This window comes from Streptomyces sp. NPDC048590 (assembly GCF_043199535.1).
Taxonomy (GTDB): domain Bacteria; phylum Actinomycetota; class Actinomycetes; order Streptomycetales; family Streptomycetaceae; genus Streptomyces.
This window is the reverse complement of record NZ_JBICWC010000003.1, coordinates 115,343-172,267: the sequence shown is the minus strand read 5'-3', so window position 1 is coordinate 172,267 and position 56,925 is coordinate 115,343. Positions and strand designations below refer to the sequence as shown.

General features: G+C 70.8%; 56 protein-coding genes and 1 pseudogene (2 of these 57 only partly in view). 45 read left to right on the top strand and 12 right to left on the bottom strand.

All coding sequences use genetic code 11. The features are described 5' to 3' along the window. Positions 1-76, top strand: partial view of a hypothetical protein gene (locus ACGFNN_RS09060; protein ID WP_362554698.1) — the end only. 152 nt of this gene lie to the left of the window's left edge; only the last 76 of its 228 coding nucleotides appear in the window; its start codon lies off the left edge, out of view; its stop codon occupies positions 74-76. 142 nt (positions 77-218) lie between these two features. Beyond that, entirely contained in the window at positions 219-872 is a 654-nt protein-coding gene (locus ACGFNN_RS09055; protein ID WP_362666132.1) for an HU family DNA-binding protein, read from the top strand. Positions 873-971: 99 nt separating this feature from the next. Here ACGFNN_RS09055 and ACGFNN_RS09050 read toward each other — a convergent pair whose 3' ends face one another. Both ACGFNN_RS09050 and cofC read right to left on the bottom strand, forming a co-directional pair. Then, on the bottom strand, positions 972-1,175 hold the full coding sequence (locus ACGFNN_RS09050; protein ID WP_362554702.1) for a hypothetical protein: 204 nt from the start codon (positions 1,173-1,175) through the stop codon (positions 972-974). Between the two features lie 10 nt (positions 1,176-1,185). Next, positions 1,186-1,869, bottom strand: coding sequence for a 2-phospho-L-lactate guanylyltransferase (cofC, locus tag ACGFNN_RS09045; protein WP_393554226.1), 684 nt, complete (start codon positions 1,867-1,869; stop codon positions 1,186-1,188). Between the two features lie 152 nt (positions 1,870-2,021). Between cofC and ACGFNN_RS09040 the strand changes: the two genes are divergently transcribed. The 3 genes from ACGFNN_RS09040 to ACGFNN_RS09030 are packed head-to-tail and all read left to right on the top strand — an operon-like array spanning position 2,022 to position 5,000. Continuing rightward, complete coding sequence (locus tag ACGFNN_RS09040; RefSeq protein WP_362554707.1) at positions 2,022-2,774, top strand: lysophospholipid acyltransferase family protein; 753 nt, start codon at positions 2,022-2,024, stop codon at positions 2,772-2,774. After that, positions 2,771-3,781 carry an NAD(P)H-dependent glycerol-3-phosphate dehydrogenase gene (locus ACGFNN_RS09035; RefSeq protein ID WP_393554224.1) on the top strand — a complete coding sequence of 337 codons (1,011 nt, stop codon included), beginning with the start codon at positions 2,771-2,773 and terminating at the stop codon, positions 3,779-3,781. Before ACGFNN_RS09040 ends, ACGFNN_RS09035 begins: the two co-directional genes overlap by 4 nt. Before the next feature lie 34 nt (positions 3,782-3,815). Beyond that, positions 3,816-5,000: a D-alanine--D-alanine ligase family protein gene (locus tag ACGFNN_RS09030; protein ID WP_393554222.1), complete on the top strand. Its 1,185-nt coding sequence runs from the start codon at positions 3,816-3,818 to the stop codon at positions 4,998-5,000. Positions 5,001-5,076: 76 nt separating this feature from the next. Here ACGFNN_RS09030 and ACGFNN_RS09025 read toward each other — a convergent pair whose 3' ends face one another. Continuing rightward, positions 5,077-5,565, bottom strand: a complete 489-nt coding sequence (locus ACGFNN_RS09025) for a DUF3515 domain-containing protein (protein WP_362554712.1) — start codon at positions 5,563-5,565, stop codon at positions 5,077-5,079. A gap of 20 nt (positions 5,566-5,585) precedes the next feature. After that, positions 5,586-5,819: an Lrp/AsnC family transcriptional regulator gene (locus ACGFNN_RS09020; RefSeq protein WP_056791028.1), complete on the bottom strand. Its 234-nt coding sequence runs from the start codon at positions 5,817-5,819 to the stop codon at positions 5,586-5,588. A 319-nt stretch (positions 5,820-6,138) separates the two neighbouring features. Between ACGFNN_RS09020 and ACGFNN_RS09015 the strand changes: the two genes are divergently transcribed. Continuing rightward, positions 6,139-7,110, top strand: a complete 972-nt coding sequence (locus ACGFNN_RS09015; protein ID WP_393554220.1) for a thiamine-phosphate kinase — start codon at positions 6,139-6,141, stop codon at positions 7,108-7,110. A gap of 10 nt (positions 7,111-7,120) precedes the next feature. Next, positions 7,121-7,924, top strand: coding sequence for a bifunctional hydroxymethylpyrimidine kinase/phosphomethylpyrimidine kinase (gene thiD / locus ACGFNN_RS09010; protein ID WP_393554218.1), 804 nt, complete (start codon positions 7,121-7,123; stop codon positions 7,922-7,924). A gap of 85 nt (positions 7,925-8,009) precedes the next feature. On the opposite strand, the gene rpmB is transcribed toward thiD, so the two are convergent. After that, positions 8,010-8,195, bottom strand: coding sequence for a 50S ribosomal protein L28 (gene rpmB / locus ACGFNN_RS09005; RefSeq protein WP_026171429.1), 186 nt, complete (start codon positions 8,193-8,195; stop codon positions 8,010-8,012). A 256-nt stretch (positions 8,196-8,451) separates the two neighbouring features. Here rpmB and ACGFNN_RS09000 point away from each other — a divergent pair, with 256 nt between their 5' ends. From ACGFNN_RS09000 to mutM, 9 genes are all read left to right on the top strand, one after another. After that, positions 8,452-10,074 carry a DAK2 domain-containing protein gene (locus tag ACGFNN_RS09000; RefSeq protein ID WP_393554216.1) on the top strand — a complete coding sequence of 541 codons (1,623 nt, stop codon included), beginning with the start codon at positions 8,452-8,454 and terminating at the stop codon, positions 10,072-10,074. Positions 10,075-10,135: 61 nt separating this feature from the next. Further along, the gene (gene recG, locus ACGFNN_RS08995; protein ID WP_393554214.1) at positions 10,136-12,364 is read left to right on the top strand and encodes an ATP-dependent DNA helicase RecG; all 2,229 of its coding nucleotides are present in this window, start codon (positions 10,136-10,138) and stop codon (positions 12,362-12,364) included. 89 nt (positions 12,365-12,453) lie between these two features. Next, positions 12,454-13,038, top strand: a complete 585-nt coding sequence (gene rsmD, locus ACGFNN_RS08990; RefSeq protein WP_393554212.1) for a 16S rRNA (guanine(966)-N(2))-methyltransferase RsmD — start codon at positions 12,454-12,456, stop codon at positions 13,036-13,038. Positions 13,039-13,064: 26 nt separating this feature from the next. Next, the gene (gene coaD / locus ACGFNN_RS08985; RefSeq protein WP_362554750.1) at positions 13,065-13,544 is read left to right on the top strand and encodes a pantetheine-phosphate adenylyltransferase; all 480 of its coding nucleotides are present in this window, start codon (positions 13,065-13,067) and stop codon (positions 13,542-13,544) included. 98 nt (positions 13,545-13,642) lie between these two features. Next, positions 13,643-14,740: a cell division initiation protein gene (locus ACGFNN_RS08980; RefSeq protein ID WP_393554210.1), complete on the top strand. Its 1,098-nt coding sequence runs from the start codon at positions 13,643-13,645 to the stop codon at positions 14,738-14,740. Positions 14,741-14,948: 208 nt separating this feature from the next. Beyond that, on the top strand, positions 14,949-15,557 hold the full coding sequence (locus tag ACGFNN_RS08975; RefSeq protein WP_362554727.1) for a DUF177 domain-containing protein: 609 nt from the start codon (positions 14,949-14,951) through the stop codon (positions 15,555-15,557). A gap of 2 nt (positions 15,558-15,559) precedes the next feature. Next, the gene (gene rpmF, locus ACGFNN_RS08970) at positions 15,560-15,733 is read left to right on the top strand and encodes a 50S ribosomal protein L32 (RefSeq protein WP_003965982.1); all 174 of its coding nucleotides are present in this window, start codon (positions 15,560-15,562) and stop codon (positions 15,731-15,733) included. Between the two features lie 19 nt (positions 15,734-15,752). Continuing rightward, positions 15,753-16,577 (top strand): ribonuclease III, encoded by an 825-nt coding sequence (rnc, locus tag ACGFNN_RS08965; RefSeq protein WP_362554729.1) that lies wholly within the window; start codon positions 15,753-15,755, stop codon positions 16,575-16,577. A 94-nt stretch (positions 16,578-16,671) separates the two neighbouring features. Continuing rightward, the gene (mutM, locus tag ACGFNN_RS08960; protein ID WP_393554207.1) at positions 16,672-17,529 is read left to right on the top strand and encodes a bifunctional DNA-formamidopyrimidine glycosylase/DNA-(apurinic or apyrimidinic site) lyase; all 858 of its coding nucleotides are present in this window, start codon (positions 16,672-16,674) and stop codon (positions 17,527-17,529) included. Between the two features lie 58 nt (positions 17,530-17,587). On the opposite strand, the gene ACGFNN_RS08955 is transcribed toward mutM, so the two are convergent. The 3 genes from ACGFNN_RS08955 to ACGFNN_RS08945 all read right to left on the bottom strand — a co-directional run bounded on the left by ACGFNN_RS08955 (position 17,588) and on the right by ACGFNN_RS08945 (position 21,774). Then, positions 17,588-19,627, bottom strand: coding sequence for a fibronectin type III domain-containing protein (locus ACGFNN_RS08955; RefSeq protein WP_393554205.1), 2,040 nt, complete (start codon positions 19,625-19,627; stop codon positions 17,588-17,590). A 506-nt stretch (positions 19,628-20,133) separates the two neighbouring features. Then, positions 20,134-20,454 carry a DUF4333 domain-containing protein gene (locus ACGFNN_RS08950; RefSeq protein WP_393554203.1) on the bottom strand — a complete coding sequence of 107 codons (321 nt, stop codon included), beginning with the start codon at positions 20,452-20,454 and terminating at the stop codon, positions 20,134-20,136. 330 nt (positions 20,455-20,784) lie between these two features. After that, entirely contained in the window at positions 20,785-21,774 is a 990-nt protein-coding gene (locus ACGFNN_RS08945) for a CAP domain-containing protein (RefSeq protein WP_393554201.1), read from the bottom strand. Between the two features lie 157 nt (positions 21,775-21,931). Between ACGFNN_RS08945 and ACGFNN_RS08940 the strand changes: the two genes are divergently transcribed. From ACGFNN_RS08940 to ACGFNN_RS08925, 4 genes are all read left to right on the top strand, one after another. Further along, positions 21,932-22,213, top strand: coding sequence for an acylphosphatase (locus ACGFNN_RS08940; RefSeq protein WP_362554738.1), 282 nt, complete (start codon positions 21,932-21,934; stop codon positions 22,211-22,213). A gap of 443 nt (positions 22,214-22,656) precedes the next feature. Beyond that, positions 22,657-22,869, top strand: a complete 213-nt coding sequence (locus ACGFNN_RS08935) for a hypothetical protein (protein ID WP_362554740.1) — start codon at positions 22,657-22,659, stop codon at positions 22,867-22,869. A gap of 315 nt (positions 22,870-23,184) precedes the next feature. Beyond that, entirely contained in the window at positions 23,185-26,928 is a 3,744-nt protein-coding gene (locus tag ACGFNN_RS08930; RefSeq protein WP_393554199.1) for an AAA family ATPase, read from the top strand. 253 nt (positions 26,929-27,181) lie between these two features. Beyond that, on the top strand, positions 27,182-28,600 hold the full coding sequence (locus ACGFNN_RS08925) for a sugar porter family MFS transporter (protein WP_393554197.1): 1,419 nt from the start codon (positions 27,182-27,184) through the stop codon (positions 28,598-28,600). A gap of 99 nt (positions 28,601-28,699) precedes the next feature. On the opposite strand, the gene ACGFNN_RS08920 is transcribed toward ACGFNN_RS08925, so the two are convergent. Beyond that, positions 28,700-30,091, bottom strand: a complete 1,392-nt coding sequence (locus ACGFNN_RS08920) for a purine-cytosine permease family protein (protein WP_393554195.1) — start codon at positions 30,089-30,091, stop codon at positions 28,700-28,702. 111 nt (positions 30,092-30,202) lie between these two features. Here ACGFNN_RS08920 and ftsY point away from each other — a divergent pair, with 111 nt between their 5' ends. Then, positions 30,203-31,408 carry a signal recognition particle-docking protein FtsY gene (gene ftsY, locus ACGFNN_RS08915; RefSeq protein ID WP_393554193.1) on the top strand — a complete coding sequence of 402 codons (1,206 nt, stop codon included), beginning with the start codon at positions 30,203-30,205 and terminating at the stop codon, positions 31,406-31,408. 87 nt (positions 31,409-31,495) lie between these two features. Here the strand turns inward: ftsY and ACGFNN_RS08910 are convergent, their stop codons facing one another. Then, positions 31,496-32,143 (bottom strand): bifunctional DNA primase/polymerase, encoded by a 648-nt coding sequence (locus ACGFNN_RS08910; RefSeq protein ID WP_393554192.1) that lies wholly within the window; start codon positions 32,141-32,143, stop codon positions 31,496-31,498. Positions 32,144-32,566: 423 nt separating this feature from the next. Between ACGFNN_RS08910 and ACGFNN_RS08905 the strand changes: the two genes are divergently transcribed. The 5 genes from ACGFNN_RS08905 (at position 32,567) to ffh (ending at position 40,223) form a co-directional block, all read left to right on the top strand. Beyond that, positions 32,567-34,042, top strand: a complete 1,476-nt coding sequence (locus tag ACGFNN_RS08905) for a hypothetical protein (RefSeq protein WP_393554190.1) — start codon at positions 32,567-32,569, stop codon at positions 34,040-34,042. Positions 34,043-34,379: 337 nt separating this feature from the next. Beyond that, on the top strand, positions 34,380-35,732 hold the full coding sequence (locus ACGFNN_RS08900) for an ammonium transporter (RefSeq protein WP_393554188.1): 1,353 nt from the start codon (positions 34,380-34,382) through the stop codon (positions 35,730-35,732). Then, entirely contained in the window at positions 35,729-36,067 is a 339-nt protein-coding gene (locus ACGFNN_RS08895; RefSeq protein ID WP_033304048.1) for a P-II family nitrogen regulator, read from the top strand. Before ACGFNN_RS08900 ends, ACGFNN_RS08895 begins: the two co-directional genes overlap by 4 nt. A gap of 32 nt (positions 36,068-36,099) precedes the next feature. Beyond that, the gene (locus tag ACGFNN_RS08890) at positions 36,100-38,553 is read left to right on the top strand and encodes a [protein-PII] uridylyltransferase (RefSeq protein ID WP_393554186.1); all 2,454 of its coding nucleotides are present in this window, start codon (positions 36,100-36,102) and stop codon (positions 38,551-38,553) included. 122 nt (positions 38,554-38,675) lie between these two features. Continuing rightward, a complete protein-coding gene (gene ffh, locus ACGFNN_RS08885; protein ID WP_393554184.1) occupies positions 38,676-40,223 on the top strand; it encodes a signal recognition particle protein in 1,548 nt (515 codons plus the stop codon). A 63-nt stretch (positions 40,224-40,286) separates the two neighbouring features. On the opposite strand, the gene ACGFNN_RS08880 is transcribed toward ffh, so the two are convergent. Further along, positions 40,287-41,153 (bottom strand): class I SAM-dependent methyltransferase, encoded by an 867-nt coding sequence (locus tag ACGFNN_RS08880; RefSeq protein WP_393554182.1) that lies wholly within the window; start codon positions 41,151-41,153, stop codon positions 40,287-40,289. A 521-nt stretch (positions 41,154-41,674) separates the two neighbouring features. On the opposite strand from ACGFNN_RS08880, the gene ACGFNN_RS08875 reads away from it, so the two are divergent. The 17 genes from ACGFNN_RS08875 (at position 41,675) to ACGFNN_RS08795 (ending at position 54,493) form a co-directional block, all read left to right on the top strand. Continuing rightward, on the top strand, positions 41,675-42,268 hold the full coding sequence (locus ACGFNN_RS08875) for a hypothetical protein (RefSeq protein ID WP_362555114.1): 594 nt from the start codon (positions 41,675-41,677) through the stop codon (positions 42,266-42,268). Between the two features lie 155 nt (positions 42,269-42,423). Next, complete coding sequence (gene rpsP, locus ACGFNN_RS08870; RefSeq protein ID WP_362555112.1) at positions 42,424-42,864, top strand: 30S ribosomal protein S16; 441 nt, start codon at positions 42,424-42,426, stop codon at positions 42,862-42,864. A gap of 2 nt (positions 42,865-42,866) precedes the next feature. After that, positions 42,867-43,106 carry an RNA-binding protein gene (locus ACGFNN_RS08865; protein ID WP_014048589.1) on the top strand — a complete coding sequence of 80 codons (240 nt, stop codon included), beginning with the start codon at positions 42,867-42,869 and terminating at the stop codon, positions 43,104-43,106. A gap of 105 nt (positions 43,107-43,211) precedes the next feature. After that, positions 43,212-43,793, top strand: coding sequence for a ribosome maturation factor RimM (rimM, locus tag ACGFNN_RS08860; RefSeq protein ID WP_393554179.1), 582 nt, complete (start codon positions 43,212-43,214; stop codon positions 43,791-43,793). Continuing rightward, complete coding sequence (gene trmD / locus ACGFNN_RS08855) at positions 43,793-44,614, top strand: tRNA (guanosine(37)-N1)-methyltransferase TrmD (protein ID WP_393554177.1); 822 nt, start codon at positions 43,793-43,795, stop codon at positions 44,612-44,614. Before rimM ends, trmD begins: the two co-directional genes overlap by 1 nt. 124 nt (positions 44,615-44,738) lie before the next feature. Beyond that, complete coding sequence (gene rplS / locus ACGFNN_RS08850; RefSeq protein ID WP_069170461.1) at positions 44,739-45,089, top strand: 50S ribosomal protein L19; 351 nt, start codon at positions 44,739-44,741, stop codon at positions 45,087-45,089. Positions 45,090-45,135: 46 nt separating this feature from the next. Next, positions 45,136-45,909: a signal peptidase I gene (lepB, locus tag ACGFNN_RS08845; RefSeq protein ID WP_393554174.1), complete on the top strand. Its 774-nt coding sequence runs from the start codon at positions 45,136-45,138 to the stop codon at positions 45,907-45,909. Further along, the gene (lepB, locus tag ACGFNN_RS08840) at positions 45,902-46,960 is read left to right on the top strand and encodes a signal peptidase I (protein ID WP_362666194.1); all 1,059 of its coding nucleotides are present in this window, start codon (positions 45,902-45,904) and stop codon (positions 46,958-46,960) included. Before lepB (ACGFNN_RS08845) ends, lepB (ACGFNN_RS08840) begins: the two co-directional genes overlap by 8 nt. Further along, positions 46,878-47,759: a signal peptidase I gene (lepB, locus tag ACGFNN_RS08835; RefSeq protein WP_393555087.1), complete on the top strand. Its 882-nt coding sequence runs from the start codon at positions 46,878-46,880 to the stop codon at positions 47,757-47,759. The genes lepB (ACGFNN_RS08840) and lepB (ACGFNN_RS08835) overlap by 83 nt, the downstream gene beginning before the upstream one ends. Positions 47,760-47,809: 50 nt before the next feature. Further along, positions 47,810-48,574, top strand: coding sequence for a signal peptidase I (gene lepB / locus ACGFNN_RS08830; protein ID WP_393554173.1), 765 nt, complete (start codon positions 47,810-47,812; stop codon positions 48,572-48,574). Next, complete coding sequence (locus ACGFNN_RS08825) at positions 48,564-49,052, top strand: NUDIX hydrolase (RefSeq protein WP_393554171.1); 489 nt, start codon at positions 48,564-48,566, stop codon at positions 49,050-49,052. Before lepB (ACGFNN_RS08830) ends, ACGFNN_RS08825 begins: the two co-directional genes overlap by 11 nt. A 62-nt stretch (positions 49,053-49,114) precedes the next feature. Beyond that, on the top strand, positions 49,115-49,423 hold the full coding sequence (locus ACGFNN_RS08820; RefSeq protein WP_003965949.1) for a DUF2469 domain-containing protein: 309 nt from the start codon (positions 49,115-49,117) through the stop codon (positions 49,421-49,423). Between the two features lie 155 nt (positions 49,424-49,578). After that, a complete protein-coding gene (locus ACGFNN_RS08815; protein WP_393554169.1) occupies positions 49,579-49,938 on the top strand; it encodes a YraN family protein in 360 nt (119 codons plus the stop codon). Then, entirely contained in the window at positions 49,938-51,563 is a 1,626-nt protein-coding gene (locus ACGFNN_RS08810; protein ID WP_393554168.1) for a YifB family Mg chelatase-like AAA ATPase, read from the top strand. Before ACGFNN_RS08815 ends, ACGFNN_RS08810 begins: the two co-directional genes overlap by 1 nt. Further along, on the top strand, positions 51,560-52,729 hold the full coding sequence (gene dprA / locus ACGFNN_RS08805) for a DNA-processing protein DprA (RefSeq protein WP_393554166.1): 1,170 nt from the start codon (positions 51,560-51,562) through the stop codon (positions 52,727-52,729). Before ACGFNN_RS08810 ends, dprA begins: the two co-directional genes overlap by 4 nt. A gap of 263 nt (positions 52,730-52,992) precedes the next feature. Then, positions 52,993-53,829, top strand: a complete 837-nt coding sequence (whiG, locus tag ACGFNN_RS08800; RefSeq protein WP_393554164.1) for an RNA polymerase sigma factor WhiG — start codon at positions 52,993-52,995, stop codon at positions 53,827-53,829. Positions 53,830-53,926: 97 nt separating this feature from the next. Continuing rightward, complete coding sequence (locus ACGFNN_RS08795; protein WP_393555085.1) at positions 53,927-54,493, top strand: TetR/AcrR family transcriptional regulator; 567 nt, start codon at positions 53,927-53,929, stop codon at positions 54,491-54,493. 155 nt (positions 54,494-54,648) lie between these two features. Here the strand turns inward: ACGFNN_RS08795 and ACGFNN_RS08790 are convergent. Next, positions 54,649-54,987: pseudogene (locus ACGFNN_RS08790) on the bottom strand (peptidoglycan DD-metalloendopeptidase family protein); the annotation flags it as partial. Positions 54,988-55,705: 718 nt separating this feature from the next. Between ACGFNN_RS08790 and rpsB the strand changes: the two are divergent. Both rpsB and tsf read left to right on the top strand, forming a co-directional pair. Further along, complete coding sequence (rpsB, locus tag ACGFNN_RS08785) at positions 55,706-56,611, top strand: 30S ribosomal protein S2 (protein WP_362555089.1); 906 nt, start codon at positions 55,706-55,708, stop codon at positions 56,609-56,611. Positions 56,612-56,710: 99 nt separating this feature from the next. Continuing rightward, positions 56,711-56,925, top strand: partial view of a translation elongation factor Ts gene (gene tsf, locus ACGFNN_RS08780; RefSeq protein WP_393554162.1) — the beginning only. Its footprint extends 622 nt past the window's final position; the window shows 215 of its 837 coding nt (coding positions 1-215); the start codon lies at positions 56,711-56,713; the stop codon falls past the right edge of the window.

Below are 56,925 nucleotides of genomic sequence, written 5' to 3'. Positions count from 1 at the left end.
TCTCCCAGGCGCGGCAAGGCGTCTGGACCGGTTGATGAAGGACCTCGACGAGGGCCGATTCCCCGAAGGTGACTGACTCTGCGGACAGCGCAGCGGTCGACTTCGTTGCGGCACTAGGGTGATTCGCCCGTTTCGTGTTTGATTTGCGGTATATATCTACCTAACGTGCGAAAAGGCCAGAACAGTTTCGTTCCGGCAATGTCTCCGAAGGGGAAGACGTGAACAAGGCGCAGCTCGTAGAAGCGATTGCCGACAAGGTCGGCGGCCGTCAGCAGGCCGCGGACGCTGTCGACGTGGTGCTCGACGCGATCGTCCGCGCGGTCGTCGCGGGGGACCGTGTCTCGGTCACCGGCTTCGGTTCGTTCGAGAAGGTCGACCGCCCCGCCCGGTACGCCCGTAACCCGCAGACGGGCGAGCGCGTACGGGTCAAGAAGACCTCCGTGCCCCGTTTCCGCGCGGGACAGGGCTTCAAGGACCTGGTGAGCGGCTCCAAGAAGCTCCCCAAGAACGACGTGGCCGTCAAGAAGGCCCCCAAGGGCAGCCTCTCGGGCGGTTCTTCCACCCGCACGACGGCGAAGGCTGCCGCCAAGAAGGCCACCGCCAAGAAGGCCACGGCGAAGAAGACCACCGCCGCCGCCAAGAAGACCACGGCCGCCGCGAAGAAGGCCACGGCGAAGAAGACCACCGCCGCCGCCAAGAAGACCACGGCCGCCGCGAAGAAGGCGACGCCGGCGAAGAAGGCCACCGCCACGAAGAAGACGGCCGCCGCCAAGACGGCGCCCGCGAAGAAGGCCACGGCCAAGAAGGCGCCCGCCAAGAAGACCACCGCGCGCAAGACCACTGCCAAGAAGGCCACCGCACGCAAGAAGTGAGACCGGGCACCGCTCGTTCCTCAGACGCGCCGGGCCGGGCTCCCCTAGGGGAGCCCGGCCCGCGGGCTGTTCGGGGCCCTCACCTGGCCGGGAGGGCGCTCAGAGGGTCTGGAGCGTCACCAGGGTGATCCGCAGTGAGGCACCCGACCCCTCGGTCTCGATCCGCACCCGCTGGCCCGGACGCAGCAGCCTGAGCCCTCCCGCATCGAACGCGGCGGCGTCGAAGTCCACCGGAGTGCCGTCGTCGAGCAGCACGCTGCCGGTGCGGGTCTCGGAGTCGTACGTGAACGAGGTCGCCTGCATGGGCCGCAGCCTATCGCTCCGCCGCGGGCACGGCCGGGGCCACCAGGCCCGCGGTGAACGGTCCGACCCCCAGCGCCAGCGCCGCCCGAAGGTCCTCGCCCGTGTCCACGTCCCGGCGGACCGAGTCCAGGCCCGGCAGCCGGATCTCCACCGCACCCGAGGCCAGATGTCCCGTCCGTGACGGCCCTCCGAACACCGGGCGCAATTCCGTACCGGAAGTCGCGGAAAGAAAAGTGGTGCCGATTCCCTGGGCGTCCGATACAAATGTGCGCGGAAATTCCGACGAGAATTCGAGCGCCCGCGCCAATTCCTCGGGGCGCAGTGCCGGGAGATCCGCGTTCAGTGCGGCCACCGCCGCGCGGCCGCGCCGGGCGGCCACCGCCCGCGCACCGTGCTCCAGGGCGGCGTTGAGGCCGGCCGCCGGGGCGTCGGGCACCGTGCGGGCGCCGAGCGCCGCCAAGGCCGGCCCGGCCACCGGATCGTCCGTGACGACCACCACATCCCGCACCCCGGGACAGGACAGCGCGGCGGCCACGGTGTCCTGCGCGAACGCCAGGGCAAGGCGCGGCCGCAGATCCCCGCCGACCGCCCGGCCCAGCCTGCTCTTGGCCTGTGCCAGGGGTTTCAGCGGGACGACCAGGGACCAGGGCCCGGTCGGGTCGGTGTTCGTGGCGATCTCCCCCTCGGTACGCATCAGCCCTTATTCTCGCCTGCCGGTGGCACGACCCGGAGGTCCGCCCCCACAGGTGAGGCGTACGGTGTTCTCCACAACAGCAGGGCCCCGGGGCGAAGGCAGCACGGGCCGCAGGCCCCGCAGCAGCACAGGTCCTAGAGGAAGGCGTCCGAGTGTCCCGCCGCAGAATCGGCTTCTGGTACCGCCTGGCCGCGGTCATCGCGAAACCGCCCCTGGTGGTTCTGTTCAAGCGGGACTGGCGGGGAATGGAGCACATCCCGGACGACGGTGGATTCATCACCGCGGTCAACCACAACTCGTACCTGGATCCGCTGTCCTACGCCCACTGGCAGTACAACACCGGCCGTGTTCCGCGCCTGCTGGCGAAAGCGGCGCTCTTCAGGGCGCCTTTCGTCGGAATGATGCTGCGCGGCACCGGGCAGATCCCCGTCTACCGCGAGTCGACCAACGCCCTGGACGCCTTCCGGGCCGCCGTCGACGCCATCGAGCGCGGGGAGTGCGTCGCCTTCTACCCGGAGGGCACGCTCACCCGCGACCCCGACATGTGGCCGATGGCCGGCAAGACGGGCGCCGCCCGGGTCGCGCTGATGACCAAGGCCCCGGTGATCCCCGTCGCGCAGTGGGGCGCCAACCTCGCGATGCCGCCCTACGCCAAGGAGAACAAGCTCCGGCTGTTCCCCCGCAAGACCCTGCGGGTCCAGGCCGGGCCGCCGGTCGACCTCTCCCGGTTCTACGGACTCGAACCCACCCCCGACGTCCTGCGCCAGGCCACCGAGACCATCATGGCCGCGATCACCGCCCAGCTCGAGGAGGTACGCGGGGAGAAGGCCCCCGCGGAGCTCTACGATCACCGCAGGGCACGTGCCGAACAGCGGCGCAAGGCAGAGGGAAAGGGAACGACGTGACACACCCCGCAAAGGCGGCCGTCTTCGGAACCGGCTCATGGGGCACGGCGTTCGCCGTGGTCCTCGCCGACGCGGGATGCGAGGTCACCCTCTGGGGCCGCCGGGCGGAGGTCGCCGAGGCGATCAACACCACCCGGACCAACCCCCAGTACCTCCCCGGGGTCGAACTGCCCCCGTCGGTGCGGGCCACGACCGACCCCGCCGAAGCGCTTCGCGGCGCCGATTTCGCCGTTCTGGTCGTGCCCTCGCAGACGCTGCGGGCCAACCTCGCCGACTGGGCGCCCCACATCGAGTCCGGCACCGTGCTCGTCTCCCTGATGAAGGGCGTCGAACTCGGCACGGCCAAGCGGATGAGCGAGGTCATCGCGGACGTCACCGACGTCGCCGCGGACCGCATCGCCGTCGTGACGGGACCCAACCTCGCCAAGGAGATCGCCGAACGGCGCCCCGCCGCCGCCGTCGTCGCCTGCGCGGACGAGGACGTCGCCCGGCGCCTCCAGGCCGCCTGCCACACCCCGTACTTCCGTCCCTACACCAACACCGATGTGGTCGGCTGCGAGCTGGGCGGAGCCGTGAAGAACGTCATCGGTCTCGCGGTGGGCATCGCCGACGGCATGGGCCTCGGCGACAACGCCAAGGGCTCCCTCATCACCCGCGGCCTCGCCGAGACCACGCGTCTCGGGCTCGCCATGGGCGCCGACCCCCTCACCTTCTCCGGACTCGCCGGGCTCGGCGACCTGGTGGCGACCTGCTCCTCACCCCTCTCGCGCAACCACACCTTCGGCACCAACCTCGGGCGCGGGATGACGCTCCAGGAGACCGTCGCCGCCACGAGCCAGACCGCCGAGGGCGTCAAGTCCTGCGAATCCGTGCTCGATCTGGCGCGCAGGCACGGCGTCGACATGCCGATCACCGAGACCGTCGTGGGCATCGTGCACGAGGGCAAGCCCCCGGTCGTCGCTCTGAAGGAGCTGATGGCGCGCAGCGCGAAGCCCGAGCGACGCTGACTCAGGCCCTACCAGCAGGTACGCTCAACGCGATATGAGCAGCCAGAACCTCTCCCAGAGCCCTGAGAGCCCCCTGAGCTCCGAGCGGAGCTCCGCGCAGGGCCGCAAGCCGCGCGTGGCCGTCGTGTTCGGTGGCCGCAGCTCCGAACACGGCATCTCCGTCGTCACGGCCGGCGCCATCATGAGCGCCATCGACCGGTCGAAGTACGACGTCCTGCCGATCGGTATCACCAGGGACGGACGTTGGGCGCTCACGTCCGACGACCCGGCCCGGATGGCCATCACGGACCGGCAGGTGCCGGACGTGGACCAGCTGGCCGAGTCCGGGCGGGGCGCCGTCACGCTCTCCGTCGACCCCGGCAACCGCGACGTCGTCGTCGGCGAACCCGGAGCGGTCCCCACGGTCCTGGGCGAGGTCGACGTCGTCTTCCCCATGCTCCACGGCCCCTACGGCGAGGACGGCACGCTCCAGGGGCTCCTGGAGCTCTCCGGGGTGCCCTACGTCGGCGCCGGGGTGCTCTCCTCGGCCGTCGGCCAGGACAAGGAGTACATGAAGCGGGTGTTCACCTCCTTCGGGCTGCCGGTCGGCCCCTACGAGGTCGTCCGCCCCCGCGAGTGGGAGTCCGACCGGCCCGCCGCCCGCAAGCGCATCATGGAGTTCGCCGCCGAACACGGCTGGCCGCTCTTCGTGAAGCCCGCCCGAGGCGGCTCCTCCATGGGCATCACCAAGGTCGACGACGCGGCCGGGCTCGACGAGGCGATCGAGGAAGCCCGCCGGCACGACCCCAAGTTCCTCGTGGAGTCGCTGTTGCGCGGCCGGGAGATCGAGTGCGGAGTGCTGGAGTTCGAGGACGGACCCCGCGCCAGCGTGCCCGCCGAGATCCCGCCCGTCACGGCGCACGAGTTCTACGACTTCGAGGCCAAGTACATCGACTCCGCCGCGGGCCTGGTCCCCGCACCGCTCACCGACGAGCAGACGGCGGAGGTCCAGCGGCTCGCGGTCGACGCCTTCGAGGCGGCCGCGTGCGAGGGGCTGGTCCGCGCCGACTTCTTCCTCACCGAGGACGGCACCTTCGTCATCAACGAGATCAACACCATGCCGGGCTTCACCCCGATCTCCATGTACCCGCGCATGTGGCAGGCGAGCGGCGTGGAGTACCCGGAGCTCGTCGACCGGCTGATCCAGGCAGCTCTCGACCGGCCCACCGGCCTGCGCTGAGGTCCGCACGGGGCCGCCCCGCCGAGGGGCGGCCCGCACCACAGGCCCTCACGCCCCCGCAGGCCCCCTCACGCCCTCAGAGGCTGTCGGGGACCGTCCTGCGCACGGGTACGGCGAACGCGGACAGCGGGGTGATGTCGTGCGCGTACTCCGTCCCGAGCGTCACCTCGACATACGCCTTGCGGTACGTGGTGGTGAACCGCGGTCCGGCGTCCTCACGCTGCTCCAGCAGCCAGTTGACGCCGTCCGCGTCGACGGCCTTCGCCTGGGAATCGTCCATCCTCGCGGGCCGCGGCACCCCGCAGCGCAGTACGATCGCCCCGTCCCCCCAGCCGGCGGTCAGTTCCGAATCCGGCGAGGGATCACTCCGCTCCAGACCGGCGACGGTCTCCGGCAGGGCCTCGTCCAGCTTCCCGCAGTACCCGGCCGCCTCCGGCGACGGCGTGGGAACCGGTACCGAGGGCTGTCCACCGCCGACGGAACAGCCCGCCACGGCCAGCACGAAGGCGGCGGTGGACGGGGCGAGAACACGGAATCGGGGGGACCGGCGGCGGGTGTGAGTCACCGGACCAGCGTAGACAGGGGTCAGAGGTGGACGACCGGGCAGGTCAGAGTGCGGGTGATGCCGTCCACCTGCTGGACCTTGGCGACCACCATCCGGCCGAGGGCGTCGACCGTGTCGGCCTGCGCGCGCACGATCACGTCGTAGGGGCCTGTGACGTCCTCTGCCTGGATCACTCCCGGGAGCTTGGCGATGGTCTCGGCGACGATCGACGCCTTGCCCACCTCGGTCTGGATGAGGATGTACGCCTGTACCACGGAACCTCCAGGGCGGCCACGAGGATCATGTGGGGGAAAGGGACGCCACGTTATCGCGTCGCCCCGCGCCGAGGGGAGACCTGTGGGCCGGATGACGCCCACAGCGTGGCGTACGCACCACAGAAGTTGACGTATGTCTTGACGGTACCGACAGCAGACGGGGCTCGCGACCGCAAGCCCACCGGAGCGGAAGGGGGACGGGATGCCTGAACGTCCCGGGGCCGGGGAGCCCCCGAGGCCGTCCGGCCGCGGACCGGACCTCCGGCCGCTGAAGCAGCCCGGACAGGTGTCCGGTGCGATAGATGAGAGGTGACACTCGGTGAAGGGAACCGTGGGCGAGTTGGGGGAGTTCGGGCTCATCAGAGAGCTCACGTCCCGGCTCACCACCACTCCGGCGGTACGACTGGGGCCCGGCGACGACGCCGCGGTCGTGGCCGCTCCCGACCGCAGGGTCGTGGCCAGTACGGACATCCTGCTCGAAGGACGGCACTTCCGGCGCGACTGGTCCACCGCGTACGACGTCGGCCGCAAGGCCGCCGCCCAGAACCTCGCCGACATCGCGGCCATGGGCGCCGTGCCCACCGCGCTGCTGCTGGGCCTGGTCGTACCGGCCGATCTGCCGGTCACCTGGGCCGCCGAGCTGATGGACGGGCTTCGCGACGAATGCCAGGTCGCGGGGGCGGCCGTGGTCGGCGGGGACGTGGTCGGCGGCGACACCATCACCGTCTCCATCACCGCCCTCGGGGACCTTCGCAACCACGAACCCGTCACCCGGTCCGGTGCCCGGCCCGGGGACGTCGTGGCCGTCACCGGCTGGCTCGGCTGGTCCGCCGCCGGGTTCGCCGTCCTCTCCCGCGGGTTCCGCTCGCCCCGGGCCTTCGTCGAGGCCCACCGGCGCCCCGAACCGCCTTACCACGCGGGTCCCGCGGCGGCCGGCCTGGGCGCCACGGCCATGACGGACGTCAGCGACGGACTCGTCGCCGACCTCGGGCACATCGCCGAGGCCAGCAAGGTCCGCATCGACCTGCGCTCCGGACTCATCGACATCCCCTCGCAGATGTCCGACATCGGGCAGGCCGTCGGGATCGACCCGCTGCAGTGGGTGCTCACCGGGGGAGAGGACCACGCGATCGTGGCCACCTTCCCGGCCGACGTGAAGCTCCCCGCCCGCTGGAAGGTCATCGGAGAGGTGGTCAACCCCTCGGCCCTGCCCCAGGTCACCGTCGACGGCGCGCCCTGGACGAGCAAGGGCGGCTGGGACCATTTCGGTTCCATCGAGGACGCCCAGTAGATTCCGGGGCATGACCTCACCTGCCGCGATACCGCCCCGTGTTCTCACCGTCGCCGGATCGGACTCCGGCGGCGGTGCGGGCATCCAGGCGGACCTGAAGACGATGCTCGCCCTCGGCACGCACGGGATGAGCGTGCTCACCGCGGTGACCGCACAGAACTCGCTGGGCGTCCAAGGCGCCTGGGAACTGCCCGTGGACGCCGTACGCGCCCAGTACCGCAGCGTCGTCGACGACATCGGCGTACAGGCCGTGAAGACCGGCATGCTCTCCTCGGCCGTCCTCGTCGACACCGTCGCGGAACTCCTGGCCGGGACCCGCGCGCCCGTCGTCGTCGACCCCGTGGGTGTCTCCAAGCACGGGGACCCGCTCCTGGCGGCCGAGGCACTCGGCTCCGTGCGGACCAAGCTGCTCCCCGTCGCCACCGTCGCCACCCCCAACCTCGACGAGGTGGCCCAGCTCACCGGCATCACCGTCACCGACGAGGCCGGAATGCGCAGGGCGGCGGCGGAGATGCTCTCCTTCGGGCCGAACTGGGTGGTGATCAAGGGAGGCCATCTGCCGGGTGAGGCGGTGGACCTGCTGACGGACGGCAGCGCGGAGCACTGGCTCCGCGCCCCCAGGCACGACAACCGGCACACCCACGGCACCGGCTGCACCCTCGCCTCGGCCATCGCCTGCGGGCTCGCCCACGGCCAGGACGTACCGACCGCCGTGCGGAGCGCCAAGGAGTACGTCACCGGCGCGATCCGCTCGGGCTTCGCGCTGGGCACCGGGATCGGCCCCGTCGACCACGGCTGGCTCACCCGCGGCTGATCCCCGCCGGAGCACAGCAAAAAGCCGGTCCACCGAGGTGGACCGGCTTTTTGGGCAACCGGAAGGCTGCGCTACGACGGGGACGTCAGCGCGCGACCTTGCCGGCCTTGATGCACGAGGTGCAGACGTTGAGCCGCTTCGGCGTCCGACCGACCACGGCACGCACGCGCTGGATGTTGGGGTTCCAGCGACGGGACGTACGGCGGTGCGAGTGCGAAATGTTGTTGCCGAAGCTCGGCCCCTTGCCGCAAACGTCGCAGTTGGCAGCCACGGGTCACTCCAAAGACTTCAGATGCACTTACAGTGAATTCCGGCACGCCGGAATCATTTTACTGAAGTGGCGGTACCGGAGGAATGTCCCGACTCTCGTCGGGCAACCGAAGCAGCATACAACGCCTGCTTCGGAGATACGAAACTACCACGGCTCCCGCAGCCCTCCGTACCGCCCTCCGTCCACGACGGCCCGCGCGCGAGGGCTACCCTGCGGTGCAGCCAGCCCCCCACGGCCGTCCCAAGGAGGACCAACGGTGCCGCAGCCCCCCGACGCCCTCGACGCCGTCGCGGTCCGCACCTGGTGCTCACTGGCCCTGGACGCGCTGGGGCGGGAACGCGCCGCCATCGACGCCATCAACGTCTACCCCGTCGCCGACGGGGACACCGGCACCAACCTGTACCTCACGGTCGAGTCGGCGGCCGCCGCCGTCGAAGCGGTCTTCGCCGCCCATGAGACGGGCTCCACCGTGCCCGCCCGAGCCGACGCGGTACGGGCCATGGCGCACGGAGCGCTGATCGGCGCCCGTGGGAACTCGGGCACCATCCTGGCCGAGCTGCTGCGGGGCATGGCGGCGGTGCTGGCCGAGGCCGGTGACGCCGACCACCTGCGCGCCGCGCTGACCAGGGCTGCGGCCGCGGCCCGGCTGGCCGTGGCACACCCGGTCGAGGGCACAGTCCTCACCGTCGCCTCCGCAGCGGCGGAGGCCGCCTCGGCGGACGGGGGGAGCGACAGCCTCAAGGACGTGCTCGACGCGGCGTACCAGGGTGCCCGTACCGCCCTGGCCGCCACTCCGGGCCAGCTGGCCGCCCTTGGCCGGGCCGGTGTCGTGGACGCCGGGGGACAGGGGCTGGTGACCGTGCTGGGCGCCCTGCTGGAAGCGGTCGGCGGCCGGGCGACGAGCAGGCCCGTCGGCCCCGCCCCCGAGGACCCGCCCCTGACCGGGGACTGCGCGGAGGCCGGCCCCGACGGCGGCCCCGCCTTCGAGGTCATCTATCTGCTGGAGGCCTCCGACGACGCGGTCGCACGCCTGCGGAGCAGGCTGGACGCCCTGGGGGACTCCCTCGTCGTGGTCGGGGGCGACGGCCTCTGGAACGTCCACGTCCATGTCGACGACGCCGGGGCCGCAGTCGAGGCGGGCGTCGAGGCCGGCCGGCCCTACCGGATCCGCATCACCCACTTCGCCGCCGACCGGGGCGCCACCCACGGCGACCCCGTCCAGCGCGCGGTCGTCGCGGTGGTGCCCGGCGACGGCCTCTCCGGCCTGTGTGCCGAGGCCGGGGCGACCACCGTGCTGGCACGCCCCGGGGAACCGCCCGCGAGCGGAGAGCTGGTCGACGCCATCCGCCGGGCGAACGCCCACGAGGTGGTCCTGCTCCCCAACGACGCCCAACTGCGCCACGCCGCGGCCGCCGCCGCGGAGCAGGCCAGGACGGAGGGCATCCGCGTCGCCCTCGTACCGACCCGGGCCGCCGTCCAGGGCATCGCCGCCCTCGCCGTCCACGAACCCGGCCGCAGCTTCGACGAGGACGTCGTCGCGATGACCTCGGCCGCCGGGGCGACCCGCTACGCCGAACTCGCCGTCGCCGAGCGTCAGTCGTGGACCATGGCGGGCATCTGCCAGGCGGGCGACGTCCTCGGCCTCATCGACGGGGACGTCGCCGTCATCGGGGAGGACTACTCCGGAACGGCCCGCACCGTGCTCGACCGGATGCTGTCGGCCGGCGGCGAACTCGTCACCCTCGTCCTCGGCGAGGACGTGCCCGACACCCTGGCCGACGAGCTCGGCGCGTACGTCCGCGAGGGGTATCTCGCGGTCGACACGGTCGTCTACCGGGGCGGGCACCAGGCCGCGCCCCTGCTGATCGGGGTCGAGTGAACGCCGGTGACACGTCCGCCGGGAAGGTGCCCGACGGCATCTGTCGGTGCCGTGGTGTGCAATGGACCGCGTGTCCGCTTTCGATGAACCCCTGAAGAAGCTGCTCGGCGGAGCCACCGCCAAGGTGATGGCCGAACACCTCGACCTCCACACGGTCGGTGATCTGCTGCACCACTACCCGCGGCGCTACGAGGAGCGGGGCCGGCTGACGGCGCTCACCGAGCTCCCCCTCGACGAGCACGTGACGGTCGTCGCCCAGGTCGCCGACGCCCGGATCATGATGTTCAACAACGGCCGGGGCAAGCGGCTCGAGGTCACCCTCACCGACGGCAGCGGACGGCTCCAGCTGGTCTTCTTCGGGCACGGCGTGCACAAGCCCCACAAGGAACTGCTCCCCGGGCGGCGCGCGATGTTCGCGGGCAAGGTCTCCGTGTTCAACCGGAAGACGCAGCTCGCCCACCCCACCTACCAGCTGCTCGACGCGCGGGACGAGGACGACCCGGCCGAGGTGACCGAGGCCGTCGACGCCTTCGCGGGGCAGCTGCTGCCGATCTACCCCGCCTGCAAGCAACTCGACTCCTGGCGGATCGCCAAGGCCGTCGACACCGTCCTGCCGAGCGCCGGCGAGGCGGTCGATCCGCTGCCCGCCGCCCTGCGCGAGGGACGGGGATTCATCCCGCTCCCCGAGGCGCTGCTGCGGATCCACCGGCCGCAGACCAAGGCGGACATCGCCGCGGCGCGGGACCGGCTGCGCTGGGACGAGGCCTTCGTGCTCCAGGTCGCGCTGGCCCGCCGCCGCTACGCCGACACCCAACTCCCCGCCGTCGCGCGGCGGTCCGTACCCGGCGGGCTGCTCGACTCCTTCGACGCCACGCTCCCGTTCACCCTCACCGAGGGCCAGCAGAAGGTCACCGGCGAGATCTTCGGCGCCCTGGCGACCGAACACCCCATGCACCGCCTGCTCCAGGGCGAGGTCGGCTCGGGCAAGACCCTGGTCGCCCTGCGGGCGATGCTCAGGGTCGTCGACGCGGGCGGCCAGGCGGCGATGCTCGCGCCCACCGAGGTCCTCGCCCAGCAGCACCACCGCTCGATCACGGAGATGATGGGCGAGCTGGCGCAGGGCGGGATGCTCGGCGGCTCCGACCAGGGCACCAAGGTCGTCCTGCTCACCGGCTCCATGGGCGCGGCCGCCCGCAGGCAGGCACTGCTCGACCTGGTGACGGGCGAGGCCGGGATCGTCATCGGCACCCACGCGCTGATCGAGGACAAGGTCAAGTTCCACGACCTCGGCCTCGTCGTCGTCGACGAACAGCACCGCTTCGGGGTGGAACAGCGCGACGCGCTGCGCTCCAAGGGGAAACAGCCGCCCCACCTGCTCGTCATGACCGCCACGCCCATCCCCCGCACGGTCGCGATGACCGTCTTCGGGGACCTGGAGACCTCCGTACTCGACCAGCTCCCCGCCGGCCGTTCGCCCATCGCCAGCCACGTCGTCCCGGCCAAGGACAAGCCCCACTTCCTCAGCCGCGCCTGGGAGCGGGTCCGCGAGGAGGTGGAGAACGGCCACCAGGCCTATGTCGTGTGCCCCCGCATCGGTGACGACGCCGACGAGGCCGCCGAGAAGAAGGCCAAGGGCGGCAAGAAGCAGGCACCCCCCGAGGAGGAGGCCGAGAAGCGCCCGCCGCTCGCCGTGCTGGACATCGCGGAGCAGCTCGCCAAGGGCCCGCTCGCCGGTCTCCGCGTCGAGGTGCTCCACGGCAGGATGCCCCCCGAGGAGAAGGACGAGGTGATGCGCCGGTTCTCCGCCGGCCGGGCCGACGTCCTCGTCGCCACCACCGTCATCGAGGTCGGGGTGAACGTCCCCAACGCCACCGCCATGGTGATCATGGACGCGGACCGGTTCGGGGTGTCCCAGTTGCACCAGCTCAGGGGCCGCGTCGGACGAGGCAGCGCCCCCGGGCTCTGCCTCCTGGTCAGCGAGGCCCACGAGGCGAGCCCCGCCCGGGCCAGGCTCTCCGCCGTCGCCGCCACCCTCGACGGCTTCGAGCTCTCCCGCATCGACCTCGAACAGCGCCGCGAGGGCGATGTCCTCGGACAGGCGCAGTCCGGTGTCCGCTCCTCACTGCGGGTGCTCAGCGTCATCGACGACGAGGAGGTCATCGCAGCCGCCCGGGAGGAGGCCGTCCGCGTCGTCGCCGACGACCCAGGACTCGAGCGGCTGCCCGAGCTGCGCACCGCGCTCGACGCCCTGCTCGACAAGGAGCGTGAGGAGTACCTCGACAAGGGGTGACCAGGCGGATCCCCGGCGACGCCATATCGTGGGAAGCACGGCGCACGTCCCGTCCTGTGCGCCGCCCGCGACCCGAGGAACCGACACCCATGACCCGCGTGATCGCCGGCTCGGCCGGCGGACGCCGCCTGGCCGTCCCGCCCGGCACCGGCACCCGCCCCACCTCCGACCGTGCCCGTGAGGGCCTGTTCTCCACCTGGCAGGCGCTCCTGGGCACGCTCGACGGCATCCGCGTCGCCGATCTGTACGCGGGTTCCGGCGCCGTGGGTCTGGAGGCGCTCTCCCGGGGAGCCGCCCACGCCCTGCTCGTCGAGGCCGAGGCCAAGGCCGCGCGCACCGTCCGCGACAACATCCGCACGCTCGGCCTGCCCGGCGCGGAGTTCCGGGCGGGCAGGGCCGAGCAGATCGTGACGGGACCGGCGCCCTCCGACCCGTACGACGTGGTGTTCCTCGACCCGCCGTACGCCGTCACGGACGACGAACTGCGCGAGATCCTGCTCACACTCCGTGCTCAGGGGTGGCTCACGGAGGATGCGCTCGTCACGGTGGAACGGAGCACCAGGGGCGGGGAATTCACCTGGCCCGGCGGATTCGAACCACAGCGGGCGCGCCGTTACGGCGAAGCCACGTTTTGGTACGGTCGCGCCGCCTCTACGTGCGAAGACGCACGATGACCGCACCGGAGAGCGAGGGAACCACGTTGCGCCGCGCCGTCTGCCCGGGGTCGTTCGACCCCATCACCAACGGGCATCTCGACATCATCGGACGAGCCTCGAAGCTGTACGACGTCGTCCATGTCGCCGTGATGATCAACCAGTCCAAGAAGGGGCTGTTCACCGTCGACGAGCGGATCGAGCTGATCCGCGAGGTGACGGCGGACTTCGGCAACGTCGAGGTCGAGTCCTTCCACGGCCTGCTGGTCGACTTCTGCAAGCAGCGCGACATCCCGGCGATCGTGAAGGGCCTGCGGGCCGTCAGCGACTTCGACTACGAGCTGCAGATGGCCCAGATGAACAACGGCCTCTCCGGAGTCGAGACCCTCTTCGTCCCGACCAACCCGACCTACAGCTTCCTGTCCTCCTCCCTGGTCAAGGAGGTCGCCACCTGGGGCGGCGACGTGGCACACCTGCTTCCGCCCGTGGTCCACACGGCGCTCGTGGAGCGTCTCGGCCGCCGGTGAGGCCCTGACCTACCGTCACCAGGTGTCGGTGGGGAGGCGACTGGCCGTACAGTCGTCCCCGTCCGTCTCCAACAGCAGCAGAGAGTGGCGAGCACACGGTGGACGTGCAGAAGAAGCTCGACGAGATCGTCGAAACGGTCGGGAACGCCCGCTCCATGCCCATGTCGGCGTCCTGCGTGGTCAACCGGGCCGAACTGCTCGCGATGCTCGAGGAGGTGCGCGAGGCGCTCCCCGGCTCGCTCGCCCACGCCGAGGAGCTCCTCGGCGGCCGTGAGCAGCTCGTCGAGCAGGCGAGGCAGGAGGCGGAGCGGATCATCGAGTCCGCCCACGCGGAGCGCGGCTCGCTGGTCTCCGGCACCGAGATCGCCCAGCGCTCCCAGGCGGAGGCGGACCGCATCCTCTCCGAGGCCCGCCGGGAGGCCGACGAGGTACGCGCCGAGGCGGACGAGTACGTCGACAGCAAGCTGGCCAACTTCGAGGTCGTCCTCACCAAGACCATCGGTTCCGTCGACCGCGGCCGGGAGAAGCTCCTGGGCCGCGGCGAAGGCCTCGACGAGACGGGTCACGAGGACCCCGACTTCACCGAGGCACCGGAGCGCAGCGCCGACCCCGAGATACTGCGCCGGCGCGCCGACGACTACGTCGACACCAAGCTCGGCGCCTTCGAGGCGGTGCTCGCCAAGACCCTGGAGGCCGTCGGCCGGGGCCGTCAGAAGCTGCACGGCAGGGTCGCCACCGACGACCTCGGGGCGCACATGGCGGCCCAGGACGCCGTCGACGGCCGGCACCACACCAGTGACGAGGACCACTGGGCGGGACTGGCCGAGCTCGCCACCCCCGAGCCGCCGCAGCCCTCCTACGCGGAGTCGGCGCAGCCCGGCTACGCGCCGGCGGCCGCCTACCAGGACCCCGCGCAGGGCTTCCCGGTCCAGGCGCAGCAGGAGCCCTCGTACGCCCAGGGCTACGGCTACCAGGACCCGCAGCAGCCCCAGGACGGCTACGGCTACCAGCAGCCCGACCCGTACGCCGGGTACCAGCAGCAGGCGTACGACCCGAACCAGCAGCAGGAGTACGGCTGGCCCCAGCAGGCCCAGGTCCCGGCACAGCAGGGCGAGGGAGCTCTCGACGAGACCAGCCTCTTCGACACCAGCATGATCGACCTGGAGCAGCTGCGCCGCTACGAACAGGGGCGCTGACCGGAGGGCCCGGACCGGATTGGGAGCTGGGCGGTACGTCCAGTATCCTGGCTCTTCGGTCGCGCGTATGTCCGCGATCCCGGCTGCCCTCTTCTCTCGGGACCATGTCCACGGGTGCGGGGCGGCCCTCCCGAAGCCACATCACGCACATGATCTTTCGAAAGCAGGAAAAGCCCTGAACGGCCACCTCGACCACCGCAACCCCCTCGTGTTCGATACGCGCGAGCTGGGTCGGCGTCCTGGTGCCATGAAGCGGCTGACCCGCACGGCGGACGCACCGAAGGACCTCGGCATCGACGGGGTCATCGGTGTTCCGGAGAACGCGCCCCTGGCGCTGGACCTCCGCCTCGAATCGGTCATGGAAGGGGTGCTCGTCACAGGCACCGCCCGTGCGACGGCCGAGGGGGAGTGCGTAAGGTGTCTGGAGCCGCTGACCCTCGAGGTCGAAGCGGACTTCCAGGAAATGTTCTCGTACCCTGACGCCGATGACCGGAACCGCAGCAGGACCGCGGACCCGGTCGACGACGCCGAGGACGACGAGGACAGGTTCTTTCTCGAGGACGACTCGTTCGACCTCGAGCCTGTGCTGCGTGACGCGGTGGTGCTCGCACTGCCGCTGCAGCCGGTGTGCAAGGAGACCTGTGCCGGTCTGTGTTCCGAATGCGGAATCAGGCTGGACGAGAATCCGGATCACCACCACGATGCCGTCGACATCCGTTGGGCGGCACTGCAAGGACTCGCCGAGACCGTTCAGGACGGCGAGAAGGACAACATGGGCGGCGCCGAACCGGGCGTCGACGAGAAGCAGGAGAAGTAGCCGTGGCTGTTCCGAAGCGGAAGATGTCGCGCAGCAACACGCGCCACCGCCGGTCGCAGTGGAAGGCTGCGGTCCCCACCCTGGTTTCGTGCGAGCGTTGCCAGGAGCCGAAGCTCCAGCACATTGCGTGCCCGAGCTGCGGCACCTACAACAAGCGCCAGGTCCTCGAGGTCTGAGCGGCTGGTGAGAGGCCCGATGTCTGAGTTGTCCAGCGCCAAGAAGCAGGCAGACAACATCAACACAGCCTCGTCCCACACGCTTCTGGAAGGGCGGCTCGGGTATCACCTCGAGTCCGCCCTTCTGGTGCGTGCGCTGACCCACCGTTCGTACGCGTACGAGAACGGCGGTCTGCCCACCAACGAGCGGCTCGAATTCCTCGGGGATTCGGTGCTCGGCCTGGTGGTCACGGACACGCTGTACCGCACCCACCCCGACCTGCCCGAAGGCCAGCTGGCCAAGTTGCGGGCCGCGGTGGTCAACTCGCGTGCGCTTGCCGAGGTGGGCCGCGGCCTGGAACTCGGCTCCTTCATCCGGCTCGGCCGCGGTGAAGAGGGAACGGGCGGCCGGGACAAGGCTTCCATCCTCGCCGACACCCTTGAAGCGGTGATCGGCGCCGTCTATCTCGATCAGGGCCTCGACGCGGCCTCGGAGCTGGTCCACCGGCTCTTCGACCCGCTCATCGACAGGTCCTCCAACCTCGGTGCCGGCCTGGACTGGAAGACCAGCCTCCAGGAGCTCACCGCGAGCGAGAGCCTCGGGGTTCCCGAGTACCTCGTCACGGAGACCGGCCCCGACCACGAGAAGACCTTTACTGCTGCTGCTCGCGTCGGTGGTGTCTCGTACGGCACCGGCACCGGTCGTAGCAAGAAGGAAGCGGAGCAGCAGGCGGCCGAGTCCGCCTGGCGCGAGATCAGCGCCGCCGCGGAGGCACGGGAGGCAGCGGCCAAGGCCGCAGCCGACGGAGGGGTCGCCGACACCTCCTCCGGCCCGTCGCCGCGCTCGGACGCCGCTCCGGCCTGAACCATCCGGGAACCCCTCGGTGCCTCACGCACCGAGGGGTTTTCGCTGTCCTGTCACGCCGCCCCGTCCTTTCACCTCCCGAGGAGTGCCCGCCGTGCCCGAACTGCCCGAGGTCGAAGTCGTGCGGCGGGGGCTGGAACGCTGGACGTCGGGACGTACGGTCAAGGCGACCGAGGTCCTGCACCCGCGCGCCGTACGCCGTCATCCCGGAGGTGGGGCGGACTTCGCGGCCCGTCTGGTCGGCCTGCGCTTCGGTACGGCGATGCGTCGCGGCAAGTACCTCTGGATCCCGCTCGACGAGGCGGACTCCTCGCTCCTCGGCCACCTCGGGATGAGCGGCCAGCTCCTCGTGCAGCCCGAGGACGCCCCCGACGAGAAGCACCTGCGGATCCGGATCCGCTTCGACGACGGGCTCGGCACCGAGCTGCGCTTCGTGGACCAGCGCACCTTCGGCGGGCTGTCGCTCCACACGAACACCCCCGACGGCCTGCCCGACGTCATCGCGCACATCGCACGAGACCCGCTCGACCCGGCCTTCGACGACGCCGCCTTCCACACGGCGCTGCGACTGCGGCGTACGACGGTCAAGCGCGCCCTGCTCGACCAGTCGCTGATCAGCGGGGTGGGCAACATCTACGCCGACGAGGCACTCTGGCGCAGCCGGCTGCACTACGAGCGCCCCACCGCCACCCTGACCCGCCCCAGGACCACCGAGCTGCTCGGCCACGTACGGGACGTCATGCGGGAGGCCCTCGACCAGGGCGGGACCAGCTTCGACAGCCTGTACGTCAACGTGAACGGCGAATCCGGCTACTTCGACCGGTCGCTGGACGCCTACGGACGCGAGGACGAACCCTGCCGCCGCTGCGGTACGCCCATGCGCAGGCGGCCGTGGATGAACCGGTCGAGCTACTTCTGCCCACGCTGTCAGCGTCCGCCCCGGGCCTCCTGAGGCAGAGGTGGGGCACTCACCCGTGGTGAGCGCCCCACCAGGCCCGATACGTGTCCCGTCAGCGGGTCACGACGGCTACCTCACTCGCGTCGGAGGTGGTCCCGTCCTCGCGGAGGACCGATACGCGGTAGTAGACCGTGCTGGCGGGAGGCAATGCCGGGTCCACCCAGCCCCAGGTGGTGCCGGCGCCGATCGGCTCCGTGTGCACGAGATCGAACGTCCGTGTCAGCGGGTTCCAGCGGTGGATCGCGAAGCCGGTCACCTCGCTCAGACTCTCGGTACTGGAGAGCGCCCAGGACAGCCAGCCGTTCTGGTCGGCGCCCAGGTAGGCGACCGGAGCGCCAGGGGCGGCCGGGACGGTCGGGCGAAGGTCCAGTTCGGTGACGCCGACCGCGGTGGCGCCGGTGGCGGGGGTCAGCTGGTTCCCGTACTGGTCGACGGCCACGACGATGTAGCAGACCTGCTGTCCGTCGGCGGGCACGTGGTCGTGGAACGCCGTCCCCTCGACCTTCCACGGCCGGAAGTCGGCGGGGTGGAGGACCGGGCTGTACGTCCACTGCCCGTCGGTGAGTACGCCGCGCAGGACGAGGTAGTGGGCGAGGCCGGGATCGCCGCTCGCGTCCCAGGAGAGGCTGACGCCGTTGGCCTTCGGTACGGCCTTCACGCCGGTGACGGCGGCGGGCGCCGTGGTGTTTCCGGCGACGGCGACCGACAGGGGCACGGAGGGCGTGCCGCCGTTGCCCTCGTGGTCCAGGGCGACGACCTGGTACGAGTAGGTGGCGCCGGCCGGCGGGGCGGGATCCGTGAAGCTCGTGCCCTTGATCCCCTTGCCGACCTCGGAACGCTGGGAGTTGGCGGTGCCGGGGCGGCTGGTCCGGAAGACGGAGTAGCCCGCGAAATCGGGGCTGGTCCCTTCGGAGGCGTCCCAGGTCAGGGTGACACCGGCCTCGCTCTCCGAGGCCCGTGCGCCGAGCGCGGTGTCGACCGGACCGGTCAGGTCGTCGCTGTAGTACATCGCGGCGCCTGAGGCGGCCGACTCGTTGCCGCTCGTGTCGACGGCGGTGACCACGTAGTAGTAGACGTCACCTGTCTGAGGCAGTGGGCCGGTGTAGCCGCCGCCCGACGAGGCGAGCCGGTTGGCGGGAGTGAGGGCGACAGGGGTGGACGTCGAGCGGTACACCCGGTACTCGGCGAAGTCCGGCTCGCTGTTGCCGTCCCAGTAGAGCGTGATCTTCGTCGGGGAGCCCATGGCCCAGTTGTCCTCGACGCCCTTCGGAGCGGCGGGGGCCGTGCGGTCGGTCGTGGTGATACCGAGGTCGGCGGTGCCCGAGGATGCGTTGCCCGCCTTGTCGTAGGCGCGCACCTCGTAGTAGTAGACGTTGCCGTCCTTCGGCGCGGTCGTGTCCGTGTACGACGTCGAGGTGGTGGTGGCGAGGGGAGCCGAGGGGTAGGCGGAGCCCTTCAGGCGCCGGTACACGCGGTACCCGGCGAGGTCCATCTCCTTGTTCTTCGCCCAGCTGACCTTCGTGGAGGTGGTGGCGGGGCTGTAGGTGACGGTGGTCCCGGTGGGAACGAGCGGCTTGACCTTGTCGACGGTGGCCGTCGTCCGGGGCGCGTAGGCGAACCTGACATTCGCGGCCCCGGTCCAGTTCACGAAGTCGATGCGCAGACTGTGCGTGCCGGAGGGGATGGTGACATAGGTGGTCCTGGAGACAGTGTCGGCGACGTTCTTCCACAGGTCGACCTTGCGGACCCCGTCGACGTAGACGCGGATCCCGTCACGCGAGGACGCGGTGAACGTGAAGGGCCCGCCCGAGCCGAAGTCGCGGGTCGTGGCCCAGCGGACACCGAAGTCGTTGGAGGGCATCCCCTTGTACCCGGGTGCGCCGGTGCCCCAGTCCTGGTCGATCACCGAGTCGCAGTCGGTGCCCTTGGGCGTCCCGGTGAACGTGGTGTTCGCGTAGAACGTCCGCTTGAAGACGGGCGGCGCGCAGGTCACGGCTGCGGAGGAGGGGGAGGCCGTCGCGAGCAGGCTGCCCGCCGCGGCGAGCACGACGGCGGCGGCCGTGGCCACCGTGGTGCCTCTGGGTCGGTTCATGCGTTCCTTCGGTTCTGGTCGTCTGCGTCACGAGGTGACTGCCGACGATCAAGACTCCTGTGAGGGCCGCATGGTTGTAGGTCCGGATGCCGGGACGGTTTCGAGGGGCGACGGAACGGAGCCGCAGCTGCCGGCCCGAGGGCGGGCGGGGGGCGGAATCCAGCCGGACGGTCGGCTACGGCCCTTGTGGTCGCAGTCGGCAAGTCACGTGACGGGCGCAAGCGCCACATCCTGACCGACACCGAGGGCTTGCCGGCTCACGCCGCCTCAACCGCGACCATGAACGCCGCCCCGACCACCACGCCCAGATGGTCTGGTGGGCGGCCGTGATCAGGCTGTCCCGGCGCCTGGCCGCAGACGCTCCCCGCTGGCCGGAGAAGCGTCCCGGCCGACCGATCCGGGCTCAGGCATGAACCGTCCGCCCTTCGCCCGCACCAGCCCATGAGAAGTCCCCGGCTCGGACTACTTCCGTGTACGGCGGCCACGTTGTGAACACCAGCTGCGGGTCACGTCGATAGAGAGAATTCGCCCTGTCCGCCCGTCATTTTGACCTCCACCGTGTTCGGGATGTCCTTGACCCAGTACGTACACGTGAACGACTTGCCGTCCTCGGCCACGAGATAGACAGGGCAGCTCACCCGATCAGTCTGTGGGCTGATTCTGGCCTTCACCGCCTGCTCCACCGCCACAGGGTCCAACACCACTGGGTCTGCGGGGGTGTCGGTGTCAAAGTTCATCACCTTGGTTGTCACGATCACCGTGCAGACGGCAACCACCACCGAGGAAGCCGCCATGATGCGCCGCGCAAACGTCCGTTGATCAGTCACCGGACAGTCCTACCGGGCCCTGTCCGGACTGGCAAGGGCCCTCCTGCATCTATCGGCGCCTCGACAGGGCCACATGGATCGGTCCGGACGCCTCGGCGACCTCTCGGACGCGTCCGGCACGCCACCGGATGCGCCCAGGCCACCGCTGACGGTCAGCCATTTACCTATGCAGTTGCGGAGGTGGATGCCGGGTGGATGCCGGGCCTTCGCCAGTGCCGGCCCCTGGTAGGCGCCGGCGACCCACACCGGTTGCAGCAGTCGGCCCGGCTGCTGCATGAACGTATCCAGCAGTACGGGGGCGGCTTCATGGATCGCTGACCTGCGGAAGGCTCAGAAGCCGAAGTCCTGGGTCCACCAGGGCCCGCCGGAGCCGAGGTGCACGCCGACGCCCATGGTCTTGTAGTCGCAGTTGAGAATGTTTGCGCGGTGGCCGTCGCTGCCCATCCAGGCGTCCATGACGGCCTGTGCGTCGGCCTGGCCGCGGGCGATGTTCTCCCCGCCGAGGCCGTCCACGCCCGCGGCGGCGGCGCGGTCCCAGGGGGTCGCGCCGTCCGGGTCGGTGTGGCCGAAGAAGTCGCGGGCGGCCATGTCCTCGCTGAAGTCCTGGGCGAGGGCGGTGAGGGCGGAGCTGGTCGTGACCGGGCTGCAGCCGACCTTCGCGCGCTCCTGGTTGACCAGGGACAGCACGGTGGCCTGGGCGGAGGCGGCCGACGGGCTCGGAGCGGCGCTGGGCCTGCTGCTCGGGGAGGCCGTGGAGGGCTTCGGGGATGCGGACTTGGTCGCGGGGGCCGACGTGGCGGTCTTCTTCGGCTGGGCCACGGGTGCCTTGGTCCGCGCGGGAGCCTTGGTGCGCTCCGGCGATCTCGTCGCTTTCTTCGAGGCGGTGGCGGAGGGCTTCGTAGCCGTGGCGGACGCCTTGGCGCCGGTCGACTTCGACGGGCTCTTCGAGGCGGAAGGAGACTGTGAGGGAGCGGCGGAACGGTCCGCACCCCGGCTGGCCTGGGCCGATGCCGAGGCAGACGTACGGTCGGTCGGTTCGGCGGACGTGCCGCCCTGGGTCAGTAGATCGGGAGCACCGCCCGCGTGCACCTGGTCGGAGACGCCGTTGCCGCTGACGCTGTAGCCGTCACCGCCCGGCAGCAGCCCGGAGGCGACGGCGACCGCGCCCACCGCCACGGCCGCGGACACTCCGAGGAGTCCGGCGCGCACGGGTATACCCGCTCGCTTCCTCCGGCGGGCGCCGTGGCGGTGCCCGTCCGTGGTGTGCGCCGCGTCCTGCTCAGCGGCGGGGGCCGCGCCTGCGCGTCGATGCCGTCCCATGCGCTGTGCCTTCCTCGTGCTCCGGGCGCCGTCTCCGACGTCACCGCATTCAAGATCAAGCTCACCCGTTCGAGTGAGGCTATTGCGAGGGGACCTTACGCCATCCCGGATTGGGGGCGAGGTGCTTCTTGGGCAATTCGACGGTTAGCGTTCGGGCATGAACGAAGATGCACGACTCGTCGTATGGGTACGCGGCCGAGTACAGCAAGTAGGGTTCCGCTGGTTCACCAGGGCAAATGCTTTGGAGATCGGAAACCTCACCGGCTTCGCGCTCAATCTCGACGACGGCCGGGTGCAGGTGGTGGCCGAAGGACCACGTGAGAATTGCCACCGTCTGCTCACCTGGCTCGGCTCCGACGACACACCCGGCCGCGTGGACGGGGTCACTGAGATCTGGGACACGCCTCGTGGCGGATATGAGGGATTCGCGATCCGCTGACGCCGACGGGAGAAGAAGATCGGATTCACCCGGTGCGCGAACGGCGGCGGGGAAGTGACCGGGAGTAGTCGCTGAGGCCCCGCACCCGAAATGACCTGCGAAGGAAGCCGGCATCCGGACATGGTTGCCAAGAAGCGCGCGCCGTGTCAGGCTGCGGCATTGACGAAGATCTCCACGCCCTTCGGGACCCGCAGGAGAGCCGCACCGCGAGATCAGCGGGCCGCGCGCCCCCGGGACACCCGACCCGCTGGCGTGTGATCGTGTTGACCGTCAAACTTTTTGGTGAGACGCTGAAAACCCCGCGCACCCTAGCTGTTCGGCAGGGCTGGTGACAGCAGAACAGCAGTGAAGAAACAACACTGCCGAACACCGCGGGTGCGATTCCCTCACGACCACGACCCATACCTCAACGGTCGGTCACTCAGTGTGGAGGACCATCCATCATGGCAAAGGCGCTTCTCGGTTACGTCGGCGGTACCGACCCGCGACTCCTCGCCGAGATGCGACGGCTTCAGAAGCGCGTCCAGGACCTGGAATCCGAGCTCGTACGGATCCAGGACGAGAACGACGCCCTCAACGCCGCCGCCCAGCACCAGGAGTCGCTGCTCGACAGCATCGACATCGACGTACCCCAGGCGGAGCCCGCGCTGACCTGACCCCCTGGCCCTGCCGGGGCCGGTCGGGCCGCTAACAGCCAGCCGCTCGGGATCTCAACCCAGAAGTCTTCGTCACGGATCGTCGTTCCGGACCACCGGGGACCGCGCGTGAACCCCGTCCGTTCGCGATCCGTCACGCAGGACTGTGCTCGGACGACCGCACGTGAACGCTGTGCGGGTCGTACACAGGGACGCTTCGGCGTCCCTTTTTTCTTTCCCCCGGGATCGTCCCCGCCCCGACGCTCTTCGCTTACCGTCTGATGTGCCCTGCACCTTCATCAGCGAAACCGAGAGTGAAAGGTAGAGTCCGGCGGCGTGCACCTCAAGGCCCTGACCCTCCGCGGTTTCAAATCGTTCGCCTCCGCCACGACCCTGCGGTTCGAACCGGGTATCACCTGCGTCGTCGGCCCCAACGGGTCCGGCAAATCCAATGTGGTGGACGCGCTCTCCTGGGTCATGGGGGAACAAGGGGCCAAATCCCTGCGCGGCGGCAAGATGGAGGACGTGATCTTCGCCGGGACCACGGGGAGACCTCCTCTGGGCCGCGCGGAAGTATCACTGACGATCGACAATTCCGATGGCGCGCTCCCCATCGAGTACGCCGAAGTCACCATCACCCGGATCATGTTCCGCAACGGCGGCAGCGAATACCAGATCAACGGGGACACCTGCCGGCTGCTCGACATCCAGGAACTCCTCTCGGATTCCGGCATCGGCCGCGAGATGCACGTCATCGTCGGCCAGGGCCGGCTGGACTCCGTCCTGCACGCCGACCCGACGGGGCGCCGCGCCTTCATCGAAGAAGCGGCGGGAGTGCTCAAGCACCGCAAGCGCAAGGAGAAGGCGCTGCGGAAGCTGGAGGCGATGGGCGCCAATCTCGCACGCGTCCAGGACCTGACCGACGAACTGCGGCGCCAGCTCAAGCCGCTCGGCCGGCAGGCCGCCGTGGCCCGCCGCGCCGCCGTCATCCAGGCCGACCTCAGGGACGCCCGGCTCAGGCTCCTGGCCGACGATCTGGTCGGACTGCGCGAGGCGCTGCGCGGTGAGATCGCCGACGAGGCCGCGCTCAAGCGACGCCGGGAGGCGGCGGAGGCCGAGCTCAAGGCGGCGCTGGTCAGGGAGGCGGACCTGGAGGACGAGGTGCGCCGTCTGGCTCCCCGACTGCAGCGGGCCCAGCAGACCTGGTACGAACTCTCCCAGCTCGCCGAGCGCGTCCGCGGCACCGTCTCGCTCGCCGACGCGCGGGTCAAGAGCGCCACCTCCGCGCCGGAGGAGGAACGCCGCGGCCGGGACCCGGAGGACATGGAACGTGAGGCGGCCAGGATCCGCGAGCAGGAGGCGGAGTTGGAGGCGGCACTCGAAGCGGCGGAGCACGCGCTGGAGGACACCACCGCGCACCGGACCGAACTGGAAAGGGAGTTGGCGGCCGAGGAACGCAGGCTCCGCGACGCCGCCCGCGCCATCGCCGACCGGCGTGAAGGGCTCGCCCGGCTCACCGGACAGGTCAACGCGGCCCGCAGCCGGGCGGGTTCGGCCCAGGCCGAGATCGACCGGCTGGCCGCCTCCCGGGACGAGGCCCTGGAGCGGGCGACCGCCGCACAGGAGGAGTACGAGCAGCTCAAGGCCGAGGTCGAGGGGCTGGACGCAGGCGACGCCGAGCTGGCCGGACAGCACGAGGACGCCAAGCGGGAACTCGCCGCGGCGGAGACCGAGCTGACCGCTGCGCGTGAGGCACTCACCTCGGCCGAGCGCAGCCGGGCGGCGGTCTCTGCCCGGCACGAGGCACTGTCGCTGGGCCTGCGGCGGAAGGACGGCACGGGAGTGCTGCTCGCCGCCGGCGACCAACTGCCCGGCCTGCTGGGCCCTGCCGCGGAGCTGCTCATCGTGGCCCCGGGGCACGAGGTCGCGGTGGCTGCCGCACTGGGCGCCGCCGCCGACGCCGTCGCGGTGACCGACCTGGTCACGGCGGCCGAGGCGATCCGAATGCTCCGCAAGCAGGACGCGGGCCGCGCGGCCCTGCTGCCGGGTGGACCCGGGGGCGCGCAGGTGCCGGCCCAGGGCACGGAACGGCTCCAGGAACTCCCGGCCGGCCATGGACCCGGCCAGGCTGCGGCGGTGGAGGACGGGAACCCGGCCGTCGCCGTGTCCGGGGCGGGAACCGCTTCGGTTCCCGCGGGGCCCGGGCCTGAGCGCGGCGCCGTCGCGCCCGCGGGCCGGCCCGACCCGTCCCCCGGCCGCTCCGCCGCCGGGGAACAGCCCGCTCCGGCCGTCGCCGGCCTGCTGAACGGCCCCGCCGAACTCATGACGGCCGTGCGGCGGCTGGTTCGGGACATGGTGGTCGTCGACACCCTGGAGGACGCCGAGGAACTCGTCGCCGCCCACCCCGGGCTGACCGCGGTCACCGCCGAGGGAGATGTCCTGGGCGCGCACTTCGCGCACGGTGGATCCGCCGGGGCGCCCAGCCTGCTGGAGGTGCAGGCGTCCGTCGACGAGGCGGCCGCCGAGCTGGCCGAGCTCGCCGTGCGCTGCGAGGAGCTCGCCTCGGCCCAGCGCACGGCTGCGGCCCGGCGCTCGGAGGGGGCCGCTCGTGTGGAGGAACTGGGGGAGCGGCGCAGAGCGGCCGAGCGGGAGAAGTCCGGCGTGGCGCAGCAGCTCGGGCGGCTGGCGGGTCAGGCTCGCGGTGCGGCCGGGGAGGCGGAGCGTACGACCGCCTCAGCCGCGCGGGCGCAGGAGGCGCTGGAGCGGGCGACCGAGGAGGCGGAGGAGCTGGCGGAGCGTCTGCTCGTCGCCGAGGAGACCCCGGTGGAGGAGGAGCCCGACACCTCCGTACGCGACCGGCTCGCCGCCGACGGTGCCAACGCGCGCCAGACCGAGATGGAGGCGCGCCTCCAGGCCCGTACCCATGAGGAGCGGGTCAAGGCGCTGGCCGGACGGGCCGACGCCCTCGACCGGGGAGCCCGCGCCGAACGCGAGGCTCGCGCCCGCGCCGAGCAGCGCCGGGCCAGGCTGCGTCACGAGGCGACGGTCGCCACCGCCGTGGCCTCGGGCGCCAGGCAGCTGCTCTCCCACGTGGAGGTGTCGGTCGTACGTGCAGAGGAGGAACGGTCCAGGGCCGAGGCGGCGAAGGCCGAGCGTGAGCGTGACCTGGCCGCCGAGCGCGGTCGCGGCCGGGATCTCAAGAGCGAGCTGGACCGTCTGACCGACTCGGTCCACCGGGGCGAGGTACTCGGGGCGGAGAAGCGGCTGCGCATAGAGCAGGTGGAGGCCAAGGCCCTGGAGGAGTTCGGCGTCGAGCCGGCCGGTCTCGCCGAGGAGTACGGGCCCGACCAGCCGGTGCCGCCCTCGCCCGCCGCCGAGGGCGAGGAACTTCCGGAGGATCCCGAGCACCCCAGGAACCAGCCGAAGCCCTTCGTCAGGGCCGAGCAGGAGAAGAGGCTGAAGGCGGCCGAACGGGCGTATCAGCAACTCGGGAAGGTGAATCCTCTGGCTCTCGAGGAGTTCTCGGCGCTGGAGGAGCGGCACAAGTTCCTCTCCGAGCAGCTCGAGGACCTCAAGCGGACGAGGGCCGATCTGATGCAGGTGATCAAGGAGGTCGACGAGCGTGTGGAGCAGGTGTTCACGGAGGCCTTCCGCGACACCGCGCGCGAGTTCGAGGGCGTCTTCTCCCGTCTCTTCCCGGGGGGTGAGGGCCGCCTGATCCTCACGGACCCGGACAACATGCTGACGACCGGTCTCGACGTCGAGGCGAGACCGCCGGGCAAGAAGGTCAAGCGCCTCTCGTTGCTGTCCGGGGGCGAGCGATCCCTTACGGCCGTTGCCCTCCTGGTCTCCATCTTCAAGGCCAGGCCCAGCCCGTTCTACGTCATGGACGAGGTGGAGGCGGCGCTCGACGACACCAATCTGCAGCGTCTGATCCGGATCATGGAGGAGCTCCAGGAGAGCTCGCAGCTCATCGTGATCACGCACCAGAAGCGGACGATGGAGGTCGCCGACGCGCTGTACGGGGTCTCCATGCAGGGGGACGGAGTCTCCAAGGTGATCAGTCAGCGTCTTCGCTGAGATCCAGGGCATACGGACTGACAGGCCATCAGGCCTGCTTTGCCAAATCTTCAACACTTCAACGTAGGTTTTGGGTGTTTCTGGGTGATTGTGAAGTCTTCAGGGCGTCTTCGTGGCTCTTGACTTCGAAACTTGAACGCATAACCTCAGCAATGTTGTTTTTACCTTCAAGTGGTGGTCGACCGGATGTTGTGCGCCACTGGGAGGGCTCACCCCCCACGCCTGACGTTGCGGCCAGGCATCAGGAGTTCATGTGACCAGCAGAGCGCGCGGACCGGAGTCCGGAGCCCGGGAGGCCCACCCGGACCATCTCGGCCATGTCATCTTCATCACCGCCGCCGCGGCGATGGGCGGCTTCCTCTTCGGCTACGACAGCTCCGTGATCAACGGTGCCGTCGAGGCCATCCGCGACCGCTACGACATCGGGTCGGGGACACTCGCACAGGTGATCGCCATCGCGCTGATCGGCTGTGCCATCGGTGCGGCGACAGCGGGACGGATCGCCGACCGGATCGGCCGTATCCGCTGCATGCAGATCGCCGCGGTGCTCTTCACCATCAGCGCCGTCGGATCCGCGCTGCCGTTCGCCCTCTGGGATCTCGCCATGTGGCGGATCATCGGCGGTTTCGCGATCGGTATGGCCTCGGTCATCGGCCCGGCCTACATCGCCGAGGTCTCCCCGCCCGCCTATCGCGGACGTCTCGGCTCCTTCCAGCAGGCCGCGATCGTGGTGGGTATCGCCATCTCGCAGCTGGTCAACTACGGCATCCTGCAGATCGCCGACGGTGACCAGCGCGGTGAGATCGCCGGATTCGAGGCCTGGCAGTGGATGCTCGGCGTGATGGTCGTGCCGGCCATCCTCTACGGGCTGCTCTCCTTCGCGATCCCCGAGTCGCCCCGCTTCCTGATCTCCGTCGGGAAGAGGGAGCGCGCCCGGGAGATCCTCGAGGAGGTCGAGGGCAAGAACGTCGATCTCGACGCCCGCGTCGATGAGATCGAGACGGCCATGCGCCGTGAGCACAAGTCGAAGTTCAGCGATCTGCTCGGCAGCCGTTTCGGCTTCCTGCCCATCGTCTGGGTCGGTATCGGCCTGTCGGTCTTCCAGCAGCTCGTCGGTATCAACGTCGCCTTCTACTACTCGGCGACGCTGTGGCAGTCCGTCGGTATCGACCCGACCGACTCGTTCTTCTACTCGTTCACCACCTCGATCATCAACATCATCGGCACCGTGATCGCCATGATCCTGGTGGACCGGGTGGGCCGCCGGCCGCTCGCACTCGTCGGGTCCGCCGGTATGGCCGTCGCCCTGGCGTTCGAGGCCTGGGCCTTCTCCGCGGACCTGGTCGACGGAAAGCTGCCGACCACGCAGGGCACCGTCGCGCTCGTCGCGGCCCATGTCTTCGTGCTCTTCTTCGCCCTGTCGTGGGGTGTCGTCGTCTGGGTCTTCCTCGGCGAGATGTTCCCGAACAGGATCCGCGCCGCGGCGCTCGGTGTCGCCGCCTCCGCACAGTGGATCGCCAACTGGGCGATCACCGCGAGCTTCCCCAGCCTCTCCGACTGGAACCTCTCGGGTACCTACATCATCTACACCTGCTTCGCCGTGCTCTCCATCCCCTTCGTGCTCAAGTACGTGAAGGAGACCAAGGGCAAGGCGCTGGAGGAGATGGGCTAATCCCCGCTGCCCCTCTCCTCGACCCGCTGCCCCGGTCCGGCCCGTGCCGTACCGGGGCAGCGTCATGTGTACGGCGCTCCTCCACGCACCGCGAGGGCGTCACGGCCGCTGCCCGGCCCCGCCCGCCGTGCCGGCAGGGCGCGGCAGCGCGGCGTAGAGCCCGCCGGAGACGAGGATCGTCACGGCCCAGCCCAGCCCGTCACGGCCGGCCCAGGTGGAGGCGAGCGGCCCGGTGAACCACTCGACCTCCGTGAGGAGCAGTCCCACCACCAGCCCGGCGCCCCAGGCGCCCATGGCCTGCCCGCTGAACCCGCCGGTGTACCAGTAGCCGCCGCCCGGACCGGTGTCCATCAGGGCGACGGTGTCGTACGTGCGCCCGCGCAGCAGGTCCACCCCGAACACCCCGATCCAGGCCGAGAAGGTGACGCCCAGCAGGGTCAGGAAGGAGAGGAAGGTCCCGATGAAGCTCTCCGCCACGACCATGAGCAGCCCGCCGAGCAGCAGGCTGATCGCCGCGTTCACCCCCACGGCCCAGGCGCGGGGCAGCGCGAGGCCGAGCGTCTGCGCGGTGAAGCCGGCGGAGTAGAGCGACATCGAGTTGATCAGCATCATGCCCACGACGGCCGTCAGCAGGTAGGGCACGGCGATCCACCGCGGGAGCAGCTCGCCGATGAACGACACGGGGTCCTTGGTGGAGGCCAGGCCCGGGGCGCCCACGGCCATCACCGCACCCATCATCACCAGGGGGAGCACGACGACCAGCGCCCCGCCCACTGCGGCCCCGGCCATGGCCACGGCGGAGGAGGACCGCGGCAGGTAGCGGGTGAAGTCCGGCGCGGACGGGGCCCAGCTGATGCCGCCCGCGGCGAGCGTCCCGATCCCCGCGGTCACCAGCGCGGTCTCTCCCGGAGGCCGGGCCACGACGGATGCCCAGGGGGACGTGGCGATCAGATGGGCCAGCACGAGCAGGCTCGCCGCACCGAAGAGGCAGGTCGAGACCCTGGAACACACCCTCAAGGCCCGGATCCCCAGCCCGGAGACGAGGAACGCGGCGCCGACGAACGCGGTCAGGGTCACCAGGGCCGCCTGCGAGGACCTCCGTGTCCCCAGCGTCAGGTCGAGCACCGCGAGCAGCGCGTACGAGCCCGTGACCGCGTTGATGCTCTCCCAGCCCCAGCGGGACACCCAGACAAGGGCGCCGGGGAAGAGGTTCCCGCGCTGCCCGAAGACCGCCCGTGACAGTGCCATACCAGGCGCGCCACCACGCTTCCCGGCGACCGACATCAGGCCGACGAGCCCGAAGGACAGGACGGGAGCGACGGTGCCCACGATCAGGACCTGCCAGAAGTTGAGGCCGTCGAAGACGGTGAGACCGGCTCCCACGGTGAGCAGGAGGACCGTCATGTTGGCCGCCGCCCAGGTGGCGATCAGGGAGCGGACCCGGCCGGTGCGCTCTTCGTCTGGGACGGGATCCAGGCCGCGGTTCTCCACGGTCGGCAGCGTACCTTTACCCCCAAACGTGGCATACCGATCGTGCGGTCCCTCACCGTCGCCTGCCGGAACCACGCCCGGACGACGGCGGTGCCCGATACTGGACGGGTTATGGATATCGCCGAAATCGTCATCCTTGCTGTAGTCATCGCCCTGGTCGCGGCCGGCCTGATCGGCGGGCTCGTGGTCGGCAGCCGCAAGAAGAAGCAGCTGCCGCCCTCGGCACCGTCGAGCACGCCGACCATCACTCCTCCCGCCGAGCCCCACGTCGGCGAGGAGGCCGAGACTCCGCGCGACGAAGCGCGGCGCACCGTCGAGGAGGTCGGTCCCCCCGGTACTCCCGTCGAGGAAACACCGGTCGTCCTCGAGCCGACCCCCCAACTGGAGGTTCCCGAGCCCACCGCCGGCCGCCTGGTGCGGCTGCGCGCCCGGCTCGCCCGCTCGCAGAACTCTCTGGGCAAGGGGCTGCTCACCCTTCTGTCCCGCGACAACCTCGACGAGGACACCTGGGAGGAGATCGAGGACACGCTCCTCACCGCCGACGTCGGCGTGGCCCCCACCCAGGAACTCGTGGAGCGCCTCCGCGAGAGGGTCCGTGTCCTCGGCACCCGTACGCCCGACGAGCTGCGCACCCTGCTGCGCGAAGAGCTGATCGCCCTGCTCGGCCCCGACTTCGACCGCGCGGTGAAGACCGAGGGCGGCGCCGAGACGCCCGGTGTCGTGATGGTCGTCGGTGTCAACGGCACCGGCAAGACGACCACGACGGGCAAGCTGGCCCGGGTGCTCGTCGCCGACGGCCGAAGCGTCGTCCTCGGCGCGGCGGACACCTTCCGTGCCGCCGCCGCCGATCAGCTCCAGACCTGGGGCGAGCGTGTCGGGGCCCGTACCGTGCGCGGTCCCGAGGGCGGTGACCCGGCGTCGATCGCCTTCGACGCCGTGAAGGAGGGCATCGCCGAGGGTGCCGACGTGGTGCTCATCGACACCGCCGGCCGGCTGCACACCAAGACCGGCCTCATGGACGAGCTCGGCAAGGTCAAGCGGGTCGTCGAGAAGCACGGTCCGCTCGACGAGGTCCTTCTCGTCCTCGACGCGACGACCGGGCAGAACGGTCTCGTCCAGGCGCGGGTCTTCGCCGAGGTGGTGGACATCACCGGCATCGTCCTCACCAAGCTCGACGGCACCGCCAAGGGCGGCATCGTCATCGCCGTCCAGCGCGAGCTGGGCGTCCCGGTGAAGCTCATCGGCCTCGGAGAGGGGCCGGACGACCTGGCTCCGTTCGAGCCGGGAGCCTTCGTGGACGCGCTGATCGGCGACTGAACGGACACGATCGCACGAGGAGGGGCGCCGACCCGCCGGGTCGGCGCCCCTCCTCGTGTCCGGGGAGCCCCGGCCGGCGCGGCGACGTCACCAGCGGTGGCATATGTAGGCCAGCGTTCCCAGCAGCAGCCTGGCCTGCGGGGGAGTGGCGGCCGTGTCCGGCGCCGGCGGACGCAGCCAGCGGACCGGACCGAGCCCGCCGCGGTCCGACGGCGGGGCGGTGACATGCGCGCCGCGGCCCAGCGCCCGCAGATCCAGATCCGCGTCGTCCCAGCCCATCCGGTAGAGGAGCCCGGGCAGCCCGGCCGCGGCCCCGGGGGCGACGAAGAACTGCGTACGGCCGTCCGGCGTGACCGACACCGGGCCCAGCGGCAGCCCCATCCGCTCCATCCGGACCAGGGCCCGGCGTCCCGCCGTCTCCGCCACGTCCAGCACGTCGAAGGTACGGCCCACCGGCAGCATCACCGACGCGCCCGGAACCTCGGCCCAGGCGTCCGCGGCCATGCCCAGGGTGGCGCCCGGCGGTACCTCCTGGGCGAAGTCCAGCGGATGGGCGCCGGGGGCGGGGCACGCCGTGTCTCCGCACGAGCAGGAGCCCGCCGCGGCCCGGGCGCCGGGAACGACCGCCCAGCCCCACAGTCCCGTGTACTCGGCCACCGCGGTCGCACCGGTCGCGCGTCCGCGACGCCGCGTGCCGGACCGCATCTCCCGTATGCCGCCGATCGTGAAGCCCATGCCCCCTCCAACGGGTCCGACCTACCGGTGGTTACGACCCGTGGTCCGGGACGCCCTCCGCCGCAGCCTCCGATCCGGCGGCGCGCGGGGGGTGTTCCAGGAGGACACGGCGTGACTCCCGCGCCCCCGAACGCCTCGCTGCGCCTGCTGCTGATCGGGGCCTGTCAAGTGAATCGCGGACGGCGCCGGGCGGGTTCATTCGAAGGGGTGGCGAATGGTGGCGTTTCAGCAACTGCCCTCGCGGGAGCGGTGATCGTAGGATTACCGTGGGTACCCGAACCTGCAATTGCACGCGCTCCTGGGTATGCCTCGGGCAACCCGATTTTCTGTTCGATGATGCCCGACCTCGGTACGGGCGGCGCGGAAGCACGGCAGTCTGATAGAGGTTCGCGCGACAGGTTTCAGCGGGATGGGGGCGTATCCGTGAGTGGCAGCGGCGCAGGCGAGGCGAATGCCGGAAAGCGCCCGAACGGGCAACTGGGATCGTGGTTCGTCCGGAGCGGCTGGTCCAAGGGTGAGCTCGCCCGCCAGGTGAACCGGCGGGCCCGGCAGCTCGGCGCCCACCACATCAGCACCGACACCTCCCGGGTGCGCCGCTGGCTCGACGGCGAACAGCCGCGCGAACCGATCCCCCGTATCCTCGCCGAGCTCTTCTCGGAACGCTTCGGCGCCGTCGTCTCCGTCGAGGACCTCGGGCTGCGCGTCGCCCACCAGGCCCCGTCGGTGTCGGGTGTCGACCTTCCCTGGGCGGGCCCGCAGACCGTCGCGCTGCTCAGTGAGTTCTCCCGCAGCGACCTGATGCTGGCCCGGCGGGGCTTCCTCGGCAGCTCGCTCGCCCTGGCCGCCGGCCCCACCCTCATCGAACCCATGCAGCGCTGGCTGGTGCCTGTCACCCGCTCGGAACAGGCGGAAGCCGGGCTGCCCACCGCGGAGAGCCGCCCCTCACGGCTCTCCGGCCCCGAGCTCGACCTCCTGGAATCCACCACGGCGATGTTCCGCCAGTGGGACGCGCAGTGCGGCGGAGGGCTGCGCCGCAAGGCCGTGGTCGGCCAGCTCCACGAGGTCACCGACCTGCTGCAGGAACCCCAACCGCATGCCACCGCCAAGCGCTTGTTCCGCTGCGCGGCCGAACTGGCCGAGCTCGCGGGCTGGATGAGCTACGACGTGGGCCTCCAGCCCACCGCCCAGAAGTACTTCGTGCTCGCCCTGCACGCCTCCAAGGAGGCCGGGGACAAGCCGCTCGGCTCGTACATCCTCTCCAGCATGAGCCGTCAGATGATCCACCTCGGCCGGCCCGACGACGCGCTCGAACTCATCCATCTCGCCCAGTACGGAAGCCGGGACTGCGCCACCGCACGGACCCAGGCCATGCTGTATGCGATGGAGGCGCGCGCGTACGCCAACATGGGACAGCCGAGCAAGTGCAAGCGGGCCGTCCGGATGGCCGAGGACACCTTCGCCGACGCCGTCCTCGACGACGAGCCCGAGCCCGACTGGATCCGCTTCTTCTCGGACGCCGAACTCCACGGCGAGAACGCCCATTCCTACCGTGACCTCGCCTATGTTGCCGGGCGCAGCCCCACGTACGCCTCCCTCGCCGAGCCCGTGATGGCCCGCGCGGTGGAGCTGTTCGGCGACGACGACGAGCACCAGAGGTCCTACGCGCTCAACCTGATCGGCATGGCCACCGTGCACCTGCTCAAGCGGGAGCCGGAGCAGTCGACGGTCCTGGCCACCCAGGCGCTGAAGATCGCGAAGAAAGTCAAGTCGGAGCGCGTCAACACCCGCCTCCGCAAGACCGTCGACACCGCTGCCAGGGACTTCGGCGACATCTCCGAGGTCGCCCGCCTCACCGAACTGCTCACCGAGCAGCTGCCGGAGACCGCCGAAGCGGTCTGAAGGCAATCGCGCCACCGGCCACGACGGCCGCCCCGTCAAACCCGACTCGGCTCCCCCATCGCCAGGTCAGCGGGTCGCCGTCGTGGCCGGTTCACGTTCTCGGGCGCGCCGACCGCGCCGTATGCGGCGCAGGCAGCATGGTAGGCAGGGGACCGGCTCCGACACTCCTGATTCATTCGGACGTAACACACGGCGTGCCTTCGTCACTGCGGTGAAACATCGTGCGGCATTCGTGGAAACCGCGCTGCGCGAATCTCATGGCGCATAACCGGCCCGCACCTTTTCACCGTGGTCCCGCACCCCCGCACGTGGCCGCACCGACGACGAGGAGACGCCGATGCCCCCAGGCATCACGACGCTTGCCGCAGACGCCCCGGAGCTGTCTGCCGCCAACACAGGGTTCATGCTCATCTGCACCGCGCTGGTGATGCTCATGACCCCGGGTCTGGCCTTCTTCTACGGAGGCATGGTCCGCGTCAAGAGCACTCTCAACATGCTGATGATGAGCTTCATCAGCCTCGGGATCGTCACGATCCTGTGGGTGCTCTACGGATTCAGCCTCGCCTTCGGCACCGACGTCGGTTCCGTCATCGGCTGGAGCTCGGACTTCGTCGGGCTCAGCGGCATCGGCGTCACCGAGCTCTGGGACGGCTACACCATCCCGGTCTACGTCTTCGCCGTCTTCCAGCTGATGTTCGCCATCCTCACCCCGGCCCTCATCAGCGGCGCCCTCGCCGACCGGGTCAAGTTCACCTCCTGGGCCCTGTTCATCACCCTCTGGGTCACCGTCGTCTACTTCCCGGTCGCCCACTGGGTCTGGGGCGCGGGCGGCTGGCTCTTCGAGCTCGGTGTCATCGACTTCGCCGGCGGTACGGCGGTCCACATCAACGCGGGTGCCGCCGCCCTCGGCGTGATCCTCGTCATCGGCAAGCGCGTCGGCTTCAAGAAGGACCCGATGCGGCCGCACAGCCTGCCGCTCGTCATGCTCGGCGCGGCGCTCCTCTGGTTCGGCTGGTTCGGCTTCAACGCCGGCTCGTGGCTCGGCAACGACGACGGTGTCGGTGCCGTCATGTTCGTCAACACGCAGGTCGCGACCGGTGCGGCCGTCCTCGGCTGGCTCGCCTACGAGAAGATCCGCCACGGCTCCTTCACCACCCTCGGTGCCGCGTCCGGCGCCGTCGCCGGTCTCGTCGCCATCACCCCGGCCGGCGGAGCGGTCAGCCCGCTCGGCGCCATCGCGATCGGTGTCATCGCCGGTGTGCTGTGCGCCATGGCCGTCGGCCTGAAGTACAAGTTCGGCTACGACGACTCCCTCGACGTCGTCGGCGTCCACCTCGTCGGCGGTGTCCTCGGCTCCCTGCTGATCGGCTTCTTCGCCACCGGTGGCGTGCAGTCCGACGCCAAGGGCCTCTTCTACGGCGGCGGACTGGACCAGCTCGGCAAGCAGGCCGTCGGTGTCTTCGCCGTCCTCGCCTATTCCCTGGTCGTCTCGGCGGTCCTCGCCTTCGTTCTCGACAAGACGATCGGGATGCGGGTCAGCGAGGACGAGGAGATCTCCGGCATCGACCAGGTCGAGCACGCGGAGACCGCCTACGACTTCAGCGGGACCGGTGGCGGCACCGTCGCCCGTACCGCCCAGCCCGCGCCCGGCAACCCGGCAGCCCCGACGAACAAGAAGGTGGACGCATGAAGCTCATCACGGCAGTCGTGAAGCCGCACCGGCTGGACGAGATCAAGGAGGCCCTCCAGGCCTTCGGCGTCCAGGGCCTCACGGTCACCGAGGCCAGCGGCTACGGGCGTCAGCGCGGTCACACCGAGGTCTACCGTGGTGCCGAGTACACCGTCGACCTGGTCCCCAAGATCCGCATCGAGGTACTCGTCGAGGACGAGGACGCCGAACAGCTCATCGACGTCGTGGTCAAGGCCGCGCGGACGGGCAAGATCGGTGACGGCAAGGTCTGGAGCGTCCCGGTCGACACCGCGATCCGCGTGCGGACCGGCGAACGCGGCCCGGACGCACTCTGACCGACGGTTCCCGTTAACGGAAAGGCAACTGGGTGACGAGCACCGAAGTGACCACCGAAGCAGAGGACTCGGGACCCAGCGGCTACGCGGCGGCCCGGCTGCGCCTCCTCCAGGAGGAGGCGCGGTCCGGGCCGCCGCGCCGTGCGGCCCTCGCCCGGCTCACCGACGAGTGGCTCACCGGGCTGTTCACCGCGGCCGCCGAGCGGTCCGGCGTCCGCGGCGCGGCCCTCGTCGCCGTCGGCGGGTACGGCCGCGGCGAGCTCTCCCCGCGCAGCGACCTGGACCTGCTGCTCCTGCACGACGGCAGCGCCGACGCGGCGGCGGTCGCGGCCCTGGCCGACGCGATCTGGTACCCGGTCTGGGACCTGGGCCTGGCCCTCGACCACTCCGTCCGCACCCCGGCGGAGGCACGGAGCACGGCGGGGGAGGACCTCAAGGTGCACCTCGGCCTGCTCGACGCGCGCCCCGTCGCCGGGGACATCGGACTCGTCGCCGGACTGCGGACCGCGATCCTCGCCGACTGGCGCAACCAGGCCCCCAAACGGCTCCCGGCCCTCGACGAGCTCTGCCGGGAGCGGGGTGAGCGCGTGGGCGAGCTCCAGTTCCTCCTGGAACCCGACCTCAAGGAGGCCCGCGGCGGCCTCCGCGACGCGACCGCGCTGCGCGCCGTCGCCGCGTCCTGGGTGGCGGACGCGCCCAGGGAAGGGCTCGTCGAGGCGCGCCGTACGCTCCTCGACGCCCGCGACGCACTGCATCTCACCACCGGCCGGGCCACCGACCGCCTTGCGCTCCAGGAGCAGGACCAGGTCGCCGGAGCGCTCGGCCTCCTGGACGCCGACGCCCTTCTGCGCCAGGTGTACGAAGCCGCCAGGACCGTCTCGTACGCCACCGACGTCACCTGGCGCGAGGTCGGCCGGGTGCTCCGGGCACGCTCCGCGCGGCCGAAGCTGCGGGCGCTCCTCGGCGGCGGCGCCAAGGCCGCGCCGGAACGCACCCCGCTCGCCGAGGGCGTCGTCGAGGCCGACGGCGAGGTCGTGCTCGCACGTACCGCCCGCCCCGAACGCGACCCCCTGCTCACCCTGCGGGCCGCCGCCGCCGCGGCCGAGGCCGGGCTCCCGCTCTCGCGTCACCTCGCCCGGCACCTGGGAACGTCCGCCCAGCCGCTGCCCGTGCCGTGGCCGCCCCAGGCCCGCGAGGAACTCGTCACCCTGCTCGGCGCGGGTGAGCCGACCGTCGCCGTCTGGGAGGCCCTGGAGGCGGAAGGGATCATCACCCGCCTGCTCCCCGACTGGGAACGCGTCCACTGCCGGCCCCAGCGCAACCCCGTCCACACCTGGACCGTCGACCGGCACCTCGTCGAGACGGCCGTCCGTGCCTCCCACCTCACCCGCCGGGTCGGCCGCCCCGACCTCCTGCTGATCGCCGCGCTGCTCCACGACATCGGCAAGGGCTGGCCCGGGGACCACTCGGTGGCCGGCGAGGTCATCGCCCGCGACATGGCCACCCGTATCGGCTTCGACAAACAGGACGTCGGCGTCGTCGCCACCCTCGTACGCCACCACCTGCTGCTCATCGACACCGCCACCCGGCGCGACCTCGACGACCCCGCCACCGTCCGCTCCGTCGCCACGGCCGTGGGAAGTGCCTCCACCCTGGAACTCCTGCACGCCCTCACCGAGGCGGACGCGCTGGCGACCGGCCCCGCGGCGTGGAGTTCCTGGCGGGCGTCCCTCGTCGCCGACCTGGTCAAGCGGGTCGCCGCGCTCCTGGCCGGCGAGGAACCGCCGGAGCCCGAACCGATCGCGCCCAGCGCCGAGCAGGAGCGCCTCGCCGTCGAGGCCCTGCGCACCGGCGAGCCCGTACTGTCCCTGCACACCCGGTCCGGGCCCGCCCCGGAGGACGGCGAACCGGAACCCGTCGGCGTCGAACTCCTCATCGCGCTGCCCGACCGCCCCGGGGTCCTGCCCGCCGCGGCGGGAGTCCTCGCGCTGCACCGCCTCACCGTGCGGGCCGCCGACCTGCGCGCCGTCGAGCTGCCCACGGAGCTCGGCGAGACGGCCGGTCTGCTGATCCTCAGCTGGCGGGTCGCTGCCGAGTACGGTGCGCTTCCCCAGGCCGTCAGGCTCCGCGCCGACCTCGTACGCGCACTGGACGGGACCCTGGACATCCGGGCCAGGCTCGCCGAACGCGAGGCCGCCTATCCGAGGCGGCGCGGGATGAAGGCCCCTCCGCCCAGGGTGACCGTCGCCGCCGCCGGCTCGCGCCTGGCCACGGTGATCGAGGTCCGTGCACAGGACGCCCCGGGTCTCCTGCACCGGATCGGGCGGGCGCTGGAGCAGTGCGCCGTCCGGGTGCGCAGCGCGCACGTCTCGACCCTGGGGGCCAACGCCGTGGACGCCTTCTACGTCACGGACACCGACGGCCGTCCCCTCTCCCCGGAACAAGCCGCGGAGGTGGCCAGGGAGGTCGAGAAGGAGCTGGGCTGACCACCTGCCCGGCGCCGGTTCGTCACGAGAAACGGCCGAGGGCTTTGCGTTCTCCGGGGTCCGGATACCCTGGAGGACGACTGACCTGCCCACACCCCCGACCCTGAGGACCGACGAGCGCCGTGTTCGATACTCTCTCCGACCGCCTTAGCGCGACTTTCAAAAACCTCAGGGGCAAGGGCCGCTTGTCCGAGGCGGACATCGACGCCACGGCTCGTGAGATCCGAATCGCCCTGCTCGAGGCCGATGTCGCCCTCCCCGTCGTCCGCGCGTTCATCGCCAACATCAAGGAGCGGGCGCGCGGCGTCGAGGTCTCCCAGGCGCTGAACCCCGCCCAGCAGGTCGTCAAGATCGTCAACGAGGAGCTCGTCTCCATCCTCGGCGGCGAGACCCGGCGGCTGCGGTTCGCCAAGACGGCGCCCACCGTGATCATGCTGGCCGGTCTCCAGGGTGCCGGTAAGACCACCCTCGCCGGAAAGCTCGGTCTCTGGCTCAAGAGCCAGGGCCACTCGCCGCTGCTCGTCGCCTGCGACCTCCAGCGCCCCAACGCCGTCAACCAGCTGAGCGTCGTCGCGGACCGCGCGGGTGTCGCGGTCTACGCGCCCGAGCCCGGCAACGGCGTGGGTGACCCGGTGCAGGTGGCCAAGGACTCCATCGAGTTCGCCAAGGCCAAGGTCCACGACATCGTCATCGTCGACACCGCCGGACGTCTCGGCATCGACGAGGAACTGATGCGGCAGGCCGCTGACATCCGCGACGCCGTCAGCCCCGACGAGATCCTCTTCGTCGTCGACGCCATGATCGGTCAGGACGCCGTCAACACCGCGGAGGCCTTCCGCGACGGCGTCGGCTTCGACGGCGTGGTGCTCTCCAAGCTCGACGGCGACGCCCGCGGTGGTGCCGCCCTGTCGATCGCCCATGTCACGGGCAAGCAGATCATGTTCGCGTCGAACGGTGAGAAGCTCGAGGACTTCGACGCCTTCCACCCCGACCGCATGGCCTCCCGCATCCTCGACATGGGTGACCTGCTCACCCTGATCGAGCAGGCGGAGAAGACCTTCAGCCAGGAAGAGGCCGCCAAGATGGCCTCCAAGCTGGCGTCGAGCAAGGGCAAGGACTTCACGCTCGACGACTTCCTGGCGCAGATGGAGCAGGTCCGGAAGATGGGCTCCATCTCCAAGCTGCTCGGGATGCTGCCCGGCATGGGGCAGATCAAGGACCAGATCAACAACATCGACGAGCGCGACGTCGACCGCACGGCCGCGATCATCAAGTCGATGACGCCCAAGGAGCGCGCCGAGCCGACGATCATCAACGGCTCGCGCCGGGCCCGTATCGCCAAGGGTTCCGGTGTCGAGGTCTCCGCGGTGAAGAACCTCGTCGAGCGGTTCTTCGAGGCCCGCAAGATGATGTCGAAGATGGCCCAGGGCGGCGGTATGCCGGGCATGCCCGGGATGCCCGGCATGGGTGGTGGCCCCGGACGCCAGAAGAAGCAGGTCAAGCAGGCCAAGGGCAAGCGCAAGAGCGGCAACCCCATGAAGCGCAAGGCCGAGGAGCAGGCCGCGGCCGCCCGCCGCGAGCAGGCCGCGCAGGGCGGTGCCCTCGGCCTGCCGGCCCAGGACGACAAGAACTTCGAGCTGCCGGACGAGTTCAAGAAGTTCATGGGCTGACGGCGCCCGGACCCACGGACGCGAGAGGCGCCCCGCCGAGCGGGGCGCCTCTTCCCGTTTCCGTCAGGTCACGCAGACCAGATAGCGGAAGACGTTCGGCATCCACACCGTCCCGTCGGGCCGCAGATGCGGATGCAGAGCCTCCGCGACCTCCTTCTCCACCTGGGTGCGGTCCGTCGCCCGTATCGCCGTGTCGAACAGGCCGGTCGACAGCAGGCCCCGCACAGCGCTGTCCACGTCCGCGTAACCGAAGGGGCAGGAGACCCGGCCCGAACCGTCCGGCTTGAGCCCGGCCCGTGCGGCGACCTCCTCGAGGTCGTCCCGCAGCGCCGGCCGCCAGCCGGCCCCGGAACGCGGGACGCGCGCGGACTCGGTCAGCCTGGCCGCCACCCGCAGCACGGGCGCCGTGGCGCACCGCTCGGGCGGACCCCAGCCGGCCAGCACCACGGTCGCCCCCCTCACGGCCAGCGGTACGGCGGCCGCCAGCGCGGGCGCGAGCCCCTCGGAGTCGCCGTCCGCGCACCCGATCGGCTGGAAGGCGGTCAGCAGGTTGTACGGCGCCTCACCGTCCGGGACCGCCGTCGGGACCCGGTCGAGGAGGCGGGCCGGCCGGTGTGCGCGGCCCTGGTCCGCGTCGTGCCCGGGACCGGAGACGAGCCGCTCACGGGCCAGCGCGAGCCGTTCGCGGTCACTGTCGACGCCGGTGACGCGCGCCCCTCGCGAGGCCGCGACCAGCAGCGCGAGCCCGGAACCGCAGCCCAGGGAGAGCATCCGCGTACCGGTCCCTACTTCGAGCCGCTCGTACACCGCCTCGTACAGCGGCGCGAGCATGCGCTCCTGGATCTCGGCCCAGTCACGGGCGCGGGTACCGGCGTCCGCCGGGGCGGACGAATCCGCGTACCTGTGGTGCCGGACGAGCGTAGGTGTCATGGAATGCGCCCCAATCCGCCGTGAGGTCGGTCGTGCCCGAGTGAGGTCCCCCATGTCTATGTGCTGTGTGTGTGCGCCCACAGCCCCCGTATGTCAGAGAACTCCGCATCGGCGGTCCCGTCCAGGGGTCGGACGGGGTGGGATGGCAGTGCTCGCGTGCTCCGGTCGTGCGCCCCCGGGGGTCGCGCCGCGGGTGCGGGCGCCGGAAACAGCACGCCTGCCGCTCGCTTCCTCACAGTCTTACCCGACAGGCGGGGCGCAGCACGTCGAGAGCTCCGGTCACCGGCCGCGGCCGGTGAGCGAGGGCCGCTCCGTGCCGGGTAAGGTCGCCGCTCGGGCGCGCGTCGACGGTGGTGCGTACGCGTGACTACGTACCACCTTGGTGTCAGCTGTGAGGCTTCTCCGCTGATCGGCGCACCCGCCCTCGTCCGGACGCATCAAGGACGACTGACTGGTACGTGCAAATTATTTGGGATGCCCCGGAATAGGAACACCGGAGCACTCAGGCTCGTTGTCACGACGTGAGCACGACACCACCTGTACTTGCCGCAGAGCTGGCGCAGGCGTGGGCCGACATTCAGCGGTACCACCCCGAGCTGCCCGATCTTGCCGCCCCAGAGTCCCTGATCGGAGAGTCGTCGTCCGCCTGTGGCGCCGAGCTCTCCTTCGAACGACTGCTCCACGAGGCAGTCCACGGCATCGCCGCCGCGAGAGGTGTCCGGGACACCTCCCGCGCCGGCCGGTACCACAACCGGCGCTTCCTCGCGATCGCCGAGGAGCTCGGCCTCGACCACGCCGACGAGCCGCACCCGAGCAGCGGCTTCTCGCTGGTGACGCTGAACCCCGAGGCCAAGCGCAGATACCGCCCGACCACGGAGCGGCTCCAGCGCGCGCTCAAGGCCCACACCGTGGCCACCGCGGCGGACACCAAGCGCTCGTTCCGCGGTCCCGCCGCCCGGCACGGCTCGTCCGGGGGAGGGGTGCGCGTCAAGGCCGTCTGCGACTGCGGACGCAACGTCCGCGTCGTACCGTCCGTCCTCGCGCAGGCGCCGATCGTCTGCGGAGGGTGCGGAAAGCCGTTCCGGATCCCGGAAGGGGCGGTCGCGGTGGGGTGACCCCGCGCGATGTGGCACAATGGTCAGCTGTACTCGACAGTCGCACAGGACCCCTCTCTCCTCCGGCTGACGCGTCCATCGGGCACCCGAGTACCGCAACCCCACGTGGCATCTTTTGTGCCCAACCACGTCAGAGACCAGGAGACACCACTTCCGTGGCAGTCAAGATCAAGCTGAAGCGTCTGGGCAAGATCCGTTCGCCTCACTACCGCATCGTCGTCGCCGACTCCCGTACCCGCCGTGACGGCCGGGCCATTGAGGAGATCGGCCTGTACCACCCGGTGCAGAACCCGTCGCGCATCGAGGTCAACTCGGAGCGTGCGCAGTACTGGCTGTCCGTCGGCGCCCAGCCGACCGAGCCGGTCCTCGCGATCCTGAAGCTCACCGGTGACTGGCAGGCCCACAAGGGCCTCCCGGCCCCGGCGCCGCTGCTGCAGCCCGAGCCGAAGGCTGACAAGCGCGCCCTGTTCGAGGCACTGTCCGCGGACGGTGACGAGGCCAAGGGTGAGGCCATCACCCAGAAGGCCAAGAAGTCGGACAAGAAGGCGGACGAGGCTGCTGACGCTGCCGAGTCCACCGAGTCGACCGAGGCCTGAGCATGCTCGAGGAGGCTCTTGAGCACCTCGTGAAGGGCATCGTCGACAACCCCGACGATGTGCAGGTCGCCTCGCGTGACCTGCGCCGTGGACGCGTTCTCGAGGTCCGGGTCCACCCCGAAGACCTCGGCAAGGTGATCGGCCGTAACGGCCGCACCGCGCGCGCCCTGCGTACCGTCGTGGGTGCCATCGGCGGCCGTGGGATCCGTGTCGACCTCGTCGATGTGGACCAGGTTCGCTGAAGAGTTGAACACCGGCAGGGGCCGGGGAGGGCTTTCGAGCCGTCCCCGGCCTTTGTCGTCCGTACACCACCGCCTCCTCAAGCAGAGAACACCGGGAGAAGAAGCGTGCAGTTGGTAGTTGCGCGGATCGGCCGCGCCCACGGCATCAAGGGCGAGGTCACCGTCGAGGTGCGCACCGACGAGCCCGAACTCAGGCTCGGGCCCGGGGCCGTGCTGATCACCGAGCCCGCCCACGCCGGTCCGCTGACCATCGAGACGGGGCGGGTGCACAGCGGCAGGCTGCTCCTGCGCTTCGAGGGCGTCCGCGACCGTACGGCCGCCGAGGCACTCCGCAACACGCTGCTGATCGCCGAGGTCGACCCGGCGGAACTGCCGGACGACCCCGAGGAGTTCTACGACCACCAGCTGATCGATCTCGACGTCGTCCTCGCCGACGGCACGGAGATCGGCCGGATCACCGAGATCTCCCATCTGCCGTCCCAGGACCTCTTCATCGTGGAACGGCCGGACGGCAGCGAGGTGATGATCCCGTTCGTCGAGGAGATCGTCACCGAGATCGATCTGGAGGAGCAGCGTGCCGTCATCACCCCGCCGCCGGGCCTGATCGACGAGAGCGAGGCGGTCATCGCCTCCACACGTGACGGGGACGACGAGTCCGGGGACGGCGACGGCAAGGAGGGCGTGTGATGCGGCTCGACGTCGTCACGATCTTCCCGGAGTACCTCGACCCCCTGAACGTCTCCCTGGTCGGCAAGGCGCGCGCCGCCGGCCGTCTCGACGTCCGCGTCCACGACCTCAGGGACTGGACGTACGACCGTCACAACACGGTGGACGACACCCCCTACGGCGGTGGCCCCGGCATGGTCATGAAGACCGAGCCCTGGGGTGAGGCACTGGACGAGGCGCTGGCCGACGGGTACGAGGCCGGGGCGCACTCCCCGGTCCTCGTCGTGCCCACGCCCAGCGGCAGGCCCTTCACCCAGAAGCTCGCCGTCGAGCTGTCGCGACAGCCGTGGCTCGTCTTCACCCCGGCCCGCTACGAGGGCATCGACCGCCGGGTGACCGAGGAGTACGCGACGCGGATGCCCGTGGTCGAGGTGTCCATCGGGGACTACGTGCTGGCCGGCGGCGAGGCCGCCGTGCTGGTGATCACGGAGGCCGTGGCCCGGCTGCTGCCCGGTGTGCTCGGCAACGCCGAGTCCCACCGCGACGACTCCTTCGCCCCCGGGGCGATGGCCGACCTGCTCGAAGGCCCCGTCTACACCAAGCCCCCGGAATGGCGCGGGCGGGGCATCCCCGACGTGCTGCTCAGCGGCCACCACGGCCGCATCGCGCGCTGGCGACGGGACGAGGCCTTCCGCCGTACCGCGCTCCACCGGCCCGATCTGATCGAGCGGTGCGAGGCCTCCGGGTTCGACAAGAAGGACCGCGAGATGCTCTCCATCCTCGGCTGGTCGCCCGCCCCCGACGGGCGATTTTGGCGCAGGCCGGAGGCCGTGGAAGAATAGGCCCGCTGTACGTCCGGCGTGCGCCCCTGCCACAGGGGGAAAGACGCCCGCCCGATGTGATCAGCGTCCGAACCTCACACTCTCCCGTCGATGACCTGTGGCATCGGCGAAGAAAGCAGATCACATGACTTCCCTGCTCGATGGCGTCAACGCCGCCTCGCTCCGTACCGACCTCCCGGCCTTCCGCCCCGGTGACACCGTCAACGTCCACGTGCGCGTGATCGAGGGCAACCGCTCCCGTATCCAGCAGTTCAAGGGCATCGTCATCCGCCGCCAGGGCTCCGGCGTCAGCGAGACCTTCACGGTCCGCAAGGTCTCCTTCAGCGTCGGCGTGGAGCGCACCTTCCCGGTGCACAGCCCGATCTTCGAGAAGATCGAGCTCGTCACCCGCGGTGACGTCCGTCGCGCCAAGCTGTACTTCCTCCGTGAGCTCCGTGGCAAGGCCGCGAAGATCAAGGAGAAGCGCGACCGCTGATCGCCTTTACGGCGTTCACATCGGGGCCCGATAGGATTCGGCCCCGATGGACACCGAAGCACAGCACCTGGAGCGCGATCGCTCCTCCGGCCCCGGCACAGGGGTGGAGGAGGGGTCGCGCTCCACGCATGTCCAGGGGGAGCGGGCCGCCACGATGTCCTGGGGGCGCACGATCTTCCTGGGCATGGCCTGCACCGTGGCCCTTCTGCTCTTCAGCGCCTTCGTGCTCCAGCCCTTCCTGGTCCCGAGCGGTTCCATGCAGCCCACGCTGCGGATCGGGGACCGGGTCCTGGTCAACAAGCTGGCGTACCGTTTCGGCTCCGAGCCGGCCCGCGGCGACGTCGTCGTCTTCGACGGCACCGGTTCCTTCGTGCAGGAGACGGGGCAGGAGGGGAACGCGGTCGGGGAACTGCTGCGCGCGGCGGCGGCCTCCCTCGGACTGGCGGAACCCGCCGGCTCGGACTTCGTGAAGCGGGTGGTGGGCGTGGGGGGCGACCGGGTGGTCTGCTGCGACGACCGGAGGAGGCTCGAGGTGAACGGGACTCCGGTGACCGAGGAGTACGTACATCCGGGCGATCGTCCGTCCGACGTCGCCTTCGACATCGTGGTGCCCGCCGGCAAGCTCTGGGTCATGGGTGACCACCGCAGCAACTCACGTGACTCACGGGACCACCTGGGGCAGCCGGGAGGCGGCATGGTGCCCGTCGAGCAGGTGATCGGACGGGTCGACTGGCTCGGCTGGCCGCTCGGGAGGATCGGCTCCCTGGAGGGCACGGACGCCTTCACCGGGATACGGCCGCCGGACGCGGATCATGGGTAATCGGGGCCGCAAGCGGGGCACCCCGGACGCGCGGCCCCCGCTGCCCACCGGTTCGAGGCCGGCCTCGGGACGTTCCCTGCCCACGCGGGCGGAGCGCAGGAAGCTGGCCCGCAAGGTCAAGCGCCGCAGACGCCGGTCCGCCGTCAAGGAGATACCCCTGCTCGTCCTGGTCGCGGTGGGGATCGCCCTGGTGCTCAAGACCTTCCTGGTGCAGGCCTTCGTCATCCCCTCCGGATCCATGGAGCAGACCATCCGGATCGGTGACCGGGTGCTGGTGGACAAACTGACCCCCTGGTTCGGCTCCGAACCACGGCGTGGCGACGTCGTCGTGTTCAAGGACCCGGGCGGCTGGCTGCAGCAGGAGAACGCCGGCACCGACGACTCGCCCGCGGGCGTCAGACAGGCCAAGCAGCTCCTGACCTTCATCGGTCTGCTCCCCTCGGCGGACGAGCAGGATCTGATCAAGCGTGTGATCGCCGTCGGCGGCGACACCGTGAAGTGCTGCGGCACGGACGGCAGGATCACGGTCAACGGCACGGCGATCGACGAGCCCTATCTGAACCCCGGCGATGTGCCATCCACTCTCAAATTCGAGGTAAAGGTTCCCCAGGGCCGCATCTTCGTCATGGGGGACCACCGGTCGAATTCCGCGGACTCGCGCTTCCACCTCGACAAACCGGGAAAGGGCACGGTGTCGCAGGACGAGGTCGTCGGGCGTGCCGTGGTGATCGCCTGGCCCCTGGGCCACTGGCGCAGGCTGGAGGAACCGGAGACCTATGCCTCGGTCCCCGGCGGGAGCTCCGCACCGGCCGGTGCGGCGGCCGGGTCGAATAGTGTGTCCTACCAGGATCACAACGGAATGGTCCTGCTCCCGACCCCTGCGGAACTCCCGCTCGTTATGGGAGTGGTGGGCCTGCGCCGAATCGGGCGTGGGCGGTGGCACGGAGTGAGGAGTGGATGTGGGGGATTTGGCGGTCGGCGCACGATCCGGACACGACGAACCCGAGGACCGGCCTTCGAGCGACGGGGTCCCGGTGGAGGCGGAGAGTGACGGCGAGTCCCCGGGCGGTGGCAGTACCGCGGCCAAGAAGCCGCGATCGTTCTGGAAGGAGCTGCCGCTCCTCATCGGTATCGCGCTCATCCTCGCGCTACTGATCAAGACCTTCCTGGTGCAGGCGTTCTCGATTCCCTCGGACTCCATGCAGAACACCCTGCAGCGGGGCGACCGGGTGCTGGTCGACAAGCTGACCCCGTGGTTCGGCTCCGAACCGGAGCGCGGTGAGGTCGTCGTCTTCCACGACCCGGGCGGCTGGCTCGAGGACACGGCGACACCCGAGCCCAACGCGGTGCAGAAGTTCCTCAGCTTCATCGGGCTGATGCCGTCCGCCGAGGAGAAGGACCTGATCAAGCGGGTCATCGCCGTCGGCGGCGACACCGTCCAGTGCAAGAAGAACGGACCGGTCACGGTCAACGGCAAGGCGCTGGACGACAAGTCCTTCATCTTCGAGGGGAACAGCGCCTGTGACGACGAGCCGTTCGGGCCGATCCACGTGCCCGAAGGCCGCATCTGGGTGATGGGCGACCACCGGCAGAACTCGCTGGACTCCCGCTACCACCAGGAGCTGCCCGGCCAGGGCACGGTGTCCACGGACGAGGTCGTCGGGCGTGCGGTCGTTATCGCGTGGCCGGTCAACCGCTGGGCGACCCTGCCCGTCCCGAAGACGTTCGACCAGCCCGGACTGAACGCGGCCGCCGCTGCCGCCGTGCCCGGAGCACTCGGTGTAGCCGGAGCGCTGCCCCTCGTGTTCTGGCGTCGCCGCAGGCTGACCCGCGGGCGTACCGCCGGGTAGGGTGCCGACTCGGATCAGCGATTGTCGATCTCCGATGGGGGAGCGCTGGGATGAGTGGATCAGAACGTCATGACGGCCGCGGCCGGCTCGGCAGCATCTTGTCGAACCTGGCCGTGGCCGTCGGCTGTGTGCTCTTCCTGGGAGCGTTCGCCTGGGGCGCGGTGGTGTACAAGCCGTACACCGTGCCCACCGACTCGATGACTCCGACGGTGAACGCCGGCGACCGGATCCTGGCGGAGCGGATAGCGGGCGACGAGGTGCGGCGCGGAGACGTGGTCGTCTTCACCGACTCGGCCTGGGGCGACGTGCCCATGGTGAAGCGGGTCGTGGGCGTGGGCGGCGACAAGGTGGCCTGCTGCGACAAGGACGGACGGCTCACCGTGAACGGCAAGCCCGTCGACGAACCGTATCTGCGGGCGGCGGGCGCCTCGTCGTTCGCCACCGGCTCCTCCGCCTCGCCCCAGAACTTCACCGCCGAGGTGCCCGAGGGCCAGCTCTTCCTGCTGGGCGATCAGCGCAGCACCTCCATGGACTCCCGCGTCCACCTGGAGGACCCCGGGCACGGTTCGGTGCCGCGCGGCGCGGTCGAGGCACGGGTCGACGCGGTCGTGTGGCCCTTCGGCGGCATGATCGGCAGGCCGGACGCCTTCGCCTCCCTGCCGGGCGGGGTGTCCTCGGAAGGCCCGCTGCCGCTCCAGTTCGGCGCTCTCGTGGCCGGTGCGGTACTCATCCTCGGAGGCGCGGCCTACGGGCCCCTCGCGGCCCGCTCCGCGCGGCGCACCGGCCGGACGAAGGTGTCCGCCGGTGCTCACTGAGCCGCGCAGGGTCGCCCGTGTGGTCCTCCTGGACCCGGAGGACCGGATCCTGCTGCTGCACGGTTACGAGCCCGCGAACCCGGACGAGACCTGGTGGTTCACCCCGGGCGGTGGCCTGGAGGGCGACGAGACCAGGGAGGAGGCCGCACTGCGCGAGCTCTCCGAGGAGACCGGGATCACCGATGTGACCCTCGGTCCGCTGCTCTGGACCCGTAAGTGCTCCTTCCCGTTCGACGGGCGCCGCTGGGACCAGGACGAGTGGTACTTCCTCGCCCGGACCACATGTACGGACACCGACCAGCGGGGCCTCACCGAACTGGAGCTGCGCAGCGTCGCCGGTCTGAGGTGGTGGACCTCCACCGAACTTCTCGCCACGCGTGAGACGGTGTACCCGACCAGGCTCGCCGGGCTGCTGCGCACGTTGCTCGACGAGGGTCCCCCGAGTGTTCCGCTGGTTCTCGACCCCGAAATCGTCTAATCGGCCAGGGTCGCGTGGGGCTGACGCACAATAGGGGGACGCACGGCTGAAGGGGAACTGCCATGAGTGCCGAGGACCTCGAGAAGTACGAGACCGAGATGGAGCTGAAGCTCTACCGGGAGTACCGCGATGTCGTCGGTCTGTTCAAATACGTGATCGAGACCGAACGGCGGTTCTACCTCACCAACGACTACGAGATGCAGGTGCACTCGGTCCAGGGTGAGGTGTTCTTCGAGGTTTCCATGGCGGATGCGTGGGTCTGGGACATGTACCGGCCCGCCCGGTTCGTCAAGCAGGTCCGGGTGCTCACGTTCAAGGACGTGAATATCGAGGAGCTCAACAAGAGCGATCTCGAACTCCCGGGCGGCTGATCCCGGGCCGATCCCGGGGCTGATCCCGGGCCTTGCGTCCGATGTCCCGGTTCACTCGTCCGAGTGGCCGGGATATTCACATCCGGCCCGTTTTCCACCAAGATCCAACAGATCGGTCACTCCGCGTCACAGTCGGTGCCGGAGGTGGTGCCGATATGAACGCACGGGGGGCACTCGGGCGGTACGGCGAGGATCTGGCGGCGCGGCTGCTGGCCGACGCCGGCATGACGGTCCTGGAGCGCAACTGGCGGTGTCGCGCCGGAGAGATCGACATCGTCGCCAGGGACGGCGACGCGGTGGTGGTCTGCGAGGTGAAGACCCGCAGGGGCGGCTCGTTCGAGCATCCGATGGCAGCCGTCACGCCGGCCAAGGCGGACCGGCTGCGCAGACTCGCCGAGATCTGGCTCTGCGAGCACGGAGGGCCGCCTCCGGGAGGCGTCCGCATCGACCTGGTCGGGGTGACCCTTCCGGGGCGCGGCGCCCCCGTCGCCGAGCATGTGCGGGGCGTGGCCTGATGGGGTTCGCGCGGGCGTGCTCGGTGGCACTGGTCGGTGTCGAGGGCGTGGTGGTGGAGGTCCAGGCCGATCTGGAGCCAGGGGTGGCGGCCTTCACGCTGGTCGGCCTGCCGGACAAGAGCCTGGTGGAGAGCAGGGACAGGGTCAGGGCCGCGGTCGTCAACTCCGGGGCCGAGTGGCCGCAGAAGAAGCTCACGGTGGGCCTGTCGCCCGCCTCCGTACCGAAGAGCGGGTCGGGCTTCGACCTCGCCGTGGCGTGCGCGGTGCTCGGCGCGGCGGAGCGGATCGATCCCGCGGCCGTCGCCGACGTGGTGATGATCGGCGAGCTCGGTCTCGACGGCCGGGTGCGTCCGGTGCGCGGGATCCTGCCCGCGGTGCTCGCGGCGGCGGAGGCGGGATATCGCCAAGTGGTCGTCCCCGAGCAGACCGCGGGGGAGGCCGCCCTGGTACCGGGGATCTCCGTACTCGGCGTGCGCAGCCTCCGCCAGCTGATCGCCGTCCTCTCGGACGAGCCCGTGCCTGACGAGCCGTCCGCCGGTCCTGGAGTCCCCGACACGATGTCGGCGGGCCTCGTGGTGCCGGGAGCGGGCCTCGGTACGGGCCTGGCGCTGCCCACGTCCGGAGGCGCCGCGCACCGGCCGGACCTGGCGGATGTGGCAGGACAGGACCGGGCTCGCCAGGCCCTGGAGGTGGCTGCCGCGGGGGGCCATCACCTGATGCTCTCCGGACCCCCGGGCGCGGGGAAGACCATGCTGGCCGAGCGGCTCACGGGAATCCTGCCGCCGTTGTCGCGCCAGGAATCCCTCGAGGTGACAGCGGTGCACTCGGTCGCGGGGATCCTCCCGCCCGGTGAACCTCTGATCAGCAGGGCGCCGTACTGCGCACCTCACCATTCGGCGACCATGCAGTCGCTCGTCGGCGGGGGGAACGGGATGCCGCGGCCAGGAGCGGTTTCCCTGGCGCACCGTGGAATTCTCTTTCTGGACGAGGCGCCGGAGTTCTCCGGGCGGGCGCTCGACGCCCTGCGCCAGCCCCTGGAGTCCGGCCATGTGGTGGTCGCACGGGCGGCCGGGGTGGTCCGGCTGCCCGCCCGCTTCCTGATGGTGCTGGCCGCGAACCCCTGCCCGTGCGGCAGGCACACCCTGGCCGGCGCGGGATGCGAATGCCCGCCCTCCGCGGTCCGCCGCTACCAGGCGAGGCTCTCGGGACCGCTGCTGGACCGGGTCGACCTGCGCGTCGAGGTCGAGCCGGTGGGGCGGGCCGACCTGATCGGGGGCGGCGGTCGCGGGGAGTCCTCCGCCGTCGTGGCCGACCGGGTGAGGGAGGCGCGGGACCGGGCCGCCGAGCGGCTCGCCGGCACCCCGTGGTCCACGAACAGCGAGGTCCCGGGGCACGAGCTGCGCACGAGGCTGGTGGCGGCTCCCGGCGCGCTCATGGCGGCCGAACGCGACATGGAGCGAGGAATCCTGACGGCCCGTGGACTCGACCGGGTGCTGCGCGTGGCGTGGACCGTGGCGGATCTCAGGGCCGCCGAGCGCCCGGACGCCTCCGACATCGCGGTCGCCCTCGAGCTGCGTACCGGCATCCAGCGCGGGGTCCCCCTGAGGGCGGGGGTCGAGCGATGATCCCGGTGAGCGAAAGGGAGCAGGAGCGGCTGGCGCGCGCGGCGCTCACACGCGTGTTCGAGCCCGGCGACGAGCGTGGTGGCCGCTGGCTCCGCGAGATCGGCCCCGTCGAGCTCCTGGACCGCCTGAGCGGTACGGACGGAGCGGCCCGCACCCTGCCGGGCATGACGGAGGCCCGGCTCGCCGGGCTCCGGGTGAGGGCGTCGGGCGCCGACCCTCAGCGGGACCTCGACGCCGTGGCCGCGATCGGCGGGCGCTTCGTCTGCCCGGGGGACCGGGAGTGGCCGAGCCAGCTCGACGACCTCGGTGACGCGAGACCGATCGGGCTCTGGGTGCGCGGGCGGTCCGATATGCGCCTCTGGGCGCTGCGTTCGGTGGCCCTGGTCGGGGCCAGGGCCTGCACGCCCTACGGCGCCCACATGGCGGCCACGCTGGCCGGGGGACTGGCCGAGCGGGGGTGGGTGGTCGTCTCCGGCGGGGCGTTCGGGGTGGACGGCGCCGCCCATCGCGGTGCGCTGTCCGCGGGCGGGGCGACGATGGCGGTGCTGGCCTGCGGGGTCGACGTGGCCTACCCCCGCGGGCACGCCGAACTGATCGGGCGCATCGTCGAGCAGGGCATGGTCATGGGCGAACTGCCGCCCGCCGGCCACCCGACGCGCACCAGGTTCATCCTCAGGAACCGGGTGATCGCGGCGCTCACCAGGGGCACCGTGGTGGTGGAGGCCGAATACCGCAGTGGCTCCCTGGTCACCGCGAGGAACGCGATTCGGCTCGGCCGCTTCACCATGGGAGTTCCCGGGCCCGTGACCAGCGGCCTGTCGGCGGGGGTCCATGAACTCCTGCGCGGTGAGGGCGTCCTGGTCACCGACGCGGCCGAGATCTGCGAACTGGTGGGGGAGATCGGCGATCTCGCCCCGGCGAGGAGAGGGCCGGTCCTGCCCCGCGACCTGCTGGACGAGCAGGCGGCGCAGGTGCTCGAAGCGCTGCCCGGCGCGGGCGCCGCGCGGGTCCGTGACGTCGCCCGGTGCACAGGGCTGACGGCGGATGAAGCCCTCGGTCGGTTGTACGAACTGCACTCACTGGGGTTCGTCGAACGCGAGGGCGACGGCTGGCGGTTGACTCCGGGACGGACACGTGAAGGGGGCGTGCGGCGAGGCGGTACTTGATCCGGAGCATTCGGGTGAAATGGTGTTGTCGAAGACTTCGGCAGCCCCCGGCCATGCCTCCGGGAGTGGTGTGAGCGCTGATGGTCGCCTTCACCGTTGCCCGTCGGACGACGGGCAACGGTGAGTGATTATGAACGGATTCGTACCGCACGGTTCCCTTGTCCTGCGCGCACCGCAACACTTCAGTCACGCTACGCTCACGAGGAATCCGCCCCAGAGACACGTCCCCCAGCACTTCACGGCAGAACGGCTCAAGGCACCACATGCCCCAGCACACCTCCGGGTCTGACCGCGCGGCAGTACCACCCGCTGCGCGTGGCACTGTGCGCCCTCCCGCCCCCTCCTCGCTCGAGGAGTTGTGGCGTTCGTACAAGACCACCGGCGACGAGAGGCTGCGCGAGCAGCTGATCCTGCACTACTCGCCCCTGGTGAAGTACGTCGCGGGCCGGGTCAGTGTGGGGCTGCCGTCCAACGTGGAGCAGGCGGACTTCGTCTCGTCCGGGGTCTTCGGACTGATCGACGCCATCGAGAAGTTCGACATCGAGCGGGCCATCAAGTTCGAGACCTACGCGATCACCAGGATCCGCGGCGCGATGATCGACGAACTCCGCGCGCTGGACTGGATTCCCCGGTCGGTGCGGCAGAAGGCCCGCAACGTCGAGCGGGCCTACGCCACCCTGGAGGCCCAGCTCCGCCGTACCCCCTCGGAGACGGAGGTGGCAACGGAGATGGGCATCGCCGTCGAGGAACTGCATGCCGTTTTCAGCCAGTTGTCGCTCGCCAACGTCGTGGCACTGGAGGAGCTGCTGCACGTCGGAGGGGATGGCGGCGACCGGCTGAGCCTGATGGACACCCTCGAGGACACCGCGGCCGACAACCCGGTCGAGGTCGCCGAGGACCGGGAGCTCAGACGGCTGCTCGCCCGCGCCATCAACACGCTCCCCGAACGGGAGAAGACGGTGGTCACGCTCTACTACTACGAAGGTCTCACCCTCGCGGAGATCGGCAACGTCCTCGGCGTCACCGAGAGCCGGGTCAGTCAGATCCACACCAAGTCGGTGCTCCAGCTCCGCGCGAAACTGGCCGACGCGGGACGCTGATCCCGAGCCTTCCCGGCCGACCGGTAGCCGACGCGAACCCCCTGTCCCGGCGGTCCCGCCGTAGAGTGGGGCTGTGCCCAGGATTCGAGCGGCCTCGGTGGCCGAGCACCGGACCATGCAACGCGGCGCCCTCCTGGACGCCGCACGCTCACTGCTGTCCGAGGGCGGTACGGAGGCGCTGACCTTCCCCGCTCTCGCGGAGCGCACCGGCCTCGCCAGGTCCTCCGTATACGAGTACTTCCGGTCCCGCGCGGCCGTGGTCGAGGAGCTCTGCGCCGTCGACTTCCCGGTGTGGGCCGCCGAGGTCGAGAGCGCGATGGGGCGGGCCGGGACGCCCGAGGCGAAGATCGAGGCCTATGTGCGCCGGCAGCTCGACCTGGTGGGGGACCGTCGCCACCGAGCCGTCGTCGCCATCTCGGCGAGCGAGCTGGACGCGGGCGCGCGGGAGAAGATCCGCGCCGCGCACGGTGGTCTGATCGCCATGATCGTCGAGGCGCTGGCCGACCTGGGCCACGCCGAGCCGAGGCTGGCCGCCATGCTCCTGCAGGGCTCCGTGGACGCCGCGGTGCGCAGGATCGAGCTGGGCGCGGCGGAGGAGCCGGGCACCGTCGCCGACACCGCGGTCTCCATGGTCCTGCGCGGCGTACTCGGCGCGCGGGGCTGAGAGGGCACACCGCTCCCTTCCGGGAGCGGCACGCCGAACACCGGCAGCAGCCGGGAAGGCCCTCGCCGCAGCAGTGACGGGGGAAGCAGCGACAACGGGTTCAGATACACCTCGCCACGCCGCAGTCCCCAGTGCAGGCAGCCGGACGGGCAGTGCGACGCCTCCGCCGCCATCACCCCCACCATCCGGCCCGCGGTCACCTCGTCGCCCTCGGAGACCTCGGCCCGGACCGGTTCGTAGGTGAACCGCAGCGGTGGTTCCCCGTCCCTCCCGGTCCCCGCCACGTCCACGGAGACCACGCCCCGCCCCGCCACCCGCCCCGCGAAAGCGACCCTGCCGGAGGCCGCCGCCCGCACCACGGTCCCCGGGGGAGCGGCGAGGTCGACGCCCCGGTGACCGGGACCGTACGGCCCGGCCGGCGGCTCCCATCCCCGTACGACGAGCGGCCGCCCCGCGACCGGCCACGCCCGCCCGTCGTCCGGCGCCTCGCGCATCCCGTCGGCGGCGGCCCGCGCGGCACCGGCGGACGGGGCGGCCGCGGCGCCACCCGTCAGGAGGGTGAGCAGGGCAGCCGGCAGCACGCAGACGAGGAGCACCCGTGCCACGTACGGCGCCGCTGCCGGATCCGCCCGACGCGACGGCCGGACGCCGCGCGGTGGCGTACGAGACGCGCGGACGCCCGGCGGTGCTGTGCGCGGTGCCGTGCGACGTGGCCCCGGGGCGGGGGGTGCGGAGGAGGCCGGGGTGGTGGTGACCGACGGCTCGGCGGCCGAGGGTGTCGCTGCCGTGGGTGACGTGGGTGACGTGGGAGCCGGTGCGGCGGGCGGGGCGCAGAGGCATGTGGCAGCGGGGCGGCGTAAGGCGGCGAGGCGTGCGGCGGCAGGGCGTGAAACGGCGAGGCGTAGGGCAGTGGTCACATCCGGTGCAGGGCTCATGACCGAACGTTCTCCCGTGTCCGGCTCGCGCGGGGATCATGGTCCGGATCTGTGGACGAGCGAGTGGTTGTGGACATCGCCGTCACCCGGCACCCGGCGGGTCCCGTACACTTCTTCTGGCGATCCGGGTCACCGGGTCGACTTCGCACGCCCCGCCACCTCCCTCTTCGCGGACGGTGGCCGCGCTCCTCGGTCCTCTGTGGCACGGCGCGTCGGGGCGTCAGGCGCGACAGCAATCCTGCGGTCGCGGGAACCGAGAACACCAAGGAGTACGGCCATGGCCGTCGTCACGATGCGGGAGCTGCTGGAAAGCGGCGTCCACTTCGGTCACCAGACCCGTCGCTGGAACCCGAAGATGAAGCGCTTCATCTTCACCGAGCGCAACGGCATCTACATCATCGACCTGCTCCAGTCGCTGTCGTACATCGACCGCGCCTACGAGTTCGTCAAGGAGACCGTCGCGCACGGCGGCTCCATCATGTTCGTGGGTACGAAGAAGCAGGCCCAGGAGGCCATCGCCGAGCAGGCGACGCGCGTCGGCATGCCGTACGTCAACCAGCGTTGGCTCGGTGGCATGCTCACCAACTTCTCCACCGTCTACAAGCGCCTTCAGCGTCTGAAGGAGCTCGAGCTCATCGACTTCGAGGACGTGGCCGCCTCCGGCCTCACCAAGAAGGAGCTCCTGGTCCTCTCGCGCGAGAAGGCCAAGCTGGAGAAGACCCTCGGTGGTATCCGCGAGATGCAGAAGGTGCCGAGCGCCGTCTGGATCGTCGACACCAAGAAGGAGCACATCGCCGTCGGTGAGGCGCGCAAGCTCCACATCCCGGTCGTCGCGATCCTCGACACCAACTGCGACCCCGACGAGGTCGACTACAAGATTCCGGGCAACGACGACGCGATCCGCTCCGTCACCCTGCTCACCCGCGTGATCGCCGACGCCGTCGCCGAGGGCCTCATCGCCCGTTCCGGTGCCGCCACGGGCGACTCGAAGCCGGGCGAGAAGGCCGCCGGCGAGCCCCTCGCCGAGTGGGAGCGCGACCTGCTCGAGGGCGACAAGAAGGCCGACGAGGCCCAGTCCTCCGCCGAGACCGAGAAGGCCGCCGACGCCGAGCCGGCCGCTGCCGCCGCCGAGCAGGCCGAGGCCGCTGCCGAGGCTCCGGCCTCGGACGCCGAGCAGGCCTGACCCGTCAGTCACGGCTGAATGACGGCGGGGGCCGGTGCACTGGCACCGCCCCCGCCGTTCACCCGTAGATCTTTCAGACTTCGAGAGAGAAACAGACTCATGGCGAACTACACCGCCGCTGACGTCAAGAAGCTCCGCGAGCTCACCGGCGCCGGCATGATGGACTGCAAGAAGGCCCTCGACGAGGCCGACGGCAACGTCGACGGCGCCGTCGAGGCGCTCCGCATCAAGGGCCAGAAGGGCGTCGCCAAGCGCGAGGGCCGTTCGGCCGAGAACGGCGCCGTCGTCTCCCTCGTCTCCGAGGACAAGACGTC

Bases quoted from the DNA above. Each gene is read 5' to 3' on its own strand.
- ACGFNN_RS08910 (WP_393554192.1), bottom strand. From the start codon at position 32,143: ATGGGCTTCACGATCGGCGGCATACGGGAGATGCGGTCCGGCACGCGG.
- ACGFNN_RS08810 (WP_393554168.1), top strand. From the start codon at position 49,938: ATGGGGTTCGCGCGGGCGTGCTCGGTGGCACTGGTCGGTGTCGAGGGC.
- trmD (WP_393554177.1), top strand. From the start codon at position 43,793: ATGCGGCTCGACGTCGTCACGATCTTCCCGGAGTACCTCGACCCCCTG.
- ftsY (WP_393554193.1), top strand. From the start codon at position 30,203: ATGGATATCGCCGAAATCGTCATCCTTGCTGTAGTCATCGCCCTGGTC.
- ACGFNN_RS09030 (WP_393554222.1), top strand. From the start codon at position 3,816: ATGAGCAGCCAGAACCTCTCCCAGAGCCCTGAGAGCCCCCTGAGCTCC.
- ACGFNN_RS08865 (WP_014048589.1), top strand. From the start codon at position 42,867: ATGCTCGAGGAGGCTCTTGAGCACCTCGTGAAGGGCATCGTCGACAAC.
- lepB (WP_393554173.1), top strand. From the start codon at position 47,810: ATGAGTGGATCAGAACGTCATGACGGCCGCGGCCGGCTCGGCAGCATC.
- ACGFNN_RS08820 (WP_003965949.1), top strand. From the start codon at position 49,115: ATGAGTGCCGAGGACCTCGAGAAGTACGAGACCGAGATGGAGCTGAAG.
- rnc (WP_362554729.1), top strand. From the start codon at position 15,753: ATGTCTGAGTTGTCCAGCGCCAAGAAGCAGGCAGACAACATCAACACA.
- lepB (WP_362666194.1), top strand. From the start codon at position 45,902: ATGGGTAATCGGGGCCGCAAGCGGGGCACCCCGGACGCGCGGCCCCCG.
- rpsB (WP_362555089.1), top strand. From the start codon at position 55,706: ATGGCCGTCGTCACGATGCGGGAGCTGCTGGAAAGCGGCGTCCACTTC.
- recG (WP_393554214.1), top strand. From the start codon at position 10,136: ATGGACCGCGTGTCCGCTTTCGATGAACCCCTGAAGAAGCTGCTCGGC.
- rsmD (WP_393554212.1), top strand. From the start codon at position 12,454: ATGACCCGCGTGATCGCCGGCTCGGCCGGCGGACGCCGCCTGGCCGTC.
- ACGFNN_RS08940 (WP_362554738.1), top strand. From the start codon at position 21,932: ATGAACGAAGATGCACGACTCGTCGTATGGGTACGCGGCCGAGTACAG.
- rplS (WP_069170461.1), top strand. From the start codon at position 44,739: ATGACTTCCCTGCTCGATGGCGTCAACGCCGCCTCGCTCCGTACCGAC.
- lepB (WP_393554174.1), top strand. From the start codon at position 45,136: ATGGACACCGAAGCACAGCACCTGGAGCGCGATCGCTCCTCCGGCCCC.
- ACGFNN_RS08945 (WP_393554201.1), bottom strand. From the start codon at position 21,774: ATGGGACGGCATCGACGCGCAGGCGCGGCCCCCGCCGCTGAGCAGGAC.
- ACGFNN_RS08815 (WP_393554169.1), top strand. From the start codon at position 49,579: ATGAACGCACGGGGGGCACTCGGGCGGTACGGCGAGGATCTGGCGGCG.
- thiD (WP_393554218.1), top strand. From the start codon at position 7,121: ATGACCTCACCTGCCGCGATACCGCCCCGTGTTCTCACCGTCGCCGGA.
- dprA (WP_393554166.1), top strand. From the start codon at position 51,560: ATGATCCCGGTGAGCGAAAGGGAGCAGGAGCGGCTGGCGCGCGCGGCG.
- cofC (WP_393554226.1), bottom strand. From the start codon at position 1,869: ATGCGTACCGAGGGGGAGATCGCCACGAACACCGACCCGACCGGGCCC.
- ACGFNN_RS08935 (WP_362554740.1), top strand. From the start codon at position 22,657: ATGGCAAAGGCGCTTCTCGGTTACGTCGGCGGTACCGACCCGCGACTC.
- ACGFNN_RS08880 (WP_393554182.1), bottom strand. From the start codon at position 41,153: ATGACACCTACGCTCGTCCGGCACCACAGGTACGCGGATTCGTCCGCC.
- whiG (WP_393554164.1), top strand. From the start codon at position 52,993: ATGCCCCAGCACACCTCCGGGTCTGACCGCGCGGCAGTACCACCCGCT.
- ACGFNN_RS08900 (WP_393554188.1), top strand. From the start codon at position 34,380: ATGCCCCCAGGCATCACGACGCTTGCCGCAGACGCCCCGGAGCTGTCT.
- ACGFNN_RS09050 (WP_362554702.1), bottom strand. From the start codon at position 1,175: ATGCAGGCGACCTCGTTCACGTACGACTCCGAGACCCGCACCGGCAGC.
- ACGFNN_RS08955 (WP_393554205.1), bottom strand. From the start codon at position 19,627: ATGAACCGACCCAGAGGCACCACGGTGGCCACGGCCGCCGCCGTCGTG.
- ACGFNN_RS08895 (WP_033304048.1), top strand. From the start codon at position 35,729: ATGAAGCTCATCACGGCAGTCGTGAAGCCGCACCGGCTGGACGAGATC.